Raw genomic sequence first — 57,671 nt, forward strand, 5'->3', positions numbered from 1 at the left:
AAAAACCATTTATTTTCAATGCGTTAGATAAGCCTCAACCTATTAACGCCCTTTGTATGGGCACCAGAATAGCGCCGAACGTTCGGCGCTGGTGCACTAACGCACGTTATTAGCCTCGATAGGCAAATTCTGTCTGCTACGCCTCGCCCACCTTCCGTTGTCCGCAAAAAAAGCCAATACCATGACTTGGAGATTGAAATGTAATCACGCTTCCTTTCGGAAAATACAAGACATCTCCCACCGTTGCGTGAACTTCAGAACCGGCTTCATCTTTTATAATCATTTCACCTTCAACGATGATTTTCATTTCATGATAGGTGTACTCATAAACCAGTGGCTCATCAGACTTTTCCATACGAAAAAATCCAGAGACGATGGTTTTCTCGGCATCGTCGGATACCGCAATATCATCAAGAAAGGCATTGACACCGGGACGGTCCATACTCGGCAGTTCCGTTTTTATCGCCTGTTTGTAATACGTAAGTGCTTTAGTCATCAGGGATTTCCTCTTAGTTTTCCAGTTATCGGTTTTTCAGTTATGAGCGAACACGAATCCGCTCGGGGTCGTAAAAAGGGAGTGTTGTTACTTCAACGCCAATTCGTTTTTGCTGACCATCCAACTTGCCGATTTCCAGTTTTGTACCGGGTTCGGCCATGTCAGGTGCAACCCGAGCTAACGCAATGTACTTTCCTACAGTCGGTGACATGGTCGCGCTGGTAACGACGCCGATGGGATAACGTCCCACATATATCGGCTCTCCATGTGCTGTGCCTTCGTTACCGTCAAGAATTAACCCGACTAACCGATGCCGACTTTCCGGTGTTTGCCGAGCAATCGCCGCACGGCCAATAAAATCATCGGGCTTGGATTTCATCGGGCAAGTAAAACCAATACCGGCTTCAAAAGGATTCGTCTCAGCGCAGAACTCGTGATCGGCGAAAATTAAACCCGCTTCAATGCGCAGCGTATCCAAGGCATCAAATCCCAACGGAGCAAGACCGTATTTTTCTCCTCTCTCCCATAGCGTTTGCCACAGGCCGACACAATGTTCCGGGTGCGTCCATATTTCATAACCCAGCTCTCCCGTGTAGCCCGTACGTGAAACCATCACCGGCGCGCCTTCAGGCCCACCGAGTCGGCCAATAAGAAAATGAAACCAAGCGAGCTTGTCCACGGATGGTTGAGACTCTGGCGTCCAAATCAATTCGCGCAAAAGATTGCGACTCTCTGGACCTTGCACAGCGATATTGTGTATCTGATCAGAGGCATCGCGAATACTCACACGAGCGCCGAGCTCCTCCGCTTTGCTTCGCAACCAGATGGCGCTGCCCGGGTCACCACAGACCCAACGGAATCCCTTCTCACCCATTCGAAACAAAGTGCCATCATCGATCATGCCGCCTGTCTCAAGGCACATGGCGGAATAGACAATCTCGCCAATCGATAAGCGCTGTACATTACGCGTGAGGACCTTTTGCATGAATTCCTCAGCATCGGGCCCGACAATGTCGAACTTTCGCAGCGGCGATAAATCAATCATCGCGACACGCTCTCGACAGGCAAGATATTCCGCCCGCACGCCCCAGCCTTCGTACTCGGCGGCAACCCAATAGCCACGATATTCAAACAATCGCTTGGTCAACGCAGATAGACAGGAGTGGAAACCGGTTTCTTTGGTCATGCGAGGAGGCTCCGAAGGCAACAGGCGATAAGCGGAAGCGCGAGGAAATTCACAGGAGGCGTCATAGATACGCACGTGTATGTCTGAGGGCGACCAACCATTTGCTGGGTCGATATCATCAGGACAGGCCGATGACGCACAGACCAGATCGCGCGTCGCGCGCAATAAAACGTAGTCTCCAGACCGTGACCAAGGTTCATCCATAGTCACGGTGCCGCAGGGTTCAATACGGGTATTAAAGAAAAAGTTAATGGCAGGCCACCCAGAGCGGGGCCTTATACCATCATTAGCCAATACACGATTAAAATTATCGGTGCAGCTAATGTGGCCAAAATAACCGCTGTCGTCATAGTAACGAGGCGTGCAGGCCAACAGAAAGCTGTCATGGCGCATGACCGTATCTTGCACGACCTCAACCATTGACTGCATATCACTGCCCAAATAACGAGAATGCAGGCCCGGCTGAGGAGCACTAACGCCAAGAACGCTTCGGGTGGCGGTGGCGTCCAGCCCGATCTCTTGTCCGTGTCGCAAGGCATGTCGATCAAAAGCAAGAAAATCAGAGCACTGCTTACCGGATACATCAATAATCTGAATCCAGTCGCCCTTTTTTACGTCGTAGCGCTCTGCGGTAGCCCGATGAACTCTGATATCTCGCTTAACTGGCCCGAGAGGCTCCGGCAAACGTGTACTACGCTTGTCTTGACGTGTCACCGTCACATCGATTTCGGTTACCGGCTGTTGCATAGAAACCGACATATCCGAACCGGCTGCAGCGATAATCACAGTGGCTTTTTTTAAACAATAAATTTCAGCCGAAGAGCGTCCATCAAAGGAAAGAGCTGACTCAATTTGGCTCTTGGAAACCCGCCACTCAGTCAATAGCGAAGCCAGTTGCTTGGCACTTCGGCCCGTACCGTGCAATTGTTGACAGATCCCGTTTGCCCGCGTTTCGTTAGCACTGCAACCATCAACACGAACCGCATCAGTCTGACTGCGGCCTTCAGTATTCAGGACAATCATTTCAGCAGACTGGCAGCCATCAAAACTCGAAATACGGATTTTATCGCCAGCAGAGAGCGACAGCCGTATGGCGGACTGCCCGGCAACGGTATACCGCTCAGGACATAACGGGATTTCCGTACCGCGATAAATTTCGCTGTGAGGCATATGGGCTAGTTCCGTTGTCAAAGATGTCGCTTTGGTTAATCAATATTGAGCATTTCTCGAACGCATCTTGAACTCAATTGGTGCACCGCGTTCGACCGAAGAAACAAAATTGTGCGCCCATCCAGCGATGGAAAACCGACAAACACTTGTTTCTTGATGGTTATAAATATTTACCATCAGTGTTTTAACGACAATCCTCCATCGGGGATACCCCATTCAGGATAAATGCACCAATGGCATAGATTCTGCACCCATAGGCCCATTAAAAGACGCCAACAAAACAAGCTACTGTCGAGTGAAACTGCAATAGATACACGCCGTAACGACACCCATCCAGGCTCGATGCGGCACCCCTTCGGCATAGAGGGTTGCCCGGGGTGTATGCATTGGTTTTAACGGGTAAGCAACGCGAGAAAAAGAGACTTGAGGATACGGGGAAGCCGACAATGTCGATAAAGTTGAGAAACTGGATGGAAGATCGCTTCTTCAGTTTTTACCGCAAACCGGTCGAGCGTCTAAACGCCGTGCGCCGCTCACGGGACTATCCGGAATTGCTCGTGCAACTGGCCACCACCGATGACTTAACGACAACATTACCTAGCGTGCTGAAATGCTTGCAGCAAGATCTCGACGGGATATTTCTTGGAACGGAAGCCTGTGAAATATGTATTTTAACCAGCCCCTCCCCTGGCTCCAATACGACGATCTTTCAAACTGTCGACAGTTGTCTTGAGCCAAGGCTACAACAACGCCTTCACGATTTATTCGCGCTCGGTCAATCACCCCGTCAAGAGCAATTTCATATAGATACAGATGGGAATCGCTATCACGTTTTACGATCTACCTTGCTGGAAGCTGATGGCTTCTACGCCTGGGCTCTCTATATCTTTCCACAGAAACGTCCCAACCTAGAGAAAATTCGCTGGTATACCAGCTCGATTGATAATGCCTTGCAACGAGGCTTTCAGGCTTGGCATCAATGTGAACAAAGAACGCGCGAAGCACTGCAGTCTGAACGTGCGATTTACGCCGCAGAGCTGCATGATTCCATCGCTCAGGTTCTGGGCTACCTTCGCATACAAAGTAGCCGCCTCAACAAAAAATGTCAGGGTGATGTCTATGCGGAATTACAACCCATGACGCAAGACCTGGCCCTGCAGACACAAAATGCCTACCGTCAGACGCGTGAGCTGATCACTTCCGCAAGATTGGCTCTTCAAAGCAACGATTTCGGCCAGGGAATCATCAATTCCATTAAGGAATTTGAACAGCAATCTGCCATTGTTTTTGAACTGGACAATCGTATTCCAACGACGTTGATCGATGCCAAACAGTCCATGCAAATTCTGTATATTGTCAGGGAAAGCCTCAGCAATATCGTTCGACACTCCCATGCCACCCATGCACGAGTGATCCTGCAACAAAAGCAATGCGACCTTCACATCATCATCGAAGATAACGGAACAGGCTTATGCCCAAATGCCTCGAGACCGGACAGCTTTGGTACGCAAATCATGCAAGAACGAGCCGCTCGCATAAGAGGTAAACTCTCCCTATGCAATCGCCCCCAAGGCGGGACTAGAGTCGAATTAGTTTGCCCCAGGGGTCGTTAGATTGAGCGCTGATATTTCACTCCCCAAGCCTTTAACGGTTGCCGTCGTAGATGATCACCCACTGTTTCGCCGAGGCGTTGTCGAACTGCTCAATGACAGTGATGAAATGGTTGTGGTTGCGGAATACGATAACGCGAACCTATTGGCGAATGACATCAAAACCATTAAACCCGACATCTTACTATTGGATCTACAGATGCCGGAAACGTCGGGTCTCGATGTCTTACGGCAGATTCGAGTTGGCGATGACGACGTAAAAATCATCATTTTAACGGCGTGTGAAGATCAGGAGAAACTGTTGGAGGCCCTGCGGTATGGCGCCAACGGCTATCTCCAAAAAGATACGCCTCCGGATGATATTCTTAGTCATCTCCTCGCCGTGGCTGCCGGCAAGTTTGCCCTAAATGACGACGCCGTGGCCACGCTTGCGACTCATATTCGAGAGAGCCGTTCAGAAGAGGTTCGGCAAGGGCATCCCGTTTTTTCAGAATTGACGGATCGAGAAAAAGAAACGCTTTCTTGTATCGCAAGAGGACTCAATAATAAGCTCATTGCACGTGAGCTCGGTATCAGTGACGGAACGGTAAAGGTCTACGTTAAGAACCTATTGCGGAAACTCAACGCACATTCTCGTTTGGAACTTGCCGCCTGGGCTCATAAAAACCTTCCTCCAGATCAACTGAACTGATACGCAACACGACTATGACGTTAACACACTGGTCAAAAAAGTTCTTTAAGCCGGACCTCAATGAACATCAATTACTGAGCCTATTTAACAGTCTCAGTGATGTCATTATCCTCCTCAATGAGCATCAGCAAATCGTCACCGTGAATAATAGCTGGTCAACCCTTGTCGGAACTTCTGCTCTCGACGCTATCGATCAGTCCTTTCCTCAATTTCTTCACCCTGAAGATATCCCCCATTGGCGACGACTACTCAGTAGAATCCGTCCCGGTAAAACAGAATTAATCTGGCTGCGCTTAATTAATCACCAAGGCGACATACGTTGGTGCGAAATACGTATTCAATCCGTAAACCCAAACCGTCTTTATCCTCTCTCTGCCACCTTGTGTGATATCACGCCGCAAGTTCGCAGCGATCAAATCAGAGAAGCAACACATCGCAGTCTGCAAAGTTTGGTCGATCGCCTACCTGCAATGCTTTATCGTTCAAGAAATAATGTCAGTTGGACAATGGAGTACGTTAGTAGCGGCTGTGAAGCTGTCACGGGATACCCAGCGGAAGAGCTCTTAAATCAAACTCAGATTTCACTCGGAGACATCATCCATCCGGAAGATGCTCCACATGTCTGGGAAGATGTTCAGACTTGCCTCGGGTTGCAACAACCTTTTAACCTCAATTATCGAATTATCAGATCTGACGGCGTAGAAATTCACGTGCGTGATAAAGGTCACGGTCTCTACTCGGAAAGCGGACTGGTAATGGGTGTCGAAGGCATCATTTTACAAATTTGATCGTCACTCTACCTCTTTCTACATACCCATTCCTGGGAATTTTGTCGGTTTAAAAAGCGCATTACTTTAGGTCATGTCGCGATGAAATCATCGCAGCCATACACCTTCTTGTATTGACCAACAACTGTGGAAAGATCAATGACAACTCGTGTAGCAATTATCGGCGCCGGTCCCAGTGGCCTGGCGCAACTGAGAGCCTTTCAATCAGCACAGGAAAAAGGCGCAGACATTCCAGAGCTGGTCTGTTTTGAAAAACAAAGCGATTGGGGTGGGCTATGGAATTATACGTGGCGTACCGGCCTGGATGAAAATGGCGAGCCAGTACACGGCAGTATGTATCGTTATCTCTGGTCTAACGGTCCCAAAGAGTGCCTGGAATTTGCAGATTACACCTTTGAAGAACATTTTGGGAAGCCAATTGCCTCTTATCCACCACGCGAAGTATTGTGGGATTACATTAAGGGCCGCGTCGAAAAAGCCGGCGTGCGTGACGACATTCGCTTCAACACCCCCGTGAGAGCCGTGTCCTACGACGATGCCAGTAAGCAATTTACAATAACCGCGCACGATCAAAAAAGCGACACGGTTTATCACGAAATATTTGACTATGTCGTGTGTGCATCAGGCCATTTTTCCACACCCAATGTTCCCCACTTTACGGGCTTTAATAAATTTGGTGGTCGAATTCTCCATGCTCACGATTTTCGTGATGCACTGGAATTTAAAGACAAAACGGTTTTAATTGTTGGTGCCAGCTACTCAGCCGAAGATATTGGTTCGCAGTGTTACAAATACGGCGCCAAGAAATTAATAAGCTGCTATCGTACTGCCCCCATGGGTTATAAATGGCCGGAAAACTGGGAAGAAAAAGAAAATTTAACCCATGTCGATACAGATTCCGCCTACTTTGCTGATGGCTCAAAGGCGCAGATTGATGCCATTATTCTTTGCACCGGTTATCTACATCATTTTCCCTTCCTCCCGGAAGAGTTAAGACTTAAAACCAATAATCGCCTATGGCCGTTAAACCTTTATAAAGGGGTTGTTTGGGAAGACAATCCACAGTTTTTCTACTTGGGTATGCAAGATCAATGGTACACCTTCAATATGTTTGACGCGCAAGCGTGGTATGTACGGGATATCATTCTTGGGCGCATTAATCTGCCAGACACCAAAGAGGAAATGTCAGCACACAGTCAGGCTTGGCGTGATCGTGAACTGACGCTAGAAACCGCAGAAGAAATGTACACTTACCAGGGCGACTATATTCTCGACCTTATTGAAGCAACAGATTATCCAACGTTTGACATTGAGGGTGTAAACCGCACGTTTTTAGAATGGAAAAAGCACAAGAAGAAAAACATCATGACCTTTCGGGATCATGCTTACCGTTCGTTAATGACGGGCACCATGTCCCCAACCCATCATACGCCTTGGCTAGAAGCTCTGGATGACTCTCTAGAATCCTATCTATCGGAGTCTACCACCGCAGAAAATAAAAAAGCAGGTTAGTAAACACATCCTGTATGGCGTAGAGCTCCGAATGGAAGAATCCATCTACGCCATACGCGCATAAATCAGAATATCCGATTAGTGATCCACACAGTCCGGTAAGGCGCCAAAACTAACTCTTCATTGTAAGCGGGCATTTCGTCGCCACTGATGAGATCAGTCCAGGTATCCGTCACGATAAGGTTTATATCGGACATCTTTAACTGGATTTCTTTATTCGTGATATTACTGACGCAGAAAATACTCTGGCGCCGGTCGTGCGATTGTCGCCAGTAGCCGAACACCTGGCCACTCAGATGCAAGGTAAACTGGGTTGCATTCGGGTGAAACGCCGGTTGCTTTTGTCGAACCGCAAGCAGGCGTTTCATGCCATTGAACACCTGGGAATGGGTCGATTCCGGGTTGACCAACTCTTCACACAATTGTTCATAGGGCCACTGGTGACGATTGATTGAACGGTTATGGCCGCTGTGTTCCATGCGCTCATAATCGTTACGGGTTCCCAGCATACTGTGCACATAGATTCCGGGAATTCCCTCCAAGCCAAACATAATGGTGTGAGCACATAGAAAGCGATCTACCGCCCACTCATCCTCGCCGTCGACAGTACCCTTCAAGGCATCAAAGAGGGAAATATTAATTTCGTAGGGTTTGTTTTCACCGCTGTCGAGCGCCCGCCACGATATTCGTCCGCCAAACGACTGCAGCGTCTCCGCCAACGTCCGGGTTTCTTCGTCAGATAACAAGCCTTCGACAGGACGCAGTCCAATGCCATCGTGAGAAGCGACAAAGTTGAAATAAGTTGTACCATTTTGCGCCGGCGGCATGCTCATCATCCACATTTTCAAATGATGACTGTCGCCAGTGATCAGCGCGTTTACCAACAGGGGTGGCAGCGAAAAGTTATAAACACAGTGAGCTTCGTTGGCATTACCGAAGTAAGCGAGGTTCTCACGGTTGGGAATATTGGTCTCGGTAATAATGACCGCATCGGGATCAACATGCTCAATCAGCAGGCGAAATAACCGCACCGCTGCGTGTGTTTCATCAAGGTTGATGCTGGGAGATCCGATTCGCTTCCATAAAAATGCAACTGCATCCAGGCGAAAAATCTGGGTTCCCATATCCATGTACTGACGCACGATGGAGGCAAACTGCTTTAAGACCGCCGGGTTGGCAAAGTTCAGATCGACTTGATCATGGCTGAAGGTACACCAAACATGCTCAGTTCCTTTTGCGGTCTCCGTTTCCCGCAGCAGCGGGCTGGTGCGCGGCCGCACGACCTGTTTAAGGTCGTCCTCCGGCGAGGCGGTAACAAAGTAATCGTGCCCAGGCCCGTCACTTTTAATAAAGTTCTGGAACCATAAACTACGGCTTGAGCAGTGGTTTATGACCAAGTCCGTCATCAACCGATAACTCGCGGATATCTCTTGAATATTGTCCCAATTGCCAAGCGCTTCGTTGACACTGGAAAAATCAATAACGGCAAAACCGTCGTCAGAGCTGAACGGGAAATACGGCAAAATGTGTACACAGTTAAGCACCCCATCACTCTGCTCATCGAGAAATGTCTTAAGCACTTCCAGGGGCTTAGAACTACTGTCCGCTGACGGCAGAAAGCTGTCGCCGTAGGTAATAAGAATTGCGTCTTTCTGACTCCAGGGATTATGGTAAGGGGCCGGCGCCTTGAACTCGGTATCCAGGCGCATGATTTCGATCAATTCCTGAGCCAACTCCTCAAAACTCATCGGCAAAGGCGTATCGTGATAGATCATGCCAATCTGATGAATCAGCTGATCCTTAAACAGCTGAAATTGTTCTTCTCGCAAACTTTCTTGGGACGCGGCTCCGGTCGTCATGCAGACGTGAACTCCTCATTGTCGAGTTTCACGGCCTCATAGATACGCTGCAGGATATCGGGCTTGGCACTGACCACCCGGTTCCAACTGGGAATAAACGGCGTATCCATTGGCCGCTCTAGAAAAATCTCTCCAGCTTTCATGATGTTGCGCGCGAACAGCTCAACGGCTTTTTCTTCTTGGTGAATGTCCAAGTGTAGACCGTTCATGACCGCATCGTTGTAATAGGTTTCCACAAAGTCCAGAGCGATTCTGAAATAAGTGGCTTTCAGCGTGCGAAAATTTTCTGGCGTAAAGGTGTGACCTTGGGTAGCCAGCTTGCGAAACAAGGCTTTCGCAATATCGATGGACATTTTCGACAGCCCATCTTCCGCATTGTCGAGCGAAAGATCCTGATGCTTATGATCGTAGGTATCGGCGATATCGACCTGACACAAACGGTTGTTGGCGTAGTTGCGGTGCATTTCCGACAAAACACCGATCTCCAACCCCCAGTCACTGGGAATTCGGATATCATTCAGCACATCTTTTCTAAACGAAAACTCGCCGGACAGAGAGTAGCGGAAACTATCAATAAACTGCAGATACTCCAGCTCACCATACATCTTTTTTAAGGCGCGTAACAGGGGGGTCACCAATAACCGACAAACACGACCATTAATCTTGCCGTTCGCCACGCGAGAATAGAAGCCTTTACAGAATTCGTAGTTAAAACGTGGATTGGCGACGGGATAGATCAGGCGAGCCAACATCTCGCGCGTGTAGGTCGTGATATCACAGTCGTGTAAGGCGATAGATTCCGCTCGATTGGATGCGAGGATATAACCTATGCAATACCAAACATTACGCCCCTTACCCATCTCCTTGGGTGCCAGGTTAATCTCCCGCAACTCTTCATCAATGGCTTTTAATCTCGGTCCATCATTCCAGAGAACTCGATGATCCTGCGGCAATCGAGAAAAGAAGGATAAGGCATGTCGAAATTGAGTTTCATCAGCCCGATCTAGGCCGATGACAATTTCTGTCAAATAATCTCCCCCGCAAAGCTCCGTCACAATATTGGGCAGAGCGTCGCCTTCCAACTCAGAATAGAGCGACGGTAAAATCAAAGACATTGGACGCTGGCGGCTAAAGGAACGTAACTCCGCTTCCAGGTCTTCCAGTGGACGATCCGACAAATTGTGCAGCGTCGTCACGATACCGTTTTGATAAAAGTCAGCCACGGCTGTTCCCTCTATTTAAGTAATTTTTAATTGTTCAAGCCAGTAGCCCACCCCCTGAGACCATCCTGCTGGCCCCTCTGCATCGCTGACGATGTAGCCTTCCTTGCGACTCAGTGTGGGTGGTTCGTGAACGGGAGAGCGAATCACCACGGCTGTGTCCGCAGCATCCAGCATATCAATATCATTTTTGCCATCGCCAAGCGCCAGCGAGATGACTTGGGTATCGGGTAACGTTTGTCGGTAGTAATTGACCAACCACGTCAGCGCTTTGCCTTTGTCGGTATCGCCGCCAACATGAACAAATCGTCCGCCCTGCAGCACTCTCATGCCGTGATTGGCAAACCAGGCGGTAAACTCAGCCAAAGTGGTTTTATCAGCCATCCAATACAGAGGCTCACCATAGCCACGGACAGCAGCTCGCGCCGCCTCATCAAGGGACAGACCCGTTAGCTCGGCAACTCGATCGGTCGACATGGCAGAAAAATGCTCAAACGCGCCCGGAAAAACCTCCAGCGCCTGTGTAACCAACGAAGCCCAACGCTCGCAGGGAGGGCAAAACTCTTTCACCCAGTAGTCGTCCAGCAAGCGAGTGTCGTCCGGCGGCGACGGCACCCACGCTTTAGGTAAAAAAATGGCGGCGCCGTTTTCAACGATAAACGGTGAGGTATTGCCGAGCTGCGACCGCAAGTGGACCACTTCAGATCGCGTTTTGCTGGTACAGAAAATAACCGGGATCTTCAGGTTGGCCAATTCGGCAAGACGAGGCTCTGCAGCGGCATGACTGTAGGTATGATGGTCCAGCAGGGAACCATCCAGATCGGTGATGACCACCAATTGACGGTGAGTCGAATCATTTGGCGTGGCTGATGAATCTTGCATCTCTGAGCGCGCCCCTTTGTTGTGCCAGATAATAAAGCGTTGGGCTCTTTCCACGGGATATCAGCAATTTATGTGCCCTGCTTTCCAATGTAAAACGCTGTGACCGAAGAGAAGTCCCTGCAGACCGCCTCAAAAAGCTCGCGCAAACCCACGACATTTGGGAATTTGCGTGAAAATCCTTACCCGGTTTGGGGAGCCACTTACGCCGCCAGATGGCTCCACCCCGTGAGGCTGCAGCAGGTTACATTTTAGGTGCCAGCACCCTGTACGCCTTTACGACGCCACATCCGTCTCGCACCATTTTGTAGCCGAACGCTGCGACACCAACCGAGAAAGGCACCAAATTAACGCACACTTAGAACCATTCCTCTGAGCTTTGATTTGTAGAATAGCCGGTATATTCACGATTATCTGTTAACATGCCTGGACAATTCCAAATGAGACGTGGAACGTCAATGTTGTTACAACTTATCCTGGGCGGAGCCAGATCCGGCAAGAGTCGTTATGCAGAAGCGATTGCTGCCCAATGTGAAGGCAAAATCTCCTACATTGCCACTGCGGACGCCTCCCAGAATGATCCGGAAATGGCTCAACGCGTCAGTCATCATAGAGAGCGTCGCCCCAGTGATTGGTTGACCTGCGAGGCACCTGTACATTTGGCTGCTACGTTAATTGAGCAGCAGAAAATCGCCGATCTGATCCTGGTTGATTGCCTGACGCTCTGGCTAACCAACTGTCTACTGGCGGATACCCCTTGCTGGCAGGATGAACGTCGCGCACTTCTCAGCCTTCTCCCGACATTGCAGACACCAACGATCTTTGTCAGCAACGAAGTTGGGTTAGGTGTTGTTCCTATGGGCGAGCTGAGTCGGCGTTTTGTCGATGAAGCCGGCTTCCTAAATCAGGCCGTAGCAGCACTCTGCCACCGAGTGGTATTTACCGCTGCTGGTTTACCCATGATCTTAAAAGACAGTACTCAATCAATGGAAATGTAACGTGGAGCTTCTCTCAAATCCGGTTAAACCTCTGTCTAAAACCGCCCTGAAATTGGCACAAGACAGGCAACAGCAACTGACCAAACCGCCCGGCTCCCTCGGGCAGCTCGAAAAACTCGCCATCAAACTGGCGGCGATGCAAGCCTGCGAATGCCCAAGTTGCGATACGGTAGAAATCACGGTATTTGCCGCCGACCATGGCATTTCTGCCGAGGGCGTATCCGCCTTTCCAGCAGCGGTCACGGTCCAAATGATCGAGAACTTCGCTCGCGGAGGCGCTGCCATTTCAGTGTTAGCAAAATCTCTGAATGCGCCTCTGTCTGTTATAAATCTGGGCACATTTTCCGAAGTCCCCGACCTTCCCGGCGTAAGTAACCACTGTATCGCCGCCGGCACCGCCAACTTTCTTGAACAGCCGGCGATGAGTCAGAATCAATTGTCCGAAGCCCTTAACCTTGGAGCGAATGCCATAAGCTCTGCCAGAGAGGCGGGTGCGCAATTGTGGATCGGCGGCGAAATGGGCATCGCTAACACCAGCTCTGCCAGCGCCGTCGCCAGCGCCCTGTTAAACATTGATCCAATGGAACTGGTTGGCCCAGGCACGGGGCTCGACGCGAATGGGGTCACTCACAAGATCGCGGTTATTCGCGAGGCACTCAAACGACCTGAACTATCGACAGCCGGCACAGAACGAGCGCTCGACTGTCTGCGGGAATTTGGGGGCTTCGAGATTGCCGCACTATCCGGTGCCTACCTTGCTGCAGCACAGCAAGGAATCACGGCGCTTGTGGACGGATTTATCTGTACGGTGGCGGCTCTGGTTGCAGAACGTCTGCAACCCGGTACGCGGGACTGGCTGTTGTTTGCCCATCAATCCCAAGAACCCGGACATCGCTTAGTATTGAATGAACTGCAAGCACAACCCCTGCTCGACTTAGAGCTGCGCCTGGGGGAAGCCAGCGGTGCGGCAACGGCGGTGCCGTTATTGCGCTTGGCTTGTGAACTGCATAAGGGCATGGCGACCTTCGCCGATGCGGGTGTCAGCCAGGCGACCGAGTAACATCCAGTGCACCATACTCGCTTCACGCTCTTGCGACACGGTCAATGCCAAAACGATGGCCATATTCGCGGCAGCACGGATTCCCATCTCACCTCTCTTGGCTGGCGCCAAATGCAGACCAGTATCGACGCGCGGATCGCCACTCAAGGCAGTCCGCTCTGGACTCAGATCATTACGTCGCCTCTGGCGCGCTGTCGGCAATTTTCAGAAGATACGGGTAAAAAATTAAAGCTCCCTGTTTACGTGGAGAAAGATTTACGTGAACGCCATTTTGGCTGTTGGGAGGATGTCTCCATCGACAGCCTACTCCATAATGATGCCGATCGAATACAGAATTTCTGGCAACATCCAGAGCGGACAGAAATCCCCGATGCCGAACCCTTCGCAGCGTTTTTGGAGCGCACGCAACAGGTATGGAGTCGTATACAATCAAGCTGCCGAGGTGAAAGAGTTCTTGTCGTTACTCACGGAGGAACCATTCGCAGCATCCTGGCAGCCTGCTTGCAAATTCCCGATGCGGCTCTTTCAAAAATTTCTGTGGCTCATGCCAGTGTTTCCGATATTGATATCTATGAAGAGCCTCCGCACCCCAACTGGGTACAACTCAGCTTTCACGGTGTTCCTGCGAAGGTTTCTGAACGGTGAAAGATAATGTTCTTGAGAACTGTAAACGCGGCCTGACTACGGCAGTGGGGTTTCTCACTCGGCTCCCCACGCCAGCGCTGAAAGACTATTCTGATAGAGACGCAGGACGATCGATTGTCTGGTTTCCTGTTGTCGGCTTACTAATTGGTAGCGTACTGTCACTAATTGCGTCTCTTTTGTCAGCCATTTTTGGTGGTTTACCAGTAGCAGGCATTATATTGCTAGCATGGATTCTCATAACAGGCGGACTACATCTGGACGGTCTGGCCGATTGTGCCGACGCCTGGATGTCCGGTAAAGATCCAAAGCAATCCCTCAACATTCTCAAAGACGTCCATGCGGGCAGCGGTGCCGTCATCGCCATAGTTGCCTTGTTGATTGTGAAGTTCTCAGTCCTATCTCAGCTTCCTGCCAATCAATTGACACTTGCTCTGTGTCTTACGCCATTTTTTGCGCGCGCTGCCGTTCTTTTGTTACTGCTTACGACGCCAACCATTCGAGAAGATGGGCTGGCTCGCCACTTCCTGGTACACGCCAATCGACGGGCGATTGGACTTTCGTTCGCGGCGTCTCTGTTTTTCCTAATGTTCTTTATTTCCATCGAGCAATTGTTCATCACACTGCTCATCACCGGTATTTGCGGTTATCTATTACGCAGAATGATGCTCAATCGGCTTGGCGGGATGACCGGTGATACCTGTGGCGCTTTTATCGAAATCATCGAAGTTGCCGTCCTACTGGCGTTCAACGTTTAACAGGCTTTTCTGTTAAGGACGTCCGGCCGTGAGATTTCTCATTTAACGAGGGCTACGCCAAGTAACCCAAAACCTCTCCAGAGATCTCTTTCACAAAAAAGGTGTGACCAGCGTCTCAGATTAGCCACACCTCTTACCACAGCTTTGGTTATAAGAAGCCCGCTTGTCAGAAAAAGTCGCCGTTTGTCTTCACCCAAGCGCATCCTACAAACGGGTTTGCTATACCTAGTGGCATGAAAACGAAATCTGAAAAAGGCTTTACGCTACTCGAACTGATCGCCGCCATGGCCATATTGGCCATACTGGTTTCTATGGCTGTTCCCTCCTTTGAGGGAATGATCAACTCCAGCGCGCGACGCTCAGCCCTATCAACCATTCAAGGCGACCTTGCTGCGGCTCGAAATGAAGCCGTAAGTCGGTCCGAACAGGTGGTGATGTGTTCCAGCTCAAATGCCAGCACCTGCGCCGGAAGCACCTCCTGGGAAACCGGTTGGATTCTGTTTCTCGATCGAAACGCCAACGGCGTTCCAAACTTTGGCAGCGGCTCCTGCGCGACAACAGAAGACTGCCTCGTTAAGAGCCAAAGTGATCTCCCGGCTGGGGTTACCTTGCGAGCCGCATCAGGCTCAATTCGATTTAATGAAATGGGCGAAAGAACCGGTGGCGCATCCAATCTTCAACTCTGCGGGAAGAACGCAGCGGCAAGTGGTGATACCAGTCACTCACACACACTAAGCATGCTTAACTCCGGAAGCCTACTTGTCGAAAAAGGGAGTACAACATGTCCATAACACGTTCAACGAAATCAACGCAGATTGGCTCGACAATGATAGAGACCGTCGTCGCACTGTTTGTCCTCGCTGTCGGACTGCTCGCAGTACAAGCCATGCAGCTTAACAGTTTGCGTTCAAATGTCGGCACCTATTCTGGCACACAAGCACAAATTCTCGCCGACGATATGATCAATCGCATATATGCCTACGACGATATCACGACAACCGCAGATAACACTGATTACGACAACATTGATACCAAAGACACAGTCACTGATCCCAATTGCGATACGGCGGGTTGCAGCGCGACCGAACAGATTCAAAGGGATACCTTCCAGTGGAAAAACGCGCTTGAAAGTACACTGCCAGGTGGCCGGGGCACCATTGCTTCGGACAGTGGCGCCTACACCATTACCGTATATTGGGACAACGATCGCACCGGCGCAAACGGCCTTAACTGCAGCGGCGACACCAGTGTCGATTTGACCTGTTTCAGACTGCAGCAAAATCTATGAATACTATTACGCGGAGCAACGTCGTGAATCGTCGAAACATGTCCGGTGTGACACTAGTAGAATTGCTGATCGCAATTACCTTGGGGTTGGCCATCATGGCCGGCGTAGTGCAACTGTATGCGACGTCAAGCCGGACTCAGAAAGTACAGGAAGGCAACTCGCGCCTGCAGGAAAACGCCCGTTATCTGCTATCGACCATCAGTCGAGATTTAGCTCAAACAGGTTATATGGGGTGTATTAACTTCGAAGATGCGGATACGGATGGTGCCAGTCGCATCACCAATATATTGACTCAAGGGACGGGGACTGGCGGCCTCTACAACTTCGACCAACCACTCAATGTCACCAACGACGCAGGGATACTGGGCAGCGATTCTTTAATCGTTAGATTCTCGACGTCCGGTGGTGCAATCCCCCTGATCGTGTCCTCAGAGGGCGATGAAGCCTTAAAGGTTGATAAGGATCACGTCAACTATGATTTACTGGAGCAATATCAAGTTGTGGTTCTGTCCGATTGCAACCGCGCTTCAGTATTTATGATCACCAATGATCCTACCGCCAGCAATGGCACTATAGAGCATGACTCTGGCGTGACCTCACCGGAAGGCCAATCCAACAGCACGAACGATCTCGAAATTATGTTCGGCTCCACCCCTGAAGGCGATGGCGCCAGTGGATCCGTCGCTTATATCTATACCAACGGTCAAGGTGCCACGCAATACGCGTTAGGAAAAAGTAACGCCGCCACCGGCAGTGAAGATTGCACAGCAGCAACGCCGCAATTTTGCGCCCTGTTAAAAAATGGCGATGAAATCGCCCGCGGCGTTCAGGACTTGCAGATTGAGCTCGGCTGGACGGACGGTAATAACCTCAAGTTCGACGACGCCGATGGCAGTGTCGATTGGAATGAAGTCGACCGAATCCGAATCAGCCTGACACTAAACACCATCGAACCCGTGCCCACAGCATCCGGCTCACAAATCGATACACAGACGTTTTCTAAAACCATCATGCTGCGTAACCAGCTAATGTAATTGCCAAAATTCGTGAGTACAGCAATGAAACAACAGACAAAACCACTGCCCACGCGCTCGAAAGAGTCTGGCGCCATACTGGTCGTGGCCATGGTGATATTACTGGTCATGACGCTGTTAGGTGTTGGATCAAGAATCAATTCAGTGATGCAACAAAAAATGGTCACCGCATATCAGCAACGACAAATTGCAGAGCTGGCGGCGGAAAGTGCGCTTCGCGCTGCTGAAACATTTCTGACCGATAACGTCAAAGCCACACAGGCACTGTCTGACTTTGGCAATGGAACGACGGGCCTCTATTCCAGCTTTCGCATGGTTGGCCAAATCAATGATGTCTTGCCGTTAAATGCTTCCTTGAGCGATGCCTCTGACGCAAGTCTTTGGACCAATGGGAACAGCATTGCAGTCACCGATTATGACACTACCGCCGCCAACCAACCCCGCTATGTAATCGAATATTTGGGCAGAGACAAAAACGGTAGTGGCGTAAGCGTCGTTGACTATAACGACCCTAACGCCGCATCGAACAGCAATTCCCATGTCTTCCAAATTACAGCCATCGGTTGGTCACGGGATGCTGCCATCTATTCAGTTTTACAAACGACTTATCGCACCGGTAAGGGCAATGGCATTTTCACTTACTAATGCAGCTTTTAAAGAATCAATACAGAGGAATGAGGTGGTCTATGAAAGATAGCCGCTGGAAGAGCGTAGGAATCTATTCACTATCAGTTATCGGTTTAGGCAGCGCGTTAGCGCAAGCAGCTCCAGGTGTGCTGTCTGATAAACCTCTCTTCTTAGGGTCGAGTGTCCAGCCAAACATTCTCTGGCTGGTGGATGATTCGGGCTCCATGGACTATGAAGTTCTAAAAACAGAAGGCGGTCGTGCTGTGTACGGGTTTTCCGAAAGCGGTGCTCTCGACATTACACCATCGCGAAACGATCGCGACGAGATTATCGAATCCTGCGTCGGCTATAACGCCATGTACTATGACCCACTCAAGACTTATACACCTTGGGTCGGTCTCGATTCCACTGGGGCAGCCTATGCAGACCAATCGATTACGGCAGCCATGTCAGACCCCTATTATCCCAATGGCACTAAGGTGAATCTCACCGCCCCAGACGGAGCCGGCGACCGGCCAGGCTATATGGTCTGGACTGACCTCGATAATGATGAATATTTTGATCAGGGAGAATGTCCGGACCCCTATGATTCCGACTATGACTATGAAAGTTCGTTCACCGAGACAACTGAAATGTCAGCAGAAGAGCAAACCAATTTTGCCAATTGGTACAGCTATTACAGAAAGCGGGAATACGTTGCCAAGCGCGCACTGTCAGAAATTATAGATTCCAGCCAGGCGCGTATGGGGCTTGCCACTCTGCATAATAACAACTCGGTCGGTACGTTAATCGAGGACGTGGATAACATTACCACGCCAGTGGACGCAACTGCAGCAACAAACAAACAAACCTTGTTAAATAACCTCTTTCGTATCAACTCCAGTGGTGGTACCCCACTGCGCACTACACTTAAAAAAGCAGGGCAGTATTTTCAAGAGGGTACCTCATCTACCGTCTTTGGTTCTTCGACATCTTCCTCACCGTTGTTGAGTGCCAGCGACGGCGGAGCCTGCCAACAAAACTTCTCAATTCTGATGTCCGATGGAACCTGGAACGGCAGCAGTCCATCGGTCGGGAACACCGATGGTGACGACGATACCGCATTCGATGGCGGATCCCATGGAGATAGCGTATGGAATACCTTGGCTGACGTGGCCATGAAATACTACGAAATCGACTTGTCGCCAACATTAGATAATGAAGTTCCCACTGTAACCTGGATAGACGACGATGGTAGTACCCAAAGCGATGAGAATACTGCCCAGCATATGGTTACCTATACAGTCGCCTTTGGGGTCAATGGAAATCTGACGGCAAATCCTCCAGATAGGACAACCCCTTTTGCATGGCCGACTCCAACGGCGAATAATGTCAAAACAATTGATGATATGAGACACGCCGCCTGGAACGGCCGCGGCAAATTTCTCAGTGCAGGGAATCCCGGTGATCTCATCGACTCCCTACAAAATGCCATCAATGATATTTCAGATCGGGAGAGCTCTGCATCTTCGGTAGCCTTTAACAGTACCAGTATCAATACGGATACCCTCGTATTTCAGGCTCTATTTAATCCGGCATCTTGGAGCGGTACCTTGGCCGCTTACGAGTTTGACGAAGATGGCGTTGGCGATTTAAGCTGGAGTGCTGGTGACATACTCGACAGCCGTGATTTGACCACGGATCCCCGAGAAATTATCACCTTCAATGGTACCCAAGGCGTTCCATTTCGGTTTCCCTCAGACTATACAGCGCTGGATACAGACACACTAAGTGCGAATCAGATTAATGATTTATTAACGGCGGGTCCCCACTCGTCAACTACCGCCGACACGACAGAAATTGCATCCAACCAATCCTATGGCGCAGCCTTGGTAGACTATCTGCGTGGTGATCATAGTAATGAAGAAGGCAAAGGCGGCAGTTTCAGCTTCCGCAACCGCAATGATCATCGCCTAGGCGATATCGTGTATTCCAGCCCTGCGTATGTCGGCGCACCCAGTCTGGCTTATCCTAATTATATTGAGGGCTCCGCCAACCCCTATTCGGATTTTATCGCTGCTAAAGCGTCTCGTACGCCCATGGTTTATGTAGGGAGTAACGATGGTATGCTACATGGGTTTAAAGCGGAAAACGGCGAAGAAGTTATCGCCTATATTCCAAGCTTTCTGTTCGACGACACTGTCGATCGTGGTCTGCATTATCTGGCGGACAAAACCTATTCTCATATCCCCTACGTTGATGGCTCACCCTTATCTGCCGATGTTTTTATCGGCAGCAGCTGGAGAACCTATCTAGTGGGCGGGGTACGTGCTGGCGGCAAAGGCATCTATGTTCTGGACGTGACCAATCCCCAGTATTTTGAAGAGTCTTACGCCGATTCAATGGTGAAACAAGAATTTACCCATAATGACCTGGGCTACACCTTTAGCCGCCCAACCATCGGCAAAATGAACAACGGCCGCTGGGCGGCGATCTTTGGCAATGGCTATAACTCAGACCCCAACGGCGATGGCAAAGCCAAATTGTTTATCCTCTACCTTGATGCTACAGGCGGCTATGAACTGATCGATACCGGTGTGGGCTCTATGGTCAATGCAGACTGTAGCGATGCCGACAGTGATTGTAACGGTCTGTCATCGACTACCGCCCTTGATCTGAATGGTGACGGCACTGTTGACCGAGTTTATGGTGGCGATATCCACGGCAATGTCTGGGCGTTTGATATATCAGACACCTCCAGCAGCAACTGGGAAATCGCCCACGAAGACAGCGGCTCTACAAATCCTGTCCCGTTATTCAGTGCGTGCAATACAAGCCCCTGCACTAGCGCAGATCGCCAGCCCATTACCACTCTCACAGTTGCCGCAGACCACCCTTATCGCTTTGCCCGAGCGACAGCTCCGAACCTGATGATTTACGTGGGTACGGGTCAATGGCTGACAGAGAGCGACAACTTTTCCACCGACAGACAATCTGTTTATGGCGTGTGGGATGCCGGTATCGGTGAACTCGACCGTTCAAATCTTCAGGTCCAAACCATTACCAACCAAGTTACTGTCGACCCTGACGATTCCGATGAGATATATGTAACCAGAGAAATCTCGGACAATTCCGTAAGCTATATGACCTCGGACGAGTTTGGTTGGTATGTCGATTTACCCGATTACGGTGAGCGAATGGTGACCGAAGCCAGTATCGTCGGCGACATTATTTTCTTTAGCACCACCGTACCAGAAGCGACTCAATGCAGTAGCGGTGGCTACGGATACCTGATGTTTGCCGACCGGATGACAGGAGGTGAACCAGATTTTACGGTGCTGGATTTAAACAACGATGGTGTCTATGACGATGCAATCGTCAGTGGCTTGAAAATTGACGACATCCCCGGGGGTAGTCGATTGATCGACGATAAGCTCGTGGTTTCCGATTCAGGCGGTTCTATTAGAGATTATGGTGTTCAAACGTCACCGACCCGAGCATCGTCACGGTCTTCCTGGTCAATTCTAAAGTAATGACAGGTCACCCAAAGCAATTCTGATTTATTGAAACAGCAATCGTGATTCGACCGCCCTCATCTTTTCCAAAAGAGAGGGCGCGAAACTACATCTCAGAAGGTTGAGAATATGCTTACTGCAACAAGAATGATGATTTTTGGATTGGGCAGCATCTGCCTGAGCATTACAGGAATGGTCAGCGCTGAAGAAGAACATTTTGGCACTGTTGATGCGATTTACCATGAAGAAGCCGCCGTCGTCATCGGCGACCAGTACATGAAGATGAATCTTAATATGAAACTGTTCGACAGTGACGGAAATCTTGGAAGTCGCTACGATTTGAAGCTTGGCCAAAAAGCCCTTTGCATCGTGGATTTTTTGGTCGAGCCCGCCCGTGTCTCAGAAATACACCTAAAAGACGACAGCTATCAGCCACCAGGAGACGACGATGACGAATAACCAAACGATGACACATACAATCCAAGAGGGCTTTACACTGATTGAAGTCCTGATCGTTGTAGCCATCGTGGCAATTTTGTCAGCAATCGCAATTCCCTCTTACCAAGATCAAGTGACTCGCACGTCACGCGCGGATGGTAAAACCTACCTTTTGGATCTCGCGTCAGCACAAGAAGGCTTTTACGCACAGAATTTATCCTATGCCAACTCCATGAGCCAACTGTCGGCCTCCGCCAATAGTCCAGAAGGGAAATATACTGTCGTCGTTACAACACTGCCATCAGGATGTGCAGCAGGCAGTACTGCCTGCCGGACCTTCAGCTTTACCGCCACGCCCACATTCAGCGATTCCGGCTGTACCACCCTCACCTACAACAGCAGTGGCACCGAAGGCAGTACAGGGTCGGAAACCAGCGATGAGTGCTGGCGCTAAAGCCTAACTTATCCTGAGGAGCACGGCGCCGATTAGGCTGGCGCCTCTTCAGGGTGAGTATTTTCCACATGGTGTTTATCAGACACTCTGTGAATGGCCATATTCGCAAAGAATGCAATCACCAGTAGAGCCGCCATGGCATACATGGTGGAGTTATACAGACTGGACGTCGGATCGACCGTACCTGCCGGTGCAATTTCCATCAGCCTCCCTAGGGTAACCGTTTTCAACGCGATCAACTCCTGTAACTGATCAAGCCCTGCGCCAAATGTTTCCTGGAAACGCACCGGGTCAACTTTGCTGGCAAGATCGTGGATGGCGCTGTTGAGAGATTTTTCACGCAGATAAGTGATCGCAAAAGGCCCAAGTACCCCTGCGGTACTCCACGCCGTCAACAGGCGACCGTGAATACCACCAACATGCAAGGTTCCAAAAATATCCGCCAGATAAGCCGGGATGGTTGCAAAGCCACCACCGTACATGGTGAAAATAATCATCGTGGCGATACAGAACAACACCAACCAAAGCACCGCTGGATTGCTACTTACCTGACCGGCAATAAAGGGTATGGAGACATACAGCACCATTCCAATCAGGAAAAAACAATAAAAGGTGTTTTTGCGTCCGATGTAATCTGATGCTGACGCCCAAAAGAAACGCCCCACCATATTAAACACACTGATGAGCAAGACGTAGGTCGCAGCAAATCCTGCATCGACAACCGACGGTAAGGTCGTTCCAAAAATTTCGGTCATCATTGTTTTCGCCACGCCGATGACACCAATGCCGGCAGTGACGTTAAGGCATAAAACCAACCACAACAAATAGAACTGTGGCGTTCTCATGGCTTGATCAATATGCACATGATTGTCGCTGATCAATCGAGCTTTTGCCTGTGGTTTTTCTGCGGGAGGGACCCAACCTTCCGGCTTCCAGCCTTCCGCGGGCACGCGATAGGCAAAGGCGGCAATCGTCATGATAATAAAATAAACAATGCCCAGAGTGATAAACACCCCTGCAACGCCGGTATCGCCCGTGTTAACGACATAGACGCCCTCGGGCCCCGGAATTGGCATTTTCGCCACATCTGCCGCGCTGGCTACAACCACTTCGAGGCGCTCACCAGCAACCTCGACAAAACGACGGCCAGACTCTGTGATCAGATTAAGATCAGTCACTTTCCCCAGATACTCAGGGGCCTGATAAAACTTTTCCAACAACCAGGTTTTGAGGGGCGCACCAATCATAGCACCGCCGCCAAATCCCATGATTGCCATACCGGTTGCCATCCCCCGCCTGTCGGGAAACCAACGGATAAGCGTACTCACAGGTGAGACGTATCCGAGACCGAGACCACAGCCACCAAGCACACCGTAGCCCAGATAGAGTAGCCACACCTGGTCCATCATGATCCCCAAGCTACCGACAAGGAAACCGCCCCCCCACAAAATTGCAGCAAGAAAGCCCACCGCGCGAGGACCAACTTTCTCCAACCACTTGCCACCGATGGCAGCTGCAAGCCCCAGAAAAACAATGGCTGTGGAGAAAATCCAAACCACAGAACTTAGAGACCAATCATCCGCGGCACTTGCGACGACACCGTGCTGTCGAGTCAATGGCGGATTAAAAATACTCCAGGCGTAAACAGAACCAATACAAAGATGAATGGCAATAGATGCAGGAGGCACACGCCAGCGATTAAAGCCGGGCTTCGCAACGATGCGCTCCTTTAGCAAGAAGGAAAATGGACTAGGTGTTTTTGACATAAATCGTAACTCCGCTTTTTTCATTATTCTGGCAATCGACAAGGATCGCTCCGGCATTGCCTCATAACGCCCGGTATGAACGTTATGAATAACAACAGCAACGGCAGCGATAACCTTGATTACCTTTGGCGATCGTTAGTCGGCAAAAAATGAGCCAACGGAAAAACACTTTTCTTTTCAGAAGGTTAAGTGAAACTCTAGAAAAAATCTGATTTTTAGCGGGTTATAATGATTCAGTTTTACGCCCTTAACGGGTCATAATAACTCGGCGGTTACGCGTCAGCTTTCAATCCGATGGAGAACACAGAGCCCCTGCCTGGACGTGAACCTACTGCGATATCGGCATCTGCCTGCATAAGCAGTCGATAGCTGATAGACAGCCCCAATCCTGTTCCACCCGGAGTGCTGGAGAAAAAAGGCTCAAAAATCTGATCCAGATGATGCTTGTCTATTCCGGAGCCATTGTCTCTAATAATGAGCCGCACCCGCCCCCTGCGCCCATTACGACTGCGCACGACAATAACACCCCCATTTGCACAGGCATTGGCTCCGTTCATGATTAAATTGATCAATACCTGTTGCAGTTGAACAGAGTCTGCTTGAACAGCAACGTTTGCGTTAAGGTCCAGTTGCAGCTGTATTCCCCTGCGCTTGAGTTCATGATTCACCAGCGTTTGGGTATTACGAACCAGTTCATTGACATCCAGAGACTGTCTCAACGGCGCATCGTTTTCAGGACGCGCCAATTGCAGCAAATCGTTTATGATCGTACGAATGCGATCGACTTGAGCAACGATAAAATCAGCATCCTGCCGAATATTCGGCGTTACCTGATCTCCCAGTTCATCCATCAACAAATCCATATAGCCGAGTATCACAGCCGTAGGATTGTTAATCTCGTGAGCGACACCTGCGGTTAACTCGCCCAACGCTGCCAAGCGGCCTTTTTCGATGAGCTGCTCTCGGGTGTCGTTGAGAAGCGTAATATACTGCTTCAATTCTTGAGTGCTTTTCTGTAATTCAAACGTGCGTTCAGCGACTTTTTCTTCCAACTGCTCTGCTGCAGCGTGTATCGCGTCGTGCTGAGCATCCAGTTTTTCTTGCATCGCATTAAAATGCTCTGCTAACTGCGTGACCTCCGCTGTCGCTTTGAGTTGTGGAATCCGCTGTCGCTCCCCATCGCGAATGCGATCCATAACCACACTCATCACTTCGAGAGGTTTTGAAATTGAACGCGCACCTCGAATCGCAATATAAATACACAGGATCAATACCAGTACGAACAGCCATACCAGCAATTCCAACCAGTAGTAAAAAGAGGCAAGAAAAGGGGCTTCCAAGAAACCGGCGTAGAGCATTCCCACCGGCTTTCCATTAACGTCTATTACAGGCTCGTACGCAGAAATGTACCAATCGTTTACAACAAACGCACGATCAAGCCAGCGTTGTCCCTGCTCCAACACCTTCTCGCGAACCTGAGTCGATACTCGGGTACCAAGTGCCCGCTGCTCGGGCGTATTAGGATGGGGAACATTGGTACTGATGCGCACATCTCCCAGAAACAATGTGACAGTGCCTATCCCATCTTCAGGCAGACTGCCCGGTCCGTAGACCGTATCGCTGATACCGTCGACGAAATCGAGATTATTATTCATTAATAAACCTGCCGCGAGCAAAGCGATGGTTTTACCCGCATCGTCGACAAGGGGATAGACCAAATGCAGCACCATACCGCGATTTTCCATCACCGAGTTGGAACGATCACTGTGTTCGGTAGGGATCAACGTAAATCTCGCCCGGCGCGCAAGTTCAGGAGAGAGTTGCAACAATTGGTCGGCAGAAAACACGTCTACACCACTCACGGCTCCGGAATGGAGAGCCTGAGCTAACAGAGGGCTATCCGGGTAAGGGCAGATGCCCTGATGGGGCACGCACTGATTTGCAGGAAGTATCCGCACAAAGTCGACACCTGCGGACTCTTCGAGGCGCGACTCCAGAGCGTGTACTTCAGCGGCGGATTCGCCCGGCATACTGAGCCGCAACAACGCCTTGCGAAAGCGGTAGTCACTGGCTACCAAAGTCAGGCGCGCGAGATATTGTTCTCGAGTTGCGCGAAACGTTTCATGGGCCACCGCAAGATCGGTATTCGCCTTCATCAACAATTGGCGATAGCCAACCTGATGACTCCAGACATAAGCCAGAGCGATAACGCCGGGCAGCACCAGCAGTAGCGGAAATAAAACGAGAGCTAATAACCGATAACGAAGACTGTCTGAGAAGAGAGTGAGAACCCCTCTAGTCACTCAGATCTCCACTGTTGCGCTTGCGATCCAAGGTCTTACGAGTGATCCCTAGCTGTTGAGCCGCTTTGGTTTTATTACCACCCGCAGACACTAACACCCGTTCAATATGATTCAGCTCCACCTGCTTCAATGTCCAGCTCAATGGGTAACCTTGGTCCCCCTCTTTCGCTAAATCGTCTGACAGCAATAATTGCGCAGGAGATAATCCTAACAATAGGCCGCGTTCAATCACATTCCGCAGCTCTCGTACATTCCCCGGCCAAGAGTAACCTTGCAAAGCAGAGATGTCTGCCGCATCGAATGGAGCGGCGGGAATCCCCAACTCACCGGATAAATGTTGCATCAAATGCTGACAGAGAATCGGAATGTCTTCTGGGCGTTCTCGTAAAGAAGGCAAGTTGAGAGTCAGGACATTTAGTCGGTAATAAAGATCTTGACGAAATTGCCCCTGCTCAACCGCCTGCGCCAGATTCTTATTGGATGCTGCAATGACGCGAACATTTATTGGTGTATGGCGCTCAGTCCCGAGTGGACGGATACAACCATCTTCGAGCACACGTAACAACTTTGACTGCATGGCCAGCGGCATCTCAGAAATTTCATCCAGAAACAAGGTTCCGCCATCTGCGTAACTGAACAGACCTTCACGGGTTTGATGTGCACTTGTAAAAGCGCCTTTAATATGGCCAAACAGTTCAGACTCCATAAGCTCCGCGGCCAGTGCGGCACAATTGACGGGAACGAATGCCCCAGTCCGACCACTTTGACGATGAATTTCCCGTGCTGCGAGCTCTTTACCCGTGCCTGTTTCTCCTTCCAGCAAGACGGCTGAAGGCGCTGGAGCGACTCGCTCTATCGTATGTAGCACAGACTTTAGCGAGGAACTCTCACCAACCAAACTCGTTGGCTGTTCCACATTCCCCAGCTGACGATTAAGAACAAAATTCTCTTTTACAAGGCGGCGACTGTCGAGGCATTTTTTCACCGCGCTGCGCATTTGCTCGATACGAAATGGTTTGAGTATCAAATCGCTGGCGCCGAGATGAAGTACTTTTATGGCGCTGCTGATATCTGCAAACGCCGTCATAAAAATGACATCGGTCCCATGATCAGAAACGCGGACGTCTTCGATCCACGACACGCCGGAACGTCCTGGCATACAGATATCAACAATCAACACGTCAAAGTGTTTTTGTGCGCGTAATCGATCCGCCTCTTCCGTCGACTCAGCAATATCCACGGTATGATATTGCTTGCAGAGTGCGCGCTGAAGAAAATCGCGAATTCCAGGCTCGTCATCGACGATAAGGATAGCCACGTCTTGCTTTACAGGTATTGCGGTACGGTCATTCCGTTGTGAATTAATCATCATTGTTATTATATGAACGATAAGGTTATTGAAAATACTGGCATCAAATGAGATTCAACAATACCAGATTTCAAATCTTAAAAAAGGGAAGGATCTAACAACCTGAAAAGTAAGCGGAATTCAGTGACCGTTGATGGTACCAAGCGCACAACACAATGATGAGAAATCGCCTGAGCCGCCCTTCGTCTGTGCAGAGGATAATTGAGTCTTTAGCAGTAATTTTTAACGCAGCGATGACGACGCAGACAATGATGCCGAGCCTACTCGACTGTTCGACGCTGCTGGAACGCGCCCAAAGCCTCATTCAGGCGCTCCCAATCCATCGCCTCATCAACACAATCGGCCAGGCGATCGATCGCGGCCTCACGGTAGCGCCCATAATCAAACGCCTCATCTTCCTCGAGTCCGGCCCAGGTCAATATCGCGGACAACGCCTCGGGCTGGTCGAAAAGTCCATGGAGATAAGTTCCGATGATCTGATCATCTGCTGAACGAGCACCATCTTGCACTGGAGCTGATTCGCAATCCACGTCAGTAAAGCGAACCAATGGGTGCTCTAACCCTTTGCCGAAACTGCATCCGGAATGAATTTCATAGCCAGAGACCTGAGCATTGGCCAAAGTCAGACGTCCCTGCCGGTTGCGCAGCTGCTTTTCCTGAGCCAGCTCCGTCTCTATATGCAGATACCCCAACCCAGGCGCCTCGGTTGTCTGCCCTTCCAATTGCAAAGGGTCGTAAATACCTTGTCCCAGCATTTGAAAGCCGCCACAGATTCCCAACAGTTTACCGCCGTAGCGCAGATGACGCTGAATCCGCTCCTCCCAGCCTTGAGCCCGTAGGAACGCGAGATCTGCAATCACACTTTTGCTGCCGGGCAGAATAATGAGATCGGTAGGAGGCAGGGGTTGATCCGGGCCGACAAACGTCAACTCTACCTGGGGATGCACTTGCAAAGCGTCAAAATCGGTATGATTACTGATGCGAGGTAACACGGCGACACAAACCTTCAAATGCTGCCCACGGCCTCCATCACGGCGCGAGGTCACAGTTGTTACGGCATCTTCTGCGTCCAGATGGAAACCTTTTAAGTAGGGCAACACCGCCAACACCGGTTTACCGGTACGGGCTTCTAACCAATCCAGCCCCGACTGCAACAGTCGAATATCGCCCCGAAACCGGTTGATGACGAATCCGACAACACGCTGCTGCTCCGTTTCTGACAACAGCTCCATAGTGCCGCAAATGTGGGCGAAGACACCGCCCTTGTCGATATCGGCAATCAATATAACCGGACAATCCACACCTTCCGCAAAGCCCATATTGGCGATATCGCCGTCACGAAGGTTAATCTCAGCGGGGCTGCCGGCACCTTCGACCAAGACATGGTCGTAACACTCACAAAGACGATGCCAGGACGCCAGTACGGCTTCCCACGCCAGCGGTTTAAAATCGTGGTAGACACCGGCCTCCTTATTGCCAACGGCCTTGCCATGGATAATGACTTGCGCACCTGTGTCACTGTTGGGTTTCAGCAGCACGGGATTCATATCGGTGGTTGGCGCGATACCTGCCGCTTGGGCCTGTAAGGCCTGCGCTCGGCCGATTTCTCCGCCATCTTCTGTCACCGCGCTGTTCAATGCCATGTTCTGAGGTTTGAAAGGTGCGACACGGGCGTTGCGCCTCGCCAAGATTCGGCAGAGTGCTGCCACCAGAGTACTTTTGCCGGCATCAGAGGTCGTCCCCTGCACCATCAACTTATAGGTCATCACGATCCCGCCATTGTTGTTGTGCACGATCGGCTTTGGTGGCATCCCAACGATCTGTCATAACATAATCTTCCAGGAGCCCTCGCTCGGCCCAACGCTGACTTTCCAATAATGGCTTGTCGTAAAATCGCTCGACTTTGCCTAAGCAAAGAATGGCAACGGCCTCCGCACCTCGCGGCAATTCCAGCAAACCAGCGACAGCATCAGGATCAAAAAAAGACACCCAGCCGACACCGATGCCTTCTGTCCTTGCCGCTAGCCACAAATTCTGAATGGCACATGACACCGAGGCGAGATCCATTGCCGGTAACGTTCTACGACCGAAGACGTGAGATTCCCGCTCCTCCATAAGGCACACGACCCAGAGCTCCGGACAGCTGTCCATACCGTCGATTTTAAGCTTTAAAAATTCCGACTGGCGCTCATCCATTAGACTCGCTGTTTTCTGACGCTCCTCTTCCACAAGCGCTTTCAGTGAGTGCCGCACACTGAAATCTTGAATACGCAGGATGCGCCAGGGTTGCATAAAGCCGACACTTGGAGCGGCATGCATCGTTCCCAGCAATTTCTGCAATAGGTCTTCATCGAGGGGATCCGGCAAAAAGTGACGCATGTCCCGACGTTGATAAATCGCTCGATAAACGGCCTCTTTTTCCTCGTCAGAAAAGCGGATGTCACTCGACTTTGTTGCAGACACCGATTTATTCTCCTCCACGATGGCCATCATAATGCTGACGCGCCCTTTGTAATTGCTGACAGAGTTGTTCAGCCCCCTGCAGAATACGCGGTGTGTGGCGTTGAATAATATCGGGAGGAATAAACAGTAACTGCTGATTGGCAACCGCAGACATCTGTGGCCAACGACGCCAGTCATCCAACCAATCCGGGCGCTCCTCCGCCATACCACTGGCAACGATCACTTGAGGATCGCGACGCAACACCGACTCCACACTGACTTTTGGCGCAATCCCAGCGGCATCAGCAAAGATGTTTTTACCACCACACATGCGAATAACGTCGCTGATCAAGTGTTCACCGTTGACGGTTTGCAACGGTTGATTCCACACTTCATAGAAAACAGATAAGGGTTCAGCGCCATCATAGGTTCGCCGCAAGTCTTCGAGACCGGCCGTAAACGCCTCAGCACTGGCGTCTGCCTCGGTCCCTGCGGTCAGCTGCCCCACCCGGCGCACAGCGTTGGCGATACCTTCCAGGGAACGAATTTCACTGACGTATACTGGCAGCCCCAACGCCCTGAGAGGTGCTATCCGATCGACGCCATTACCCGATCCCCAAGCGAGAATTAAATCCGGTTGCAATCTCAGAATGGCTTCAGCACTGAAGCTACGATAGCTACCGACCTCCGGCAGCTCGCTGGCTTCTTCAGGGAAGTCACTGTAGCTGACCACGCCGACAAGATGGTCACCACTGCCAGCGGCGTAGACAATCTCAACCAAGTGCGGCGCCAGGGCGACAATGCGACTCGCGGGTTTTTCCAGCACCACCTCATTGCCCAAATCGTCAGTGACGCGAATCTCAGCCCAGCTTGAGAAAGACAGTGTTAGCAGAATAGACAATAACCCCCAAATCCATGTGGAGCGGTATTTCGGTACGGGTTTGCGCTGCCAAAACTTCAACCTACCCACAAGCGCGCTCCCCCGTAATCAATGTTTCCGCTACGCTATCCAAAGCCTCGGTTAATCTGGGTAACTGAATGTCATCAGGTAATCCAAAGCGGGCATAACTGATGTCGTCGATCGGTTCAAAGAATCGGATCCATATCCCCCGTTCGGCCAAAAGATGACGCAGTTGGCGCAACACCTCAGGCTCGCCTTTGACCGACACAAACATTGGGCCAGGCAACCAATCTAAGTTCAAAACGGCCAACCGAGTTTGCAACAATTCGATCAACGTATCGCGACGTGAGGCAATGCGGTGCTTCTGTTTTTCCTGCCAGACACTGTCCGCCAGCAACTGACGCCCCAACCATTGGGCCGGCCCCGACACCTCCCACAGAATCTGATGCTGACGAAAATCCGATAATGTGACATTGTCTGCCAGCAAAAAGCCGAGTCGCAGCCCGGCCATTCCAAAAAACTTTCCAACCGATTTATAGACAATCCGGGACCCAAGCGGTGATGCAGTCGCCAGCTCCTCGGGATCTACATCGGCAAAGGCTTCATCGATAATCAGCCGCCCATAGGATTTCGCCAAGTGCCGCTCCCAGCGCTGCAAGCAGGATTGACTAAAAGCAACGCCAGTAGGATTGTTTGGATTGATCACGAGCAAATAATGCAAACCGGATTGCAGTAGTTGTTCGATGTCATCTTCATGATGGTAATAAACAATGTCGTGACCAGCAGCAATCCAGCAACGAGCATGTTCGCCATAGCCCCAGCGCGGTAGCGCCACCCGTCCTCGCGGCAAACACAACGGCAACAAGGTAATGGCAACCTGAGAACCGGCCACCGCCAGCAGACGATCTGCGGGCCACCCATAATAGTCAGCAGCCGCCTGTCGTAATAGCGCGTCCTGATCTGGCAGATCTCGCCAGACGGACGTGGGAATCTCTGCAACGGGCCAACTCCAGGGAGCAATCCCCGTTGAAAGATCTAACCAGTCTCCTGTAACCGCTGGGTAGTCTGCGCGTACGCGGGCCAACTGCCCGCCATGGTTGAGCATCTCACGTCCTTATTACATCTTATGTTTTTCTTTTTGATTTTGTCGGTGTGTTGCTGTGATGGCTAAGTGATAACAACCACACCGGCACAGAGCAACCACACCAACAGAGTTCGGTCCAATAATCTCAAAGATCGTAGCAAATCGCTAACCTCGGGCTTTGGCCCCTGCCCCATCACCGGACCTGGTCGAAATTGCCCGTGATAGCTTGCCCCCCCCCCAAGAGTCACCCCCAAACTGCCTGCGCCACTGCACATAACGGGACCGCCATTGGGGCTGGAGCAGCTGCGGGCCTGATGTCGCCAACAGAATAACGCTGAGCGAGTATTGCCCAGCAGTGCATATGCCAGCGCGGTTAACCTCGCTGGAATGACATTCAAAACATCATCAGCGCGTGCACTCCAGCAACCAAAATCTTGCCACCGCTCTGTCCGATATCCCCACATGGCATCGAGAGTGTTCGCACAACGATAGAGAACCAGTGCCGCCGGCCCCGCAACAAAAAACCAAAACAGCGGCGCAAACACGGCGTCGCTGCCATTTTCTAACGCCGACTCCACACCAGCCTTGCACACCTGATCTGTTGTCAGGTTCTGGGTATCGCGACTGACGATACGCCCCACGGCAAGTCGAGCCTCCGGCAAATCATCGTTTTGCAAGGGTTCCGCAACGGCAATAATGTGTTCTTTTAGGCTCTGTAATCCAATACAGAGATACACCAAAAGCGCGCACATCCCGAATTGAAATGCCAAAGCCAGCAGGCTGGATTGGGGACTCCAGCAATTTTGGAGAAAGATAACGCCCACAGGCAGAGGTAGCACCAGCAGCAGCCAAGCGAAAAATCCCCTCACCCTGAGATCAACGCCAGACAGTGATGGGCGAACCTGTTGGGGCTCCGTCACGGGATGCAGCTTCGCGACCAAATGCTGTGCCACCAGGCCAAATCCAACCAGAGGATGCCAGCGACGCGGCTCACCAAGCCAGCGATCGAGCAAGGCGCCCATCAGCGCAGCCGACAATAACAGCCAGCCCTGCTCTCCCCACAAGACCATCAACTGGCCAACCAAAGTCGACCGGTTTCTGGATCACGCAACCGCCGAAACGTCACTTGAAAAACGTCTTCCACCTGCGGAGAATCCAAAACCTCTTCGACGCCGCCCTGAATTAAAACGCTGCCACAGCGTAATAACACCAGTCGCTCCGCACAGGCTGCCGCCAAATTTAAATCGTGAACCGCCATCACAATCGCGCAGCCATCAGCGGCCATCTTTCGCAGCTGAGTTACGAGAAGCTGTTGATGCAGATAATCCAGCGCCGAGGTTGGCTCATCGAGAATTAATAGGCGGTCACCATCGTCCTGTCGCTGCCATACTTGGGCCATTACCCGGGCGATTTGTACACGCTGCTTCTCGCCACCGGAGAGAAGCGTATAGTACTGCCGACGCAGATAGCTGACATCCATAGCCTCCAGTGCTGCGCTGACGATCTCGCCATCGATCGGCTGCCCCGTAGCATGGGGCATACGCCCCATGGCGACCACTTCTTCTACGGTAAATGCGAAACGCAGATCACTGTGTTGTGGCAACACAGCCAGGTGCCTGGCTCGATCTTCGGATTGATAGGTCGACAGCACGCGCCCATTTAATCGGACCTCGCCTCCATAGTGCTGAAAATCGCCACTGGCGAGCTTCAACAAGGTCGACTTGCCGGAACCGTTCGGGCCTAACAGCGCGCAGATTTCTCCGGGCGCCACCTGCAGCTGAATGTCCCTAAGTACGGCAATATTGCCCAACGTGACGGAAGCTCCAACAATCTCCAGCATCAGAAGTTCCCCAACAGCCGCTGACGACGCAACAGCGATAGAAAGAACGGCGCTCCCAACAGCGAGGTTAAAATGCCGATAGGAATCTCTCCCGGCGCCATCAAATAGCGGGATGCCGCATCGGCCAATACCAACAGCGACGCACCGGCCAATGCGGAACAGGGAATTAAATACCGGTGATCCGGGCCTATCGCCAAGCGCACAATATGGGGAACCACCAGACCGACAAAGGCAATAGTGCCGGCCATCGCCACACACAGTCCGACCACCAGCGCCACCAAAACAATCATCTGCTTTTTCACTTTTGCCACGGGTACGCCGAGGTGTCTGGCTTCGCTCTCGCCCAGCAAAAAAGCGTTCAACGTGCGGGCAAACACCGGGCTTAATAACAGTATGCTGCCTAAGAGCACTGCGGATAATCCAACCTTCTGCCAGGTCGCACCGGCCAAGCTGCCCATTTCCCAAAGGCTGATCTGTCGCAGCATCTGGTTATCTGCAATAAAACTGAAGAATTTATTGAGTGCGGCCGCCAACGAATTGATGGCAATTCCCGCCAGCAGCATTGTGGCAACCGATGTTCCATTGCTGTTGCGGGCGAGCGAGTACACCAAGAGCGTAGCCAGTGCCGCGCCGAAAAAACTGCAGAGAGCAATCAGCGTTGTTCCCAGAAAAAAGCCCCCGGTTAACAACGTTGGCCCCAGCACGATGGCCAGACTGGCCCCTGCCGAGGCGCCTCCAGAGACTCCGATCAATGTTGGATCAGCCAGGGGATTACGAAACAGCCCCTGCATAATGACGCCAGCCATGGCCAGGCTGGCACCGACAAGCGCTGATAACAGAACGCGAGGCAGGCGCAGCTGCTCCAGAATCATACGATCACTCACCCAAGAGCCACTTTCATCGCCACCAAACGGGGTGATGATTTGAGGGCCTAAAACCAGGCCCGCAACGATGGCAATGGGCAACAGAACCATAAGCCCTGTCACCAAACTGGGTGCAGTAATTCTCCTCACTCAGACGCAATCCATTGAATGGATTCTGGCGTTAAAAGCTGAAACGGGCGCCGGCATAAAACGCGGCACCGGAAGTATTGTAATTGGTGATCTCAACATAATTTGCATCGAATAGATTTTCAGCGCGAGCGTAAAACTCAATCGCCGGAGAATAAAACCAGGTAACCGTGGCATCCATGGTTTCATAATCATCCAGGGCAACGCCAGAATTATCGATGCTGTCGTAAGATCCACGCAGATTGCCGTTAATGCGCAATTGCCGATCCCAAACAAACCATTCAGCGCCAACATTAAAGTATTCCCTTGGGCGTCGTGGCCGCTGCTCCCCTTCGGAAGTCTCAGTTTCATTAAAGGTGGCGTTAGCGTACACCTGAAGGTTGTCGGTGAGGGCAGTTTCCATGTTTAACTCAACACCGCGAGATTGGCTCGTTCCCTCGTATTGCAGGTAACCACTGAAACCTTCAACATCAAAAGAGATTTCATCCTCAATTTCCTGCCAAAACAAGACGACTTCAAACTGATGCCGATCGTTCATGATGTATACGATGCCGGCATCAACACCCTGGCTTTTTTCTTCTGCCAACTCGGTTTCTGCCGCCTCTCCAAAGGCATATCCCGAGCGCGTGTTGTACCACTGCTCGTAGAGGCTAGGCGCTCTGAAGCCGGTGCCGTAGCTGGATTTAAGCTTAAGGCGATCGCCGTTTTTTAGGTCCGTAATATGGGCAGCGGTCAAGCGCACACTGGTGTGCTCACCGAAGACATCATTGTCATCGTGACGCACTCCGGTGCTGTAATAAAAATTCTCCCCCAGATGCCCCTGCCATTCAACATAAGCACCGACCTGATCCTGTTCAGTCTCGTTGAGTTCATCGCGCTGCTGTTCGTAATCTGCCCCATAAATCAAGTAGTCGCCACTGTCCAGACGATAGCTACCGAGATAATTGGCCTGATCCAATAACGACAGATACTTGGGCGTCGATGAGCTGAGTTCGCCATCCTGGTAGTAGTGCCTAACGACACGATTACGGGCAACACCCAGCCTGTTGGTGAACTGGCCGCGATCCATATTAAACGCCAAACGGCCAAAGTTCTGATCGAACTCGTCTTCCCGATCCGTCGACGTCGCACCGCTGTCGTATTCGTTTTCCCCTTCCACATGGCGACCCACTGCCCGCAGACTCATGCCCTCGGCCAGCTGTACCGAAACATCACCATGAAACGTTGTGTTTTCGTAGCCATCATCATCCGCGACAATGACATCATCACTGCGGGTGTTATAACCATCGGTGGAAAAATCTGCCGCCGATAGCGAATAGCTGACAGGCCCACTGATACCCCGCGCATTACCGCAAAATTCCGTGGTGCCATAGCGTCCGGTTTCGGCGCTCAGGTCACTGGCAAAACCCGCTTCGGGCGATTTACTGTAGAGATTGACAACGCCACCGGCATCGGCGCCGTACATCATACCCTGGGGGCCGCGCAACACTTCGATGCGCTCCAAACCACAGGTGAGCATATGCTGCAGGCGAGGTGATACCTGCGTCGCACTGGGATCCGACATTTTTACACCGTCGAGATAGACAACGGTACGGTAGTCTTCTTCACCACGAATCCGCAATGACGTTGATTTACCTGCCCCACCGTTGTTGCTGACAGCAATCCCCGGCATGGATCGCATGAGATCTGCCACGTTCAATTGGCCACGGGCTTCGATTTGCTGCTCAGACAAGTCGCTGACCGAGGCACCCAGTCGATAAGCGGGAATGGGCAATCGATGTGCCGATGTCATTACTTCTTCAGAATAGGGTGTTTCGGCAAACGCCGACACAGGAGTCAAAACACCCAATGCCCAACACACGGCCGGCAGGGAAATTCGGTTTATCATGGTAGTCCTCAATCGACTTTGGAATAAACGGAAAGATCCGTCTTCCAGCTAAAGGGGGATTGAGGGAGGGTAAAACGTGGAGTCACCAGAGAGATGAAACAGGCGTATTCACTGCCTATTTTCCACAGATAAAGCCCTCCGCTTCATCGTTGAGCACCTCAGCTTTTGGCATGCCTGGAGCACGAGGCGTATTTCCAACTGGCCGGTGTCGGGCTCTCTTCTTACAACCGCCGGTATGGCGCACAGAAAATTACCGTTGCGGGGGCAGCGCTGGAGTTGCAGGCGGTTGATACCGCACTGGCGCACCAGTCTTCCCGTTTAACCCATCCAAATGAGGATTGGCACCTGTCGAAAGCCGGGAGACTAGCGCCAGCGCATCAAACAGTCAAGAAATGCAGCAGACTGCGAGATGGTTTTCTACACTGAAAAGACCACTGCTCTACCCCGCTGACGTTACTGAGATAGGAGAGATTTCCCATGCATCAGTTCCAGAACCGCCATCAAGATCGCCGTTTGTTCAGCCGCATCGAATTCCACTGCGCCTCAGAGATACGCCGTGGCGGCCAGCGCTGGGCTGGCGAGCTGCAGGACATCTCCCTGGCCAGCCTGCGCATTGGTCAACTCGAAAAGGGAGGCTTGCATCCTGGCGACAGAGTGCTCGCGACCCTGCACCTTTCTTCCGGTTTGGATATCAAGGTGGCCGCCACGCTCAGACGCTGGGACGGCAGTGCCTGGGCCATGGAATACGACTGTCTGGATTTAGACAGCGGCCGCCATTTACGCCGTTTACTGGAATTGAATCTGGGCAACAGTGATCAGATCCTGGAGGAATATCAGGAGATGGCCGTCAAACACCGATTGCATTAAAGGACGGATTTTGCCCAACTCATTTCGTGGTCGCCAAGATCGACGCTGCTTTCCCCGGTGCCCACTCACTCTGCGCGCTAACCTTCTCAGACGCGGCATGCGCTGGCGCTGCCGTGTCGTCGATTTATCCTTTCACGGTGGGCTTGTGGAAATGTCCTCACCCAGCTCCCTACGCCGGGACGAGCCCATCGAACTTGAACTGCTGCTCGCAGAAGGCCCACCACTCCTCCTCAAGGGCCAGGTGTCCCACCGCGAGGGACAAATGATCGGCATTACCTGTCGCGCCATAGACATCGACGACCAGCACCGATTGCGTACTTTGCTGGACGATTTCTGATTCAACACCTTAGACAATTCCAAGCGCCAGCTCACGCTAGTCAGACGAAATCGCATCCAGTGCCTCTTGCAGCGTTTTAACCGCAATTACAGTCAGGCCGGGTAGCGCCTCTCTGGGTTTGTTGGACGCGGGAACGATGGCCGTTTTGAAACCGTGTTTGGCAGCTTCACGCAAGCGCTCTTGGCCGCTGGGTACCGGGCGAATCTCTCCAGACAAACCCACCTCGCCAAAGGCGACCAATTGAGGGTCTAGGGGACGATCACGAAAGCTGGATACCACCGCAAGCAAAAGCGCCAAATCGGCGCTGGTTTCCATGACTCGAACGCCACCGACAACATTGATAAAGACATCCTGGTCGCCGACAAACAAACCGCCATGACGATGCAGTACCGCCAGCAACATATTTAAACGGTTCTGATCAAGCCCCACCGCCACTCGGCGCGGACTGCCGCCATGACTGTCGTCCACCAGCGCCTGAATTTCCACCAACAGAGGCCGTGTGCCCTCCCACACCACCATCACCACAGAACCGGCGGCGACCAGCTCTGAACGCTGCAAAAAGATTGCCGACGGATTGCTGACCTCTCGCAACCCGCCTTCGGTCATCGCAAAAACACCCAATTCATTGACGGCACCAAAGCGGTTCTTACTGCCGCGCAGAGTTCGAAACCGCGAGTCGTGATCTCCTTCCAACAACATGGAGCAATCGATCATGTGCTCCAGTACTTTCGGGCCAGCCAGTGAGCCGTCTTTGGTGACATGACCGACCAGCAACACCACCGTCCCCGTCTGCTTGGCAAAGCGGGTCAAAAACGCCGCACTTTCTCTCACTTGGGATACCGACCCTGGCGCCGACTGAATATCAGCGAGATACATCACCTGAATCGAATCCACCACTAATACCTCGGGCTTCATTTGTTCGGCGACACCGATCAGGGTTTCGACACTGGTTTCAGACACCAGCTTCAAGTCTCCTAACGGTAACGAAAGTCTCCTGGCCCGCATCGCCACCTGCTGCAGTGACTCTTCCCCGGTACAGTAAAGTGTGGGACGACTGCTGGCGATGTGACACATGGTTTGCAGCAGAAGGGTCGATTTTCCCGCACCCGGATGCCCACCGATTAATACCACGGATCCCGGCACCAGACCGCCGCCGAGAACCCGATCAAACTCGCCGGATCCCGCACTGAACCTTGGCAGATCCTCCAGACTGATTTCTGCCAGGGTTTGTACGCGATTCTCTTTCTGACCTGCGTAACCACTAAAACGGCCGCTTCCGCCACTGGCCGCTGCTCTGGGTGTACTCCCAAGGCGAACCTCCTGGAGAGTGTTCCAAGCGCCGCATTCCGCACACTGCCCCTGCCATTTACTGTAATCTGCCCCACAATCGCTGCAAACGAACGCGGTTTTACTTTTTGCCATAGGTTATAACTCTCATACGACAGCAGTCTGTTTATTTCGGGAAGGCCTTCCCATTCGCTTATGACAAACTATTGTCGTTCAGCGACTTGGAATCTGCAAAGTCCTTTGGCAGCCATTGGCTTATGGCTACGTCATGGCAGTGCAACCAGAGCTCGCCCCTAAAAGCTGATCAATTTGCGCTCATTTTGAAGGGAGACATTTCCTCCGACGACGCCCAAAATTCTGTTAAACTCACAGTCATGACTGCATCTCTTTTACCTGAACGCCCCCTGCTCATCATTCCATCCCTGGCAGCAACCATCGGCCTTGAAGAGGCAACACTGGTCGCAGCCATGGATGAACTTACCTGCGCCCTCGCGCCCGACGTCAGCGGTGGCTATCAATGGTTTCAGCTACCACCCGATGCTGTCGAACAACGCCTACCCTTTTGGGATCGCCACGACATCAGCCGGATCAGCCAATCTCTGCGCGCCCAAGGGTTAATTCTGCTGCGCTCGGCGCCCTTTGCAGAATCAAATCAGTTTATTTTTGCGTTTAATGTCAGTCAGACAGGGTCCAGTGAACCGGTGCGGGAAGCTACACCGGAACCGGCTGTCGCAACGTCAGAACCATCCATGGATGGCACGACGGTAGGCGCTACCGCCATCAGCCCCCAGTGGCGTCCCGATAGCGAGGTCATCGCCCGTATTCGGCAGCACAATATCTCTGACGATTTCATTCGTTCACAGATCCCGGAGTTTGTGACCTACTGGCGCGAGAGTGGCGAACATCATCGCTCTTGGGGCGCCAAGTTTTTGCAGCACGTCATCTACCAGTGGCGCCAACGCGAACGCTTTCAGGTTCGCAAAGATCAGGAAGCCAGCATTGCCAACGACTGGCGCCCAAGTTGGGATGCTATGGAAGTGCTGACCAAACATGCGGGCATCAACGCTCAATTTGTCGAAGACGCGATCCCGGAGTTTGTGCTCTACTGGTCTGAACGAGGGGAGAAATCGCGCACCTGGAATACCAAATTTATTCAGCACGTACGGCGCCAGTGGGCCCGATTTGCCTCCGCTTTGGAACATGATACCGAGCCCCGGCGTATTCCGGAGAATTGGCAGCCCAATGGCGATGTCATGGACATCTTAGCCCTGGCAAACATCGACAGCCAATACGCCGTCAGCCTAGTGCCAGAATTTGTGCTTTTCTGGCGTGACAGCAACCAGGTCTACAGCTCCTGGAACACAAAATTTCTGCAACACGTTAAATATCATTGGGCGAGACGCCATGCGCTGCCCATGACCGCGGGATCCACCCATGAAGGACAGCAACGACATCCTCAATCAGATCGAACCAAAGATCGCTCGATCGCCGAACAACTCAGCGACCGCAGCTGGGCCGGCTGATGGCCAACGCCAACAGCGTGCCCCTGCCAGCGACGAGCTGATCGATACGCTCAATCAGGTCTTCGAATTATTTCGGGTCAATTACCACAATCAATATTTCAGCGCCTACCCAAACCTGGAATCACTGAATCAGGCCAAGCGCCTGTGGCTGGAAACACTGCGCGAATTTACGCCAGAGGTCATATTGAGAGCAGCGCGCAAAGCGATTGAAGAATCCGAATATCTGCCGGTACTCAACCGGATGATCAAGTATTGTCGTGGCACACCAGAGCTGCATGGATTACCCGATGTCCACAGCGCTTATTTGGAAGCCTGTAATGCGCCCAGTCCTAAAATGGATTATCACTGGAGTCATCCGGCCGTCTATTACGCGGGTAAAGCCTGCGATTGGTATTTTCTTGCTCAGAGCTCAGAGCAGGTCTCCTATCCGGCATTTCGCGATCAATATCTCGCCATTTGCGAACGAATTCTAAAGGGTGAAGATCTGCCCATGCCCCAAGCCACGCAGCTGGCGCAAAAGCCGGAGGCCCCGCTGTCCGGCGAAGAAAACCATCGCCGCATGGAGGCGCTGCGCAAAGAATTTGACCTGTAACTTTCGCGGTTATTTCTCAAGGTGTTTACAAGCGAGAACCCGGCGCTGGAAAACCGGCGCCTTCCCGATCCACCACCAACACCCAGTCGTTGCCTCTCTGAGCTTTTCCTGGGGGATGAAACCTTAACGAGCCTTCCGCTTCAAAGTGTCCAATGAGCTCACTGTGACCATCGCGGGGATTAAACCACCAGGCCACCACCTGCTCAGAAGAAACGCCTTCACCCAACCAGGGCTTTAGGGTTAACACTATTTCTTCACCCGCGGGACTGTATACCAACAGGTAGTCCTTTCCGTGAGCGGCCTGTAAATGCGCTGCGCCATCATAATTGTTCACCAACAGCTGCTGATTTGGCACCCGTTCCGCCATTGGCCGAGACATCAATAATGAGCGCACGTGCTGCATATCCCAGGCGCCGGGAAGGTCCATTCCCTCATACCAGGGATAATTCAGCAATTTGTATTTCTCGCGCCCTGGCTGCCACATCTGCCAGACACCTCGGGAACCATAGGTGTGGCCAAAACCTCCCGCCAATAAGCCCCAGTAAGCCGCTTGGCGATTATCAAAATCGGTAAACCAACCGTTGGCAGGATCGTGTTTTACCGCGTGATCTTCGTAGCGATTTTCCCCATCCAGCGTCGGTTTATAATTTGGCAGAGAATAATCCTTGGCAATCTTTTGATAATTCGGCACGTCATACTGATCGTGGCCCGACTGAATCATGTGAAAGTCAATCCAATCCGCATCGCGAAACCAGCGTGAGGAACTGAAACCTCCTCGAGGATGAAAACTCATCAAATGGCGGTGCTCGTCAGCGTCTTTTATCGCCTCGGCTAAGTGATTATGTAAGGCGAGCCCACCGGACTGAACAGGATGGGTGTCTCCCCCTAAAACCCAGACAACATTGTCGTGCTGGCGAAACCTCTCTCCAAGAAACCGACCATAGTCTTCAACGTTGGTGTCATTGATCAGCTTCTGCTGATAATAATCAGACCAACCGGGAATCAACGCGACGACCATTCCCCGCTCAGCCGCGGCATCGATGATGTAATCGATATGATCCCAATAATCATAGGCATCTTCGTCGTTTGGGTCAGATCCCGGTGTCGTCAGCGGTCGGCTGACGTCCGCTTCGGCAAACGCTAAATCACCATAGGCGTTGGGAACACGCAGAGGCTTGTTTTCCAACAGAATATCCAGATTGCCGAGTACCGGAGCAAAAATGACTGTAAATCCCTGACTGCGTCGTTTATCCAGCAGCCTATCGACATCTTCTCGGGTAGAACGAGGGACCAACTCCCAGTTGGTATCACTGAGATAAAGAAAGGGTGTCCCGTCTTCTTGCACCAGATATCGCTGATCATCACTGACGCGTAGAACACCGTGAGAAAGATCCCAGGCAGCCCCCTGGCGACCGGCTTCCGGTGCAGGCCCGTAAGTACTGCATCCAATCATCGACAGCAAGCAGGCGCCGATACAACAAAGCCAGCTGCGCTTGCGCAATTTGTAACTCACACTCTGTCGCGATCGTGTTGTCGATATTGACGTTCGAAATACCATGCATCCTGCCTCATAAAAAACCAATAGATTTGCGCGGGTCGATATTCACCACCGACACGTTGAAAACACTGAACTGAAAAGTTCGACATCAACGATTATTTGCGCTTCAGGCCATTGTTCCACTGCAAACAAAAAATGAAATTGTCACCGCTCATGGTATTCAGTCTGCATGGAGAGATCATTCAGGTCAAAAACTCGGTGAATTTATCAGCACAATTTTAGACATTAGTGACAATTGGCTAGTCAGACGCCGCGAAGTCTGGTAAAAATTTTTTTAGTATATTGGTTGTCAGTCGCAGTCAGGAGATCAAACATGGAAACGTTTATCAAAGCGGTAGAAATCTGGGCCCCTTGCAGTCACGCTAAAACCCTGGAACTTTCCTCTTCCTACTATGGTGATGTCGCCCCTTTTGCAGAGGCCAGCGCAGGACTGACGTTCGATTTTGATGTCGGCCTGCCAGGAAAAACCTGGTCCGCACGGCGACCGATTGTTTTAACCGATCTACGCAACACCATTTTTAAGCGAACCGAAGCCGCCGCTGCCGCCGGTATCACCTGCGGTATTTCCATGCCCGTATTTTGCGGTGAGTTCCTTATGGCTGTGATGGTACTTTTTTGCGGTGACACCACAAAGAGTCAGGGCGCGGTAGAAATCTGGCACAATGATGATGACAGCGATAACGAACTGCGTCTGACCAGCGGTTACTACGGCAATCTGGAGCAGTTCGAATGGATCTCTCGCCACTTGACCATTATGCGAGGACGCGGCTTACCGGGCGGAGCCTGGGCATTGAAAGCGCCCCTGATAATGGATGATCTCGCAAACTCCAATACCTTTTTACGCGCAACCCATGCAGCGATTGCAGGTATCACCACCGGTCTGTCGATACCGTTTTTTGAAAGCGAACAACGAGTGGATATATTAACGTTTCTAGCGGCCGGAGGCACACCGCTCGCGAATCGTTTTGAGATCTGGGTGCCATCACAAGACCATATGACCCTTTCTTTAAGCGATGGACACAGTTTTGACAACCAGGAACACATTGACGCACTGCGGGAAAAACGCATCCACCGTGGCGATGGCGCCCGGGGAGATTGCTGGTTGACTGGCAGACCGAGCATTTCGCCGGATCCAGAAAACGCCAACGCAACAATGATCACCCTGCCGGTTATCAGTGAGGCGAAGCTGTCAGCTCTGGTCTGTATTTCTCTTTGAATGATGGCGTCTTAGGGTTTCGTCATCTCAGCGCCGGAAGGCTTAGCCGATGAAGCGCCTCATACCGGCAAATAATCCGTGACGACAAGTCCAAATTGCGCTGGCACCACCGATTTGACCACGTTGCCGTAGGTGTCGTCTTTCGCCAGGTCGACGACCTGCTCCTCTAGACGGGTCTTTTTATTGGTATCGTACACCAATAACACGGTGGGACGATCCGATGACACCACGTTGATTTCACGAACCATGGCCACCATGCCCGAACTCAGCTGCACAAAGGTCCCTGCGGGATACAAGCCAATACACCGCACCAGACTGTAAACCATATTGCGATCCAAATGACTGCCACTCCACTCGAGCATTTTTTTCAACGCAAGAGTTGGCTCAATTCCTTTGTGGTAAACCCTGTCCGCAGTAATTGCGTCGTAGACATCGGCGACAGCTGCCAATTTCCCGTGACGACTGATTTTTTCTGCATTTAATCGAAAAGGATAGCCGGTGCCGTCGAGACGCTCGTGGTGTTCCGAGCAAATCTCCATAGCGACTCTGGGCAAGCCTTCAATTTCTTGCAGCGCCTGGATACCATAGTGAACATGACGCTTCATTTCTTCCCACTCATCCGGCGTCAAACGGCCCGGCTTGTGGAGAATGCTGTCGGCGACTCGGATCTTACCGATATCGTGGACAAAACCACCGAATACCATATTTTGCAGCATGTCATTTTTAATGTTCATACCTCGGGCGAGGATACCGATCAACACCGCAACATTGGTCGAGTGTTCAAGCAGGTAGTTATCCATCGCACGGACACGCATCAGACTGCAGATGGCGTTTTGATTGGAGTCGAGAGACTTGGTGATTTCTGTGGCAATGTTTTCGACAGCGTCTTCGTCGAAACCCTTCCCCATTTTTACGTCGCCCATGACCTCGCGAGCCAACTCTGAAGCTCTCGAGCGCAACTCAACGGCTTTGTCGATCGCGTCATCAAAGCTCTGCTTGACGACCTGCGCCTCACCGCGGGCTTTACGCAGTTTTGCTTCGTTTGCCAGATCCTGTTTGGAGACGTTGACACTGCCGGGACAGTCTTTGCCTTTGCCAACGTCGATATAAACCTCGGCAATTTCAAGACGGCGAATCAGTTCTATCGTTTCCTGCCGGGTGACCAACCCCTTAGTTGCCAAACCGTTGTCCAGTGCACGCGGATCGTTGATCTCGGTAATGTACATGCCGGTTTTAAGCTGCTTGGTCGTGATGCGACGAATATTCTCCATTGAACAACGACTCTGCACAAACTCTCAAATGTACTGAACTGACAAACCTGCAACGTTAAACGCTGAGCCAATCTCAAACCGCCGTTTCAGGATTTTCAATGGAAATATCATCATTGAATCTCAGTTTTCTATCTCGTAAAAGTGCGAACATCTAACCAGCATCCAGACGAAAATCCAGAGCCTTCTCTCGACGCTCTGCGCTCGATCTTAATGACGTTAAGTGTAGTTCGCGTGGCGTTGTGTTGGCGGATATTTTTTGGCGTTTCTGTCACAAAAAACAACGGACCAAAACCACCTAAATGAACTTCAAACCAACGCCGTCCGGGTCCTTACGCACCACTTCTAAAGACAAAATATTGCCGTCTCCGCCGGGCAGGTTCAGAACCTGGGCTTCAATCACAACACCCACTTCAAGGTCGATAGAACCCTCAAGATAAATAAAGACACCACTGTCTGAAACATCCCGGGTATATGTTTCCCGAGTGCCGAAGGAGTCGTGGGTAATTCGAATTCGGCTACGAAAGGCCGTTCGTTGATTTGACCGCTTTTCGGACATAGCTACTTGCTCTGCTGTCTGCTTCACTCGCACACCTGAAATTTCTAATATACTGCGTCCCTACAGATTGCAGGTAAGGTCAAAGCCTATAGGCTCTTTAGTAACTATAGTGCAAATCTCACGAAACAAGATTTCAGGGATACCGGCGAAACCAGTCCAATACGGCGGCTGGAGACTCGGGGAACCATTCATGCCCGCCAAAACGAGTGATGCGACTGGTGACGACGCCCTCGTAAAGAAGGCGGTCGTAATAGCTGTCCATCGTCCACCAAGGTACGATGGTGTCATAGTAACCATGTACAAAGCGTGTTGGAGGGTGATCGTCCGGCAAAGATCGAGGGACCACGCAGGTCGCTGCCAAACACTCAGCCCAGGAAGCGGAATGAATGACGAGAGCGTTGAACTCTCCGGGCCAGGTTAACGCCATTCGTGACGCGTTATAGCCACCGCTGGAAATACCGGTCGCATACTTTCGAGAGGTATTCAAAGGCCCGAAATCACCCGCGTTGAGCGCTGCGAACAGGCGATTAAAAAACCGAAAATCTGCTGTGGCCTCGTAAGAAATCAGCGGCCCGGTGACATTGGTTTGCCAGGCAAAATTACCAATCGCCCGAGGCGCGATCACCGCGAAGCCATTGTCCAGCAAGGCTTTTATCGTGCGCAATTCGTGATAGCCACCAAAGGAGGCGTTGTCATAGCGGCTAAACTCAACGGGGAAATTGGTTCCTTGAAAGATCAGGACCACTGGCCAGCCTCCGGCAGGCGGCGTGCCCAGCGGCAATTGCCACAGCACCTGCCGACTACTCGACCCGGGAACCGACAGTGTCTTACTGCGATATTCACAGCTGAGCCGATCAGGCCAGAAAAGATAATCCGTTTCCTGGCAGCGAGACGCCGACCAAGCAGACAGAGCCGTTGTGGTAAATAGTATAAAAAAGAGCGCCTGACACAGGCGTATACCGTTGAAATTCATAGAGAGCCTCTCAGATGATGACGTTATTGTTATTACATCGAGCAGCTTTAACGACAGCAGCCACCGTAAACGGATGGCTACCGAGAACACGAAAGCAAAGTGCTTTAAAGATAGTTCAAATTTTTTCCTTGGCCGAATAAAACCTCGGGGGAGAAAACCACACGATCGCGCATGGCTTCCCGATACTCTTCTACAAAATCAGCGTTTGATCAGAACCCGGTCTACTTTTTGGAACCCTCTGGGCAACTTATTACCGCGACGTCCGCGCTCGCCCAAATAGTGGTCCAATTCTGCCCCTTTCAGGGTCAGACTGCGTTTGCCCGCCTGAATTTGCAATTGCTGGCCCTTACTCACCACCACGACACCCAACAGATACTCTTCCCGAGATTTGGCACGCGCCGTGGGAATGCTGAGGATTTTATTGCCTTTGCCGCGGCTCAATTCCGGCAACTCGCTGACCGGAAACACCAGCAACCGGCCTTCATTACTGACAGCTGCTAACAGATCGTTGGCCGCGTCTTCAATTTCAAACGGCGGCAAAACCTTAGCGCCCTCGGGTAATGTCAGAGCAGCCTTACCCGACTTGTTCTTGGTGTAGAGATCGCCCAGACTCGTGACAAAACCATAACCCGCGTCGGATGCCAGCAAAATTTTGCGCGAATCATCCCCCATCAGCGCACCTTCAAAGGTTGCACCACTGGGTGGACTCAGGCGCCCGCTGACGGGCTCACCTTGACCTCTGGCGGAGGGTAGCGTATGTGCCTGCAACGCGTAACTGCGTCCTGTCGAATCCAACAGAATGACGTGTTGATTACTCTTGCCACGGGCGGCAATTTTGAAGGCATCACCCGCCTTGTAGTTCAAACTTTCCGGATCGAGATCGTGGCCTCGGGCAGAGCGAATCCAGCCTTTCTCTGACAGTACTACCGTGACGGGTTCGCTGCCCAGCAGATCCGCCTCGCTGAACGCCTGAGCTTCTGCTCGCTGTACGATCGGTGAACGCCGGTCATCCCCGTATTCGTCAGCCGCAGCCAACAGCTCTTTCTTAACCAACGTGCGCAGACGACGGGCCGAGTCGAGCGTCTTCATCAGACTTTCACGCTCTTTTTCCAGGGCTTTCTGTTCATCGCGGATCTTCATTTCCTCGAGTCGGGCTAACTGCCTCAACTTGGTTTCGAGGATGTACTCTGCTTGCATGTCACTGAGATCAAAGCGTTCAATAAGAACCGCTTTAGGATGCTCTTCTTCGCGAATGATACGAATGACTTCATCGACATTCAGATAGACAATCAGCAATGCGGCCAAACGCTCGAGACGCTCTTCGACTTTTTTCAGCCGATGCTGCAGACGTCTCCGCACAGTAAGCAGGCGGAACTTGAGCCACTCATCGAGGATGACATTGAGAGGCTTCACCTGGGGCAATCCATTGATGCCAATCATGTTCAGATTGACCCGGTAGGTGCGCTCCAGATCCGTGGTGGCAAACAAATGCCCCATCATAGCATCCAGATCAATGCGGTTACTGCGCGGCACAATGACCAGACGCGTCGGATTTTCATGATCGGATTCGTCGCGCAGATCTGCCACCATCGGCAGTTTCTTCGCCTGCATCTGAGCGGCAATCTGCTCCAAAATCCGCGCACCACTGACCTGATGTGGCAACGCCGTGACAATAACGTCACCGCCCTCTTTGCTCCACACCGCGCGCATCCTCAAACCACCGCGCCCGGTTTCATAGATTTTGCGAATTTCCTCCGGTGAACTGATGAGTTCAGCATCCGTGGGCATATCCGGCCCAGGTATAAACTGCATGAGTTCCGGGACATCTGCTTTGGGGTTGTCCAACAGATGTACAGTTGCCTGCACCACTTCCCGCAAGTTGTGAGGCGGAATATCCGTTGCCATACCCACAGCGATGCCTGTCGTGCCATTCAACAGTACATTGGGGACGCGCGCCGGCAACACCGCGGGTTCATCCAGAGTACCGTCGAAATTGGGCAGCCAGTCGACGGTACCCTGCCCCAGCTCCGATAATAATGTCTGTGCGTATTTGGTCAGTCGCGACTCAGTATAGCGCATAGCCGCAAAGGACTTGGGATCATCCTGGGAACCCCAGTTACCCTGGCCATCGACAAACGGATAGCGATAAGAAAACGGCTGCGCCATAAGCACCATGGCTTCATAGGCAGCACTGTCACCGTGGGGATGGAACTTACCAATCACATCCCCGACCGTACGGGCGGATTTCTTGAATTTTGCCGTGCTGTTGAGTCCCAACTCGCTCATGGCGTATACGATACGACGCTGAACCGGCTTGAGCCCATCGCCGATATTGGGCAGCGCCCGGTCGAGAATGACATACATGGAATAATCCAGGTAAGCACGCTCAGCATAGGCTTTTAGATGGATTTTTTCGTTAGAATCCTGAGGGGTTACCTCGTTGCTCATAAATTATCCTGTAAAGACGTCATCTGTAGTGGTGTATATCCTCAGGATGACAGTATATGGTAAATATTCGTTCCACGCTGGTCCTATGGCGCCTAAATACTCCTTCTCAATAAATCGGTCGCCGTAAAAATCCGACCCAGTCCCCCATCCAGCGCCAAGATGGTCACAGATTCTTGACTCCAGGGCACCTACCATTACCCCATTGCCAAGTTTTTGCCCATTTTTATGGGGCAAACACAGGTTTGCTATCCCCTGCCATGCAGATCCTATGAGGTATGTTACGCCATGGAAGTAAGCACTCTGATTTTCTGGGGCGTATTGATCGCTCTCGCATTCTATTTGATCACACTCTACAACCGGCTCGTCACCCTGCAAAAACGTGTCGAGAATGCACTGTCTCAAATCGAAGTTCAGCTCAAACGCCGCTACGACCTGATTCCAAACCTTGTCGCCACGGCCAAGGGCTATTTGAACCACGAGAGAGACACTCTGGAAGCCGTAATCAACGCTCGCAACGACGCCAGCAGTAAGCTTGAACAAGCCCTCAAAAAACCTGGCGATACCGATACGTTGGCCGCTCTGGCTCGCAGTGAACGAAACCTGCAAGCATCACTGGGGAAGCTGCAAATCCAGGTTGAAAATTACCCCGAACTCAAAGCCAATACCAATATGATGCAATTGGCAGAGGAGCTGACCGCAACAGAAAACAAAGTGGCCTTTGCCCGTCAGGCTTATAACGATGCCGCGACCGATTACAACACCTATCGCAATTGCTTTCCTCAGATTGTTCTCGCATCTCAGTTCGGTCACCGCGCCGATGTCGGCATGTTGGAGTTTGAAGATGCCGAAGCGATTCGTCACGCGCCAAACGTAGCGTTTTGAGTCGCCTCAGTCTGGAATTTTTTCGGAAAGCGAGCGATACGCGATGAATTTTCACGCCCACCAGGACATGGCCCGTCGACTCAGTCGCCGTTTCGTGTGGTTGTTTGCCTTAGCGACAGCGATTCTCGTCAGTTTGGTCACTCTGTTTGTCGGTGTGCTCTGTCTCTCGTACGGCATCTTCCCCGCCAGCAGCGTGTCAGCCTACGCGCGAGCTGGGGACACGAATTGGCACAGACTCTTCTCTGAAGATGGCAGAAACCTCCTCATCGGCATTGCCGTGGGAACATCAATGCTGATCGGCGCGGGTTCCTGCTTCAAAGTTCTGGAGCTGCGACGCGGGGGGCGTGTTGTCGCAGAATCCTTGGGTGCACGCCTGATTCCAGGGAATACTCCAGATCCCAGAGAGCGTCAACTGATCAACGTCGTAGAAGAGCTGGCGATAGCCGCTGGTACGCCGGTACCGCTTGTCTTTCTTTTGGACGACGCCAGTATTAACGCATTTGCTGCGGGAAATTCGCCCCGCGATGCCGTGATCGGAGTGACTCAAGGCAGCCTCACAACGCTCAATCGACAGCAATTGCAGGGCATCATTGCTCACGAATTCAGCCATATTATCAATGGCGATATCCAGCTCAACCAACGCCTGACAGGTTGGCTCCATGGCATCATGATGATTGGCGAACTGGGCAAGTTCCTGCTCCATGGACGGCCCAACCAAAGACGCAGAAAAAACCGCCGCAATACGCTTTTACCGGGACTGGGTCTCTATTTCCTCGGTTCTGCGGGTATTTTGCTTGGCAATCTCATCAAAGCGGCTATTAGTCGTCAGCGGGAATATCTCGCCGATGCCTCCGCTGTACGCCTTACTCGCAATCCCAATGGCATTGGTGAAGCGCTACAGCTGCTGTTTCATCAAAACCGGAAAACACTCCCCAGCAAACAGCCAGGTGAATTCAGTCACGTCTTTTTTCACAGTGACTGGCGCTGGAATCCCATGCGCTGGCTCTCAACTCACCCGCAACTGTCAATGCGAATCGAACGGATAAATCCGGCCTGGAAGCCGTCGTTTCCCCAGCCCAAAGGCGCCGAGCTCTACAAAGATAATCTCCAACAGAAGGACTCGAACAAATCGGTGCCGACGGATTCATTGCAGACATTTGCGACTGTGTTGGGAGCTGCAGAACCTATTCTTTCGCCTGCAAACGTCGCAACAGAAACCTCCAACACCTCAGGAAAAGAGCATTACGCTCATATTGAACGCATTAGCGAACGCTTGCGCGACGCCTGCCATGATCCGCTCAGCGCCCGCAGTATCATTTACGGACTTGCAATGGTTAGCAGCCACAATCCTAGGAATGTGCAAGACTATCTGAAAAAGCATACACACCCTGTCGTTTCAGAACAAGTCATTGAGCTGCTGCCAGAATTGCAGTCTGTTTCTCAAAAACATCGCATGCCCCTGCTGGAATTGTCATTGCCTGCCTTACAGCTGACCTCGGATAAGCAACGCTCTTTGCTGATGGATAATCTCTCTTGGATTGTTAATCAAACAACCCTGGATTCACCTTTTCCTCTCTTCATTCAGATTATCGTTCAGCATTCGCTGCAACCTGAACGTCTTAAAGGACCTAAACTGGACCTGAGAAAACAACCGGCCGCTGCCCAGATTATTCTAAGCTGGCTGAGCCAGTATGCCGGCACGACTCAGAAATCCTGCCAGCAGGCGTATGAAGCTGCAGCAACATTACTCCCTCTCTCCGGTTGCCCCGACAGACTGAACGACAGCGTGTTAACGCTCGCCCGCTTGAAAGCATCGATCAATAGACTGAATCGACTCGGGCCGCTTCAAAAGCCGGTACTGCTGAAAGCATTTGCCACCTGTATTCACTTCGACGGGCTGGTTCACGCGAATGAATACGACTTTTACCGGGCACTGGTACTGAGTTTGGATTGCCCTGCACCACCGCTCGAGACGAACCACTAAAACGACCAACATAAAAAAAGACCCGTATCGGGCCTTTTTTGCTGTTCGAGAATTGTTGTCACATAACGAGACAACGCCAGTCAGCTCACATAAACCGGCCCCACCCCAATGCTCCAGGCAATAACAGAACCGACGAGAACAATGACCAACAAAACCAATCCCACGGTTACAACCGATGAGGCATACATAAAGGCCTGCTCTTTCGAAATATTCATGAGGATCGGAATGCCCTCATAAATCAAATATACGGAATAGGCGCCCGCGACAATAATTGCCATCGAATTAACCCATACATCCGGATACAAACCAAAAATACCCGCCAAGAACAACGGTACAGTGACATAAACCGCCAGTGCAGTACCCTCGTAATGGCGCTGCTCCCCCTCTTCTCGCACACCGTAGGTTCTTGCCATCCAGTTAATAAACTCCCCAAACACATAGATCGCCACCAGAAAAGCGACATAGGCCGTCGCACAAAGCGTTAAGGCGCTGGGAACCGTCAGCCAGACTTTTTGCCCGTCGCCGAACGACCAGCCAATTTGAGTGACGCCAATAAAGGTTGCGATAGTTGGTATAAGTGCCAAAAACGGTACGTGACTGAGGAAAACTTGCAAAAAGGAATTGCGTTCGTTGCGAATCGCCTTCCATTCACTGTCCGGGTGCAGCAAAATGCCCACGGTGTGACTTAAGATAGCCATTGATTACTCCTTTTAATTATGATCTGACGGTAACCCATTAAGTATTATAAAGAACCTCTATATGCACCAATAAGATTTTGAAATTAAAAAAGTTTCCAATATTTTCCAGCGCAATTAAAACGCCTGCGAAAACGGCAATCCCGAACAGATCGACGGACGATTTGTTGCGATAGATTAAGGACCAAACGATGAGTGCAATTTACGAAGACAATTCTCAGACCATCGGATTAACACCCTTGGTTAAACTCAAACGCATTACAGACAAAAATGTTTACGTAAAGTTAGAGTCGAGAAATCCCGCTGGATCCGTTAAGTGCCGGATCGGCGCCAATATGATTTGGCAAGCGGAACAAAGTGGTGCTTTAACGGCAGGAATGACCGTTGTTGAACCCACCAGTGGTAATACGGGCATCGCCCTGGCGTTTGTTTGCGCCGCACGCGGCTATAAGTTGATTTTGACCATGCCAAATTCCATGAGTTTGGAGCGTCGGCAACTCATCAAGGCGCTCGGTGCGGAATTAGAGCTGACACCCGGCGAAAAAGGCATGAAAGGCGCCATCGCCAAAGCCGAAGAAATAGCATCCTCAGATCCATCCGCCTACTTCATGCCCAAGCAATTTGAAAACCCGGCAAATCCGGAAATTCATGAAAAAACGACTGGCCCTGAAATCGACGCGGCCCTTGATGGCAAAATCGATGTCTTTGTTGCAGGCGTCGGAACTGGAGGCACCATTACTGGCGTATCTCGCTATCTAAAAAACCAGCGGGGACTGGCTGTATCCTGCGTTGCTGTTGAACCCGATGTCTCTCCGGTCATCAGTCAAACTCTAGCGGGAGAAACACCAACACCGTCTCCCCATAAAATACAGGGGATTGGCGCGGGTTTCGTCCCAGGTAACCTGGATACGTCCTTAATAGATGAGGTTGTGAAAGTATCCAACGATGAAGCGGTAGAGATGGCCCGGCGTCTCATGGCAGAAGAAGGCATACTCGCAGGCATTTCCTGTGGCGCGGCCCTAACCGCGGCGGTAAAAGTCGCTGAACGCCCAGAAAACGCTGGTAAGAACATTGTTACCATTTTGCCCGATTCCGGGGAACGATATCTCACCAGCGTGCTGTTTTCAGGGATTTTCAGTGAAAAAGAGCTGAAGCAGTGAGGCGATAGCTCACAAAAAAAGGCGCTTTACAGCGCCTTTTTTCTTGTTCCTATCCGCGAAATCAGTACAGAACCGACCTCAGCACATCCTGCTACTTGACGATCTTCAAGCTGGGTCTCTTTTCCGTAGAGGCTTTCGCTTTTTCGGGAGCTTTGTTGGATTCCGCTGGCGCCAACTTTTTCGGCTTAGGCGGCTCCGGATCCGTTTCTGGCTCTGGTTCAAAAATCATTCCTTGACCGTTTTCGCGCGCGTAAACACCCAGAACGCCAGAACAGGGTACGTGGATATCGGTCGGGATTCCGCCAAAACGTGCATTGAAGCTCACGTAATTGTCGGCAATGGAAAGACCGATCACAGCCGTGGGAGAGATATTCAATACAATCTGGCCATCCTTGTTCACATATTGCTGCGGAACCTCAACCCCTGGAGAATGCGCGTCCACCAGTAAATAAGGTGTGCATTCATTGTCCACGATCCACTCATAAAGCGCTCGGATCATGTAGGGTCTGCTGGATGTCATTGCCATGGTCTTACTCCGATTGTTGGATTAAAGGTGGTGCGCTCAATTACAAGCGCATTTCCCGCTCCATCTCGGTAAGACTTTCTCTGAAAGACTCCCGGCTAAACAAACGATCCATGTAATCGAACAAAGGTTTTACCTGCTTATTGTTGGGCAATTCAATTTCCATAGCTTGAAGACGCCATAAAATTGGGCCTAAACAACAATCGACAATGGTAAATTCCTCGCTCATGAAGAAGGGTAACTCGGAAAATATTGGAGCAATCGTCACTAAGCTGTCCCGCAAATCCTTGCGAGCTTTAGCAGCCTGTTCCTTGTTTTTACCACTGAGAATAACATCGACCAGTGGACTCCAGTCTTTTTCTATTCTATGCATCCAGAGGCGGCTTTGAGCTCGCGCAACGGGGTATACCGGCAACAGCGGTGGATGAGGAAAACGCTCATCCAAATACTCCATCATTACCCGCGTTTCGTACAACGACAGATCGCGGTCTACCAGCGTCGGTAAGTCATTATAAGGATTTAACTCCGCCAGCTCTTCTGGCTTGTTCTTAGGGTCGACGTCTATCACGTCAACTGCGACACCTTTTTCCGCCAGAACAATTCTGACACGATGGCTGTAATGATCACGGCCGTCAGAAAAATATGTCATGGAAGAACGTTTCGCCACAACGCCCATTTAATCTACCTCAGCTTTAGCAAAAAAATATAAACGGGCGGATTGCTTGGCAACCCGCCCGATATGGCCGAAAACACGCGTTTTCTTAGTGAATGTTGCGCCAGTATTCGCGGTTCAGCAGATATACAAAGACGAACAGAACGCAGAGGAAAAGTAGCGTGTAGACTCCAATTCTCTCCCGGTCCAGAGCCATCGGCTCAGCGATGTACTCCAGGAAGTTCACCAGGTCATACATGGCCTTGTCGAATTCCTCGGGGGACATGGAACCTTTTTCAGTGACAACCTGCAAACTGCCGCAGTGCCCTTCACGAACTGGCTCTCCAGTTACGGGATCGCGGACTATTTTACCATGACTATCGTGTATTGGTCCCGGTGCACATTCCGGCAACCCTTGCATCTCTAACAACACATGGGGCATGGCGACTTTATCAAATACCCGATTGTTTACCCCGGTAGGACGAGTATCGTCCTTATAAAAGTTGCGAAGGTAGGTATACAGCCACTCAGGAGAACGCGAACGAGCTACCAGGGTCAAATCTGGAGGCGCAGCACCAAACCATGCTTTGGCATTATCGGCCCCCATGGGTATTTCCATCAGGTCACCGATTTTTTTGTCGCCAAACACCATGTTGGCCATCATCACATCTTCAGGAATCGCTAGATCCTCTGCAACCCTGCCATAGCGGGAGAACTTTGCAGAGTGACACCCCATACAGTAGTTCACAAACCACTTTGCACCACTTTGCAGAGATTCTTTATCTTCCAGATCAGGCTCCATATGGTCGCAGGGAATGGATCCACACTCAAACTCACCGGTCGCACCCACAGCCTTGATCGGAAAGACCACCATAATTATGAAGAACAGTAATCCACCCCATACCAGAGGTGCCGGCAGACCTTTGGATTGCACGCGGTCTGGCGTTGTGGATTCGCTGTCACGCATAGTTAACCATGGTGTCGCAGCGACGAATACGGACAACAAGGTACCAAACAAGGAAATCAAGACCGGGCTCTCGGACTCTCCCCAAGACAGCTTCAGCATCAACAGACCCAGCACAACACTAACAACCATTCCAATAATGCCACGCTTCTTATTAGGCGTAGAGAAGATTGGCATCTGGATGAAGTAGGCAAAGTAGTAAACGGTGGCTAACTGAGCCAGAACCGTACGACCAGGTGTTGGCTGCTTGACCCCGAGGTAGCCCAATACAACGAACATCGCTGCAAACAACAACAGAGAGATGCGAGGCATAAAGCCGCGATAGCGCATGGATTTAACCGGGCTCTTGTCCAGCCAGGGCAGAACAAACAGGATCGCAATCGCGCCGGCCATGGCCACCAATCCCAGGAACTTGGAGCTCAAAGGGCCAATATCAATAGTCACAGCACGAAGGACGGCGTAGAAAGGCGTAAAGTACCAAACAGGTGCAATATGCGCGGGCGTTTTCAGTGCGTTGGCTTCTTCAAAGTTGGCGTATTCAAGAAAGAATCCACCCATCTCCGGCATGAAAAACAACACAAAACAGAAGACGAACAGGAACACTGTGATGCCAACGAGGTCATGTACTGTATAGAACGGATGAAATGGAACACCGTCTTTAGGAATGCCGTTTTCATCTTTATTCTTTTTGATCTCAACGCCATCGGGGTTATTAGAGCCCACTTCATGCAGCGCCAAAATATGCATTACAACCAAACCGAGCAAAACGATAGGCAAAGCGACAACGTGCAGCGCGAAGAATCGATTCAAGGTTGCCCCGGAGATCAGGAAGTCCCCTCTCACCCACTGCACCAGAGACTCTCCAACGACGGGGATCGCCCCGACCAGCGACACAATCACCTGGGCGCCCCAGTAGGACATCTGGCCCCAAGGCAATACATAGCCCATAAAGGCCTCAGCCATCAGGATCAGGTAGATCGTCATACCGAAAATCCACACCAGTTCGCGAGGCGCCTTATAAGACCCGTACATCAGGCCGCGAAACATGTGCAGATAGACAACCACAAAGAACGCCGATGCGCCGGTGGAATGCATATATCGCAGAATCCAACCATAGTCGACATCACGCATGATGTATTCAACAGATGCGAAGGCCTCTTCTGCAGAAGGTGTGTAATTCATGGTCAGCCAGATTCCGGTCAGCAGCTGATTGACCAGTACCAGAATCGACAAAACACCAAAGAAATACCAAAAATTGAAATTTTTCGGGGCATAATATTTGCCCATGTGCGTGTCCCACGCACGGGTTACCGGCAGGCGGGTATCAACCCACGCTAACAGATCGGTCATCCACTTCATGTCAAGCCTCCGTATCT

General features: G+C 51.3%; 50 protein-coding genes and 1 riboswitch (1 of these 51 running past the window's edge). Of the genes, 23 read left to right on the plus strand and 27 right to left on the minus strand.

Annotated features, from left to right (window positions below; translation table 11 throughout):
* Positions 1–136 precede the first annotated feature (136 nt).
* Positions 137–496, minus strand: coding sequence for a cupin domain-containing protein (locus ACXAFR_RS12520; RefSeq protein ID WP_475177335.1), 360 nt, complete (start codon positions 494–496; stop codon positions 137–139).
* A gap of 40 nt (positions 497–536) precedes the next feature.
* Positions 537–2,873 carry a DUF1989 domain-containing protein gene (locus tag ACXAFR_RS12525; protein WP_475177336.1) on the minus strand — a complete coding sequence of 779 codons (2,337 nt, stop codon included), beginning with the start codon at positions 2,871–2,873 and terminating at the stop codon, positions 537–539.
* Positions 2,874–3,298: 425 nt separating this feature from the next.
* On the opposite strand from ACXAFR_RS12525, the gene ACXAFR_RS12530 reads away from it, so the two are divergent.
* The 4 genes from ACXAFR_RS12530 (at position 3,299) to ACXAFR_RS12545 (ending at position 7,453) form a co-directional block, all read left to right on the plus strand.
* Positions 3,299–4,465: an ATP-binding protein gene (locus ACXAFR_RS12530; protein WP_475177338.1), complete on the plus strand. Its 1,167-nt coding sequence runs from the start codon at positions 3,299–3,301 to the stop codon at positions 4,463–4,465.
* Between the two features lies 1 nt (position 4,466).
* Positions 4,467–5,153 carry a response regulator gene (locus ACXAFR_RS12535; protein ID WP_475177340.1) on the plus strand — a complete coding sequence of 229 codons (687 nt, stop codon included), beginning with the start codon at positions 4,467–4,469 and terminating at the stop codon, positions 5,151–5,153.
* A 14-nt stretch (positions 5,154–5,167) separates the two neighbouring features.
* Positions 5,168–5,941 (plus strand): PAS domain-containing protein, encoded by a 774-nt coding sequence (locus ACXAFR_RS12540; RefSeq protein WP_475177341.1) that lies wholly within the window; start codon positions 5,168–5,170, stop codon positions 5,939–5,941.
* 138 nt (positions 5,942–6,079) lie between these two features.
* On the plus strand, positions 6,080–7,453 hold the full coding sequence (locus ACXAFR_RS12545; RefSeq protein WP_475177342.1) for an NAD(P)-binding domain-containing protein: 1,374 nt from the start codon (positions 6,080–6,082) through the stop codon (positions 7,451–7,453).
* A 65-nt stretch (positions 7,454–7,518) separates the two neighbouring features.
* Here the strand turns inward: ACXAFR_RS12545 and ACXAFR_RS12550 are convergent, their stop codons facing one another.
* From ACXAFR_RS12550 to ACXAFR_RS12560, 3 genes are all read right to left on the minus strand, one after another.
* Positions 7,519–9,228 carry a sugar phosphorylase gene (locus ACXAFR_RS12550; RefSeq protein WP_475177652.1) on the minus strand — a complete coding sequence of 570 codons (1,710 nt, stop codon included), beginning with the start codon at positions 9,226–9,228 and terminating at the stop codon, positions 7,519–7,521.
* Positions 9,229–9,308: 80 nt separating this feature from the next.
* Positions 9,309–10,535 carry a glycosyltransferase family protein gene (locus ACXAFR_RS12555; protein WP_475177345.1) on the minus strand — a complete coding sequence of 409 codons (1,227 nt, stop codon included), beginning with the start codon at positions 10,533–10,535 and terminating at the stop codon, positions 9,309–9,311.
* A gap of 15 nt (positions 10,536–10,550) precedes the next feature.
* The gene (locus tag ACXAFR_RS12560; RefSeq protein WP_475177346.1) at positions 10,551–11,414 is read right to left on the minus strand and encodes an HAD-IIB family hydrolase; all 864 of its coding nucleotides are present in this window, start codon (positions 11,412–11,414) and stop codon (positions 10,551–10,553) included.
* 455 nt (positions 11,415–11,869) lie between these two features.
* Between ACXAFR_RS12560 and cobU the strand changes: the two genes are divergently transcribed.
* The 11 genes from cobU (at position 11,870) to ACXAFR_RS12615 (ending at position 22,204) form a co-directional block, all read left to right on the plus strand.
* The gene (gene cobU / locus ACXAFR_RS12565; RefSeq protein WP_475177347.1) at positions 11,870–12,409 is read left to right on the plus strand and encodes a bifunctional adenosylcobinamide kinase/adenosylcobinamide-phosphate guanylyltransferase; all 540 of its coding nucleotides are present in this window, start codon (positions 11,870–11,872) and stop codon (positions 12,407–12,409) included.
* A 1-nt stretch (position 12,410) separates the two neighbouring features.
* Positions 12,411–13,469, plus strand: a complete 1,059-nt coding sequence (gene cobT / locus ACXAFR_RS12570) for a nicotinate-nucleotide--dimethylbenzimidazole phosphoribosyltransferase (protein ID WP_475177350.1) — start codon at positions 12,411–12,413, stop codon at positions 13,467–13,469.
* A 6-nt stretch (positions 13,470–13,475) separates the two neighbouring features.
* The gene (locus ACXAFR_RS12575) at positions 13,476–14,114 is read left to right on the plus strand and encodes a histidine phosphatase family protein (protein ID WP_475177351.1); all 639 of its coding nucleotides are present in this window, start codon (positions 13,476–13,478) and stop codon (positions 14,112–14,114) included.
* A complete protein-coding gene (gene cobS, locus ACXAFR_RS12580) occupies positions 14,111–14,869 on the plus strand; it encodes an adenosylcobinamide-GDP ribazoletransferase (protein ID WP_475177355.1) in 759 nt (252 codons plus the stop codon). The genes ACXAFR_RS12575 and cobS overlap by 4 nt, the downstream gene beginning before the upstream one ends.
* 233 nt (positions 14,870–15,102) lie before the next feature.
* Entirely contained in the window at positions 15,103–15,660 is a 558-nt protein-coding gene (locus ACXAFR_RS12585) for a GspH/FimT family pseudopilin (protein WP_475177357.1), read from the plus strand.
* Positions 15,651–16,157 (plus strand): type IV pilus modification protein PilV, encoded by a 507-nt coding sequence (gene pilV, locus ACXAFR_RS12590; RefSeq protein ID WP_475177359.1) that lies wholly within the window; start codon positions 15,651–15,653, stop codon positions 16,155–16,157. The genes ACXAFR_RS12585 and pilV overlap by 10 nt, the downstream gene beginning before the upstream one ends.
* 23 nt (positions 16,158–16,180) lie before the next feature.
* Positions 16,181–17,191 (plus strand): prepilin-type N-terminal cleavage/methylation domain-containing protein, encoded by a 1,011-nt coding sequence (locus ACXAFR_RS12595; protein WP_475177360.1) that lies wholly within the window; start codon positions 16,181–16,183, stop codon positions 17,189–17,191.
* A 24-nt stretch (positions 17,192–17,215) separates the two neighbouring features.
* A complete protein-coding gene (locus ACXAFR_RS12600; protein ID WP_475177362.1) occupies positions 17,216–17,836 on the plus strand; it encodes a pilus assembly PilX family protein in 621 nt (206 codons plus the stop codon).
* A gap of 41 nt (positions 17,837–17,877) precedes the next feature.
* Entirely contained in the window at positions 17,878–21,330 is a 3,453-nt protein-coding gene (locus ACXAFR_RS12605; RefSeq protein WP_475177366.1) for a pilus assembly protein, read from the plus strand.
* Positions 21,331–21,441: 111 nt separating this feature from the next.
* Positions 21,442–21,771, plus strand: coding sequence for a hypothetical protein (locus tag ACXAFR_RS12610; protein WP_475177368.1), 330 nt, complete (start codon positions 21,442–21,444; stop codon positions 21,769–21,771).
* On the plus strand, positions 21,761–22,204 hold the full coding sequence (locus tag ACXAFR_RS12615) for a type IV pilin protein (RefSeq protein WP_475177369.1): 444 nt from the start codon (positions 21,761–21,763) through the stop codon (positions 22,202–22,204). Before ACXAFR_RS12610 ends, ACXAFR_RS12615 begins: the two co-directional genes overlap by 11 nt.
* 32 nt (positions 22,205–22,236) lie before the next feature.
* Here the strand turns inward: ACXAFR_RS12615 and ACXAFR_RS12620 are convergent, their stop codons facing one another.
* From ACXAFR_RS12620 to ACXAFR_RS12670, 11 genes are all read right to left on the minus strand, one after another.
* Positions 22,237–23,970, minus strand: a complete 1,734-nt coding sequence (locus ACXAFR_RS12620) for an OFA family MFS transporter (protein WP_475177370.1) — start codon at positions 23,968–23,970, stop codon at positions 22,237–22,239.
* Between the two features lie 272 nt (positions 23,971–24,242).
* Entirely contained in the window at positions 24,243–26,273 is a 2,031-nt protein-coding gene (locus ACXAFR_RS12625) for a sensor histidine kinase (protein WP_475177373.1), read from the minus strand.
* On the minus strand, positions 26,266–27,645 hold the full coding sequence (locus ACXAFR_RS12630; protein WP_475177375.1) for a sigma-54-dependent transcriptional regulator: 1,380 nt from the start codon (positions 27,643–27,645) through the stop codon (positions 26,266–26,268). Before ACXAFR_RS12630 ends, ACXAFR_RS12625 begins: the two co-directional genes overlap by 8 nt.
* Positions 27,646–27,902: 257 nt before the next feature.
* A complete protein-coding gene (locus ACXAFR_RS12635; protein ID WP_475177655.1) occupies positions 27,903–29,408 on the minus strand; it encodes a cobyric acid synthase in 1,506 nt (501 codons plus the stop codon).
* The gene (gene bluB / locus ACXAFR_RS12640; RefSeq protein WP_475177377.1) at positions 29,398–30,105 is read right to left on the minus strand and encodes a 5,6-dimethylbenzimidazole synthase; all 708 of its coding nucleotides are present in this window, start codon (positions 30,103–30,105) and stop codon (positions 29,398–29,400) included. The genes ACXAFR_RS12635 and bluB overlap by 11 nt, the downstream gene beginning before the upstream one ends.
* A 4-nt stretch (positions 30,106–30,109) precedes the next feature.
* Positions 30,110–31,054 carry a cobalamin-binding protein gene (locus tag ACXAFR_RS12645; protein ID WP_475177378.1) on the minus strand — a complete coding sequence of 315 codons (945 nt, stop codon included), beginning with the start codon at positions 31,052–31,054 and terminating at the stop codon, positions 30,110–30,112.
* Positions 31,047–32,090, minus strand: coding sequence for a threonine-phosphate decarboxylase (locus ACXAFR_RS12650; protein ID WP_475177381.1), 1,044 nt, complete (start codon positions 32,088–32,090; stop codon positions 31,047–31,049). Before ACXAFR_RS12650 ends, ACXAFR_RS12645 begins: the two co-directional genes overlap by 8 nt.
* 62 nt (positions 32,091–32,152) lie before the next feature.
* A complete protein-coding gene (gene cbiB / locus ACXAFR_RS12655) occupies positions 32,153–33,139 on the minus strand; it encodes an adenosylcobinamide-phosphate synthase CbiB (protein ID WP_475177658.1) in 987 nt (328 codons plus the stop codon).
* Entirely contained in the window at positions 33,139–33,909 is a 771-nt protein-coding gene (locus ACXAFR_RS12660; RefSeq protein WP_475177382.1) for a heme ABC transporter ATP-binding protein, read from the minus strand. The genes cbiB and ACXAFR_RS12660 overlap by 1 nt, the downstream gene beginning before the upstream one ends.
* Positions 33,909–34,922: a FecCD family ABC transporter permease gene (locus ACXAFR_RS12665; protein WP_475177383.1), complete on the minus strand. Its 1,014-nt coding sequence runs from the start codon at positions 34,920–34,922 to the stop codon at positions 33,909–33,911. Before ACXAFR_RS12665 ends, ACXAFR_RS12660 begins: the two co-directional genes overlap by 1 nt.
* 31 nt (positions 34,923–34,953) lie before the next feature.
* Complete coding sequence (locus ACXAFR_RS12670) at positions 34,954–36,807, minus strand: TonB-dependent receptor domain-containing protein (protein ID WP_475177386.1); 1,854 nt, start codon at positions 36,805–36,807, stop codon at positions 34,954–34,956.
* 183 nt (positions 36,808–36,990) lie between these two features.
* Positions 36,991–37,171: riboswitch (cobalamin riboswitch) on the minus strand.
* Positions 37,172–37,284: 113 nt separating this feature from the next.
* Between ACXAFR_RS12670 and ACXAFR_RS12675 the strand changes: the two genes are divergently transcribed.
* Both ACXAFR_RS12675 and ACXAFR_RS12680 read left to right on the plus strand, forming a co-directional pair.
* A complete protein-coding gene (locus ACXAFR_RS12675) occupies positions 37,285–37,674 on the plus strand; it encodes a PilZ domain-containing protein (RefSeq protein ID WP_475177387.1) in 390 nt (129 codons plus the stop codon).
* A gap of 10 nt (positions 37,675–37,684) precedes the next feature.
* A complete protein-coding gene (locus ACXAFR_RS12680) occupies positions 37,685–38,011 on the plus strand; it encodes a PilZ domain-containing protein (protein ID WP_475177390.1) in 327 nt (108 codons plus the stop codon).
* A gap of 36 nt (positions 38,012–38,047) precedes the next feature.
* Here ACXAFR_RS12680 and radA read toward each other — a convergent pair whose 3' ends face one another.
* A complete protein-coding gene (gene radA, locus ACXAFR_RS12685) occupies positions 38,048–39,433 on the minus strand; it encodes a DNA repair protein RadA (RefSeq protein ID WP_475177391.1) in 1,386 nt (461 codons plus the stop codon).
* Positions 39,434–39,672: 239 nt separating this feature from the next.
* On the opposite strand from radA, the gene ACXAFR_RS12690 reads away from it, so the two are divergent.
* Together ACXAFR_RS12690 and ACXAFR_RS12695 are read left to right on the plus strand one after the other, a co-directional pair.
* Positions 39,673–40,821 (plus strand): DnaT-like ssDNA-binding domain-containing protein, encoded by a 1,149-nt coding sequence (locus tag ACXAFR_RS12690; RefSeq protein ID WP_475177392.1) that lies wholly within the window; start codon positions 39,673–39,675, stop codon positions 40,819–40,821.
* Positions 40,733–41,413 carry a replication protein P gene (locus ACXAFR_RS12695; RefSeq protein WP_475177394.1) on the plus strand — a complete coding sequence of 227 codons (681 nt, stop codon included), beginning with the start codon at positions 40,733–40,735 and terminating at the stop codon, positions 41,411–41,413. The genes ACXAFR_RS12690 and ACXAFR_RS12695 overlap by 89 nt, the downstream gene beginning before the upstream one ends.
* Positions 41,414–41,438: 25 nt before the next feature.
* On the opposite strand, the gene ACXAFR_RS12700 is transcribed toward ACXAFR_RS12695, so the two are convergent.
* The gene (locus tag ACXAFR_RS12700) at positions 41,439–42,926 is read right to left on the minus strand and encodes a glycoside hydrolase family 140 protein (protein WP_475177395.1); all 1,488 of its coding nucleotides are present in this window, start codon (positions 42,924–42,926) and stop codon (positions 41,439–41,441) included.
* Positions 42,927–43,284: 358 nt separating this feature from the next.
* Here ACXAFR_RS12700 and ACXAFR_RS12705 point away from each other — a divergent pair, with 358 nt between their 5' ends.
* Positions 43,285–44,187: a GAF domain-containing protein gene (locus ACXAFR_RS12705; RefSeq protein ID WP_475177396.1), complete on the plus strand. Its 903-nt coding sequence runs from the start codon at positions 43,285–43,287 to the stop codon at positions 44,185–44,187.
* A gap of 59 nt (positions 44,188–44,246) precedes the next feature.
* On the opposite strand, the gene ACXAFR_RS12710 is transcribed toward ACXAFR_RS12705, so the two are convergent.
* The 4 genes from ACXAFR_RS12710 to parC form a co-directional block, all read right to left on the minus strand.
* On the minus strand, positions 44,247–45,458 hold the full coding sequence (locus ACXAFR_RS12710) for an HD-GYP domain-containing protein (RefSeq protein ID WP_475177398.1): 1,212 nt from the start codon (positions 45,456–45,458) through the stop codon (positions 44,247–44,249).
* 295 nt (positions 45,459–45,753) lie between these two features.
* On the minus strand, positions 45,754–46,041 hold the full coding sequence (locus tag ACXAFR_RS12715) for a PilZ domain-containing protein (protein WP_475177400.1): 288 nt from the start codon (positions 46,039–46,041) through the stop codon (positions 45,754–45,756).
* A 106-nt stretch (positions 46,042–46,147) separates the two neighbouring features.
* Positions 46,148–46,987 carry an extracellular medium-chain-length polyhydroxyalkanoate depolymerase gene (locus tag ACXAFR_RS12720; RefSeq protein WP_475177401.1) on the minus strand — a complete coding sequence of 280 codons (840 nt, stop codon included), beginning with the start codon at positions 46,985–46,987 and terminating at the stop codon, positions 46,148–46,150.
* Between the two features lie 198 nt (positions 46,988–47,185).
* Positions 47,186–49,435, minus strand: coding sequence for a DNA topoisomerase IV subunit A (parC, locus tag ACXAFR_RS12725; protein WP_475177403.1), 2,250 nt, complete (start codon positions 49,433–49,435; stop codon positions 47,186–47,188).
* 285 nt (positions 49,436–49,720) lie between these two features.
* On the opposite strand from parC, the gene ACXAFR_RS12730 reads away from it, so the two are divergent.
* Together ACXAFR_RS12730 and ACXAFR_RS12735 are read left to right on the plus strand one after the other, a co-directional pair.
* Positions 49,721–50,317, plus strand: a complete 597-nt coding sequence (locus tag ACXAFR_RS12730; protein WP_475177404.1) for a LemA family protein — start codon at positions 49,721–49,723, stop codon at positions 50,315–50,317.
* 43 nt (positions 50,318–50,360) lie between these two features.
* Positions 50,361–52,301 carry a M48 family metalloprotease gene (locus ACXAFR_RS12735; RefSeq protein WP_475177406.1) on the plus strand — a complete coding sequence of 647 codons (1,941 nt, stop codon included), beginning with the start codon at positions 50,361–50,363 and terminating at the stop codon, positions 52,299–52,301.
* 80 nt (positions 52,302–52,381) lie between these two features.
* On the opposite strand, the gene ACXAFR_RS12740 is transcribed toward ACXAFR_RS12735, so the two are convergent.
* Positions 52,382–52,999 carry a Yip1 family protein gene (locus ACXAFR_RS12740; protein WP_475177409.1) on the minus strand — a complete coding sequence of 206 codons (618 nt, stop codon included), beginning with the start codon at positions 52,997–52,999 and terminating at the stop codon, positions 52,382–52,384.
* A 188-nt stretch (positions 53,000–53,187) separates the two neighbouring features.
* Here ACXAFR_RS12740 and cysK point away from each other — a divergent pair, with 188 nt between their 5' ends.
* Positions 53,188–54,156, plus strand: coding sequence for a cysteine synthase A (gene cysK, locus ACXAFR_RS12745; RefSeq protein WP_475177410.1), 969 nt, complete (start codon positions 53,188–53,190; stop codon positions 54,154–54,156).
* A gap of 91 nt (positions 54,157–54,247) precedes the next feature.
* Here the strand turns inward: cysK and ACXAFR_RS12750 are convergent, their stop codons facing one another.
* From ACXAFR_RS12750 to petA, 4 genes are all read right to left on the minus strand, one after another.
* Positions 54,248–54,682 carry a ClpXP protease specificity-enhancing factor gene (locus ACXAFR_RS12750; protein ID WP_475177412.1) on the minus strand — a complete coding sequence of 145 codons (435 nt, stop codon included), beginning with the start codon at positions 54,680–54,682 and terminating at the stop codon, positions 54,248–54,250.
* Between the two features lie 40 nt (positions 54,683–54,722).
* Positions 54,723–55,355, minus strand: coding sequence for a glutathione S-transferase N-terminal domain-containing protein (locus ACXAFR_RS12755; protein ID WP_475177415.1), 633 nt, complete (start codon positions 55,353–55,355; stop codon positions 54,723–54,725).
* 85 nt (positions 55,356–55,440) lie between these two features.
* Positions 55,441–57,654, minus strand: coding sequence for a ubiquinol-cytochrome c reductase (locus ACXAFR_RS12760; RefSeq protein ID WP_475177416.1), 2,214 nt, complete (start codon positions 57,652–57,654; stop codon positions 55,441–55,443).
* Between the two features lies 1 nt (position 57,655).
* Positions 57,656–57,671, minus strand: the end of a protein-coding gene (gene petA, locus ACXAFR_RS12765; protein WP_475177417.1) for a ubiquinol-cytochrome c reductase iron-sulfur subunit. 584 nt of this gene lie beyond the right edge of the window; only the last 16 of its 600 coding nucleotides appear in the window; its start codon lies beyond the right edge, outside the window; the stop codon is at positions 57,656–57,658.

It is taken from the genome of Pseudomaricurvus sp. ABR4_320 (assembly GCF_056159445.1).

Bases quoted from the DNA above. Each gene is read 5' to 3' on its own strand.
- ACXAFR_RS12710 (WP_475177398.1), bottom strand. From the start codon at position 45,458: ATGGAGAATATTCGTCGCATCACGACCAAGCAGCTTAAAACCGGCATG.
- ACXAFR_RS12740 (WP_475177409.1), bottom strand. From the start codon at position 52,999: ATGGCTATCTTAAGTCACACCGTGGGCATTTTGCTGCACCCGGACAGT.
- ACXAFR_RS12610 (WP_475177368.1), top strand. From the start codon at position 21,442: ATGCTTACTGCAACAAGAATGATGATTTTTGGATTGGGCAGCATCTGC.
- ACXAFR_RS12635 (WP_475177655.1), bottom strand. From the start codon at position 29,408: ATGACCTATAAGTTGATGGTGCAGGGGACGACCTCTGATGCCGGCAAA.
- ACXAFR_RS12550 (WP_475177652.1), bottom strand. From the start codon at position 9,228: ATGATCTATCACGATACGCCTTTGCCGATGAGTTTTGAGGAGTTGGCT.
- cysK (WP_475177410.1), top strand. From the start codon at position 53,188: ATGAGTGCAATTTACGAAGACAATTCTCAGACCATCGGATTAACACCC.
- ACXAFR_RS12760 (WP_475177416.1), bottom strand. From the start codon at position 57,654: ATGAAGTGGATGACCGATCTGTTAGCGTGGGTTGATACCCGCCTGCCG.
- ACXAFR_RS12675 (WP_475177387.1), top strand. From the start codon at position 37,285: ATGCATCAGTTCCAGAACCGCCATCAAGATCGCCGTTTGTTCAGCCGC.
- ACXAFR_RS12630 (WP_475177375.1), bottom strand. From the start codon at position 27,645: ATGATGATTAATTCACAACGGAATGACCGTACCGCAATACCTGTAAAG.
- ACXAFR_RS12735 (WP_475177406.1), top strand. From the start codon at position 50,361: ATGAATTTTCACGCCCACCAGGACATGGCCCGTCGACTCAGTCGCCGT.
- ACXAFR_RS12705 (WP_475177396.1), top strand. From the start codon at position 43,285: ATGGAAACGTTTATCAAAGCGGTAGAAATCTGGGCCCCTTGCAGTCAC.
- ACXAFR_RS12650 (WP_475177381.1), bottom strand. From the start codon at position 32,090: ATGCTCAACCATGGCGGGCAGTTGGCCCGCGTACGCGCAGACTACCCA.
- ACXAFR_RS12755 (WP_475177415.1), bottom strand. From the start codon at position 55,355: ATGGGCGTTGTGGCGAAACGTTCTTCCATGACATATTTTTCTGACGGC.
- pilV (WP_475177359.1), top strand. From the start codon at position 15,651: ATGTCCATAACACGTTCAACGAAATCAACGCAGATTGGCTCGACAATG.
- ACXAFR_RS12560 (WP_475177346.1), bottom strand. From the start codon at position 11,414: ATGCAAGATTCATCAGCCACGCCAAATGATTCGACTCACCGTCAATTG.
- ACXAFR_RS12615 (WP_475177369.1), top strand. From the start codon at position 21,761: ATGACGAATAACCAAACGATGACACATACAATCCAAGAGGGCTTTACA.
- ACXAFR_RS12670 (WP_475177386.1), bottom strand. From the start codon at position 36,807: ATGATAAACCGAATTTCCCTGCCGGCCGTGTGTTGGGCATTGGGTGTT.
- ACXAFR_RS12600 (WP_475177362.1), top strand. From the start codon at position 17,216: ATGAAACAACAGACAAAACCACTGCCCACGCGCTCGAAAGAGTCTGGC.
- ACXAFR_RS12750 (WP_475177412.1), bottom strand. From the start codon at position 54,682: ATGGCAATGACATCCAGCAGACCCTACATGATCCGAGCGCTTTATGAG.
- ACXAFR_RS12690 (WP_475177392.1), top strand. From the start codon at position 39,673: ATGACTGCATCTCTTTTACCTGAACGCCCCCTGCTCATCATTCCATCC.
- cobU (WP_475177347.1), top strand. From the start codon at position 11,870: ATGTTGTTACAACTTATCCTGGGCGGAGCCAGATCCGGCAAGAGTCGT.
- ACXAFR_RS12695 (WP_475177394.1), top strand. From the start codon at position 40,733: ATGAAGGACAGCAACGACATCCTCAATCAGATCGAACCAAAGATCGCT.
- ACXAFR_RS12605 (WP_475177366.1), top strand. From the start codon at position 17,878: ATGAAAGATAGCCGCTGGAAGAGCGTAGGAATCTATTCACTATCAGTT.
- ACXAFR_RS12730 (WP_475177404.1), top strand. From the start codon at position 49,721: ATGGAAGTAAGCACTCTGATTTTCTGGGGCGTATTGATCGCTCTCGCA.
- ACXAFR_RS12585 (WP_475177357.1), top strand. From the start codon at position 15,103: ATGAAAACGAAATCTGAAAAAGGCTTTACGCTACTCGAACTGATCGCC.
- radA (WP_475177391.1), bottom strand. From the start codon at position 39,433: ATGGCAAAAAGTAAAACCGCGTTCGTTTGCAGCGATTGTGGGGCAGAT.
- ACXAFR_RS12720 (WP_475177401.1), bottom strand. From the start codon at position 46,987: ATGAATTTCAACGGTATACGCCTGTGTCAGGCGCTCTTTTTTATACTA.
- parC (WP_475177403.1), bottom strand. From the start codon at position 49,435: ATGAGCAACGAGGTAACCCCTCAGGATTCTAACGAAAAAATCCATCTA.
- ACXAFR_RS12530 (WP_475177338.1), top strand. From the start codon at position 3,299: ATGTCGATAAAGTTGAGAAACTGGATGGAAGATCGCTTCTTCAGTTTT.
- ACXAFR_RS12520 (WP_475177335.1), bottom strand. From the start codon at position 496: ATGACTAAAGCACTTACGTATTACAAACAGGCGATAAAAACGGAACTG.
- cbiB (WP_475177658.1), bottom strand. From the start codon at position 33,139: ATGGTCTTGTGGGGAGAGCAGGGCTGGCTGTTATTGTCGGCTGCGCTG.
- ACXAFR_RS12620 (WP_475177370.1), bottom strand. From the start codon at position 23,970: ATGTCAAAAACACCTAGTCCATTTTCCTTCTTGCTAAAGGAGCGCATC.
- ACXAFR_RS12545 (WP_475177342.1), top strand. From the start codon at position 6,080: ATGACAACTCGTGTAGCAATTATCGGCGCCGGTCCCAGTGGCCTGGCG.
- ACXAFR_RS12540 (WP_475177341.1), top strand. From the start codon at position 5,168: ATGACGTTAACACACTGGTCAAAAAAGTTCTTTAAGCCGGACCTCAAT.
- ACXAFR_RS12660 (WP_475177382.1), bottom strand. From the start codon at position 33,909: ATGCTGGAGATTGTTGGAGCTTCCGTCACGTTGGGCAATATTGCCGTA.